Origin of the sequence: Streptomyces sp. NPDC056987 (genome assembly GCF_042673865.1) — a bacterium.
In the GTDB taxonomy this organism is placed as follows: Bacteria; Actinomycetota; Actinomycetes; order Streptomycetales; family Streptomycetaceae; genus Streptomyces.
Map to the genome: position 1 here is coordinate 1 of NZ_JBHURV010000047.1, position 56707 is coordinate 56707.

Genomic DNA, 56707 nt, shown 5'->3' on the forward strand with positions numbered 1-56707 from the left:
CCGCTCCAGCTGCCATTCCTTCTCGTTCTTCAGAAGCCGGGCGTTCTCCGCCCGCAGCCGGGCCAGTTCGCCCTCCATGTCCTGCGAGGCACTGTTGACGGCCGGGCTGCCGTCGGCGTCACGCACCCAGGTACGGAGCGTCTCGGGGTTCACGTTCAGATCGACCGCGACGTCCTTGAACGTCCGCCTGCCCGCCGAGGCCCGCCACAACGCGATCGCGTCGGACCGGAACTCCGGACTGTACTTCGAGGGCCGTGCCATGTGGATCTACACCTTCCTGGACCATCAAGATCCATTGTCAGGCGTGTCCACGCCGCGGGGATCACCTCACACCACCAGTCACACCCACCCGAGCGACCCCTACAAAAACTGCGAAAGTGGAGGGTGATCATCCCGTACCGCAAACCCCGCGACGGCAGCGAACTCACCGCCTGGAAACAGGACTGCAACGCCGGGCACCGCAACGTCCGCGCCCGCGTCGAACACTGCTTGGCCCGGCTCAAGACCTACAAAATCCTGCACGACTACCGCCGCGCCAGCCGCACCCTCAAGGTCACCGCAGCAGGGATCGCCCATCTGCACAACATCGCTCTGGCCGGATCGACATAGCTAAAGCAGACAGGGTGTGGTCACCACATAACCAGCCGCTGATTTCTATGCGCTGCGGCGCAAGCGTTGTGCGGCGCAGCGAAAGACCGCGCGCGTCCCGGCTGCGAGTGTTGACCGGGCACGGATAGGCGCAGATTTCGCAAGGAGTGATTGGCTCGTGATCGAGAAGATTCTGTCGGGCAGGGTGGCGCTGGTGACCGGGGGCAGCCGGGGGATCGGTGCGGCGACGGCCCGGCGGCTGGCTACGCTGGGCGCGGACGTGGTCATCACCTATGTCGCGCAGGCGGATAAGGCGAAGACGGTAGTCGAGGAACTGCGGTCGCAGGGCGTGCGCGCCGAGGACATCCAGGCCGACCAGGCCGACCGCGCCCAGGTGACGGCCATGGTGGACGCGGTCGCTGAGAAGTTCGGTCGGATCGACATCCTGGTCAACAGCGCCGGTGTCTTCTGGCCCGGGGAGATCACCGACACCACACGCGATCAGCAGCTCGCGATCAACCTGACCGGTGTCGCCGACACGACCTACCGGGCCGTGCGGCACATGCGCAAGGGCAGCCGGATCGTGAACCTGTCGTCCGGCCTTGCCAGCAAGACCTTCGCAGCCGGCATGTCCGACTACGCGGCGACCAAGGCCGCGGTCACGGCATACACCCGCGGGTGGGCCCAGGATTTCGCCGCGCGCGGGATCAACGTGAACGTGATCGAGTGCGGCATCATCGACACCGACATGGCCATGGCGAAGGATTCCGAGGGCGGCCAGTTCATGCTTCAGGCGGTCATCCCGATGCACCGGTACGCCGAGGCCGACGAGGTCGCCGGTGTGGTGGCGTTCCTGGCCGGGCCGGACGCCGCGTACATCACCGGCAGCACCCTTCGTGTCGACGGCGGCGCCCTCGCCTGAGGCCTGGCTCAGGACTCACCGCGGCCGTCGCCGCGGGTCTCGCGGGGCGTGACGCCGAACTGGCGGCGGTAGGCGGTGGCGAACGACGCGTGGCTGGCGAACCCGGACGCGTGCGCGACCTGCGCGATCGACCGGGTGGCCCAGGCTGAACTGGCCAACCGGGTCCGGGCCAGCCGCAGCCGCTCCGAGCGGATCAGGTCGCGAGAGGTGGTGCCAGCAGCCTGTAACACGTCTTGCAGATATCGCGCCGACCAACCCAGGACCCGGGCAATGCCGGTGATGGAGAGGTCGGGGTCGGCAGCGTGACGGCGGATGTACTGCCTCACCTGCGCCTCGACCTCTCTTCGCTGGGCGGCCGGCGCCGAGTCGCTGGCGCCTTCAGCGGCCAGGCAGAGCAGGTCGAGCAACTGGTCGCATGCGATGTCGAAGGTTGCCTCGGAAAAGTGTTCCCGCTCCTGTTGGAGGGTGAGCACCGTCTGCCGGATCAGCCGGCCGAGCCCCACGGTGCCGTCGAAGACTTGCGGATCCCGGGCCGCGGCGGGATGACGGCGGTAGATCGCCTCACCAGGGACGATCAGCGCGACCGACTGAAATTCCTCGCCGTGGGTGAAGGTAAACGGGCGGTCCACGTCGCACAGCGCGAGAGTGCCCGGCCGGATCTCGCCCGCGGCCGCGGCCTGCTCCACCTGGGCGCTCCCGGCGGTCGGCACCAGTAGCTCGAACGCTCCGCGCGGGTCTGTCCGGATGTGCCGCCGCTCCCGCACGAACTCCTCGCGGACGTTACCGCAGAGCGCGATGCCGTACGACCGTGAACGCTGCCACTCCAGCTGGCCCGCCCACGGGCCGGCATCCGTAAGGGTGACCCGGCTCTCGCCGTGCAAGTCGATGAACGCTTCCCGCCAGGCTCTGGGCGTCGGGATCAGACCACGCTCGTTCCAGTGATACATCCCTGTACAATATCCAACCCCGCCGATGCCGATCCCGTCGAGACGGGTGAGGAGCGCCGGGCCCAGGGCTGTTTCAAAGTCCTGATGTTGGTGCGAAGTCGCAGGTCACGGTGGTGTGACGTCTGCCGGCTGTCCCGTCCCGTACGCAACGAAGCTCCGGTTGGAGCGGGTGACCTCTCAAGTCGCCTGCACCGTCCAGAGCTTCGATGTCACCAGGAAAAATCACGCTGAGCACGCGCACGGGCACAAGAAGCAAGATTCAACCTAACGCAACCACCCACCTGGCCTGCACGGACAGTGATCCGTCGGTTGCCCGCGAGAGTCGGCCCGAGGGTCAAGTGGCGTAAGTCACAGAGGTGTTGACTAGGCGGCAAACCTCAACGAACAGATAAATCCACGCGTGATCGCACAGGCTCAAGGGCCTCCCGCCTGCCCAGACCGTGCGTACCACTGGCGGCGGCACCGCACGTGCGACCGTTCGGTCCCGCCACCAAACCCGGTGACCAGTCCGACTTAGTACTGCAACGACACTCCGTGACGTCGTCTGCGTGGACTCGTTGGTTGTTGTATGCGGAACGAGATAACTGACGCTTGGTCAGGAATGTTCGATGGCTTCGTGGCTCGGTTCGCGGGCCGCTTCGGGAGGGTGGAGTCCCGGCGGCGGATGGTGTCCTACCTGCGGGGACTGCTCAACGAGACGGAACGCAAGAACGGCTGGACCCTGGCGGAGGCCGCCGGGGACGACGGCCCTCAGGGGATGCAGCGCCTGCTGAACCACTACCAGTGGGACGCCGACGCCCTGCGTGACGACGTCCGCGACGCTGTTGTGGAGCACATCGGAGATCCTGCACGGGGAATTCTGATCCTCGACGAGACGGGTTTTCTGAAGAAGGGGGTCCGCTCGGCGGGTGTGGGCCGGCAATATTCGGGGACAGCCGGCCGTATCGAGAATTCCCAGATCGGGGTCTTCCTGACATACGGATCCGACCGGGGTCGGGCACTGATCGACCGCGAACTGTATCTCCCGAAGGGCTGGACGTCGGACCGTGACCGCTGTCGGGCAGCCGGTATCGAAGACCATGTCGAGTTCGCCACCAAACCGGATCTGGGCCTGCGCATCCTGCAACGCGCTGCGGCATCCGGTATCCCGTTCGGCTGGGTGACCGCCGATGAACTCTACGGTCAGACAAGCCGGATCCGATTATGGCTGGAAGAACACGACATCTCTCATGTTCTCGCGGTCCCGAAATCGCAAATGGTCATGACCATGGAATTCTTTGGCCAGGCACGCGCCCACAAACTGATCAGCCAGCTTCCCGACGACGCATGGAAGCCTCTGAGCTGTGGCGACGGTGCCCACGGTCCGAGGGTCTACGACTGGGCCGCTGCCGCGATCCGGCCCTGGAGGCGCCCAGGGTGGGACCACTGGCTACTGGCTCGCCGCAGCCCCACCGATTCCACGGACATCGCCTACTACATCTGCTTCTGCCCGGCGGGGACTTCCCTTGGAGAACTGGCGAGGATCGCCGGCGCGCGATGGATGGTCGAGGAGTGCTTCCAGACCGCGAAGAACGAAACAGGACTCGATCACTACCAGGTCCGCGACTACACCGCGTGGTACCGGCACATGACCCTCTCCATGGCCGCCCTCGCCTTCCTCGCCATCCTGCGAGCAGAGGCAAAAAAGGGGATCCGGAAACCGGAAGTGATCCATCCCTTATACCCGTGACCATGAATGAGGCCCGACGGCTCTTCAACCGCATCGCCCTCCCGGTCCGTCACGGTACCCAGCACATAATCACCTGGTCCCTATGGCGAAGAAGAAGCCAAGCCCGAGCCCGCATCAGCCATTACAAACGCAGACGACGTCACGGAGTGTCGTTGCAGTATTAGACCGTGTCCTATGTGGTGATCGCTCGTTGAGTTGTACATGGGGCGGGATACGTGGAGTTGGATTGTTCCGGACGGACTGTGGGAGATCGCGAAGCCGTTGATCCCGCCGTCGAAGGTGCGTGCACAGGGTGGCGGGACGCGGGACATGCCTGATGAGACGCTGTTCGCGGCGATCGTCTACGTGCTGGTGAGCGGCTGTGCCTGGCGGGCTCTGCCGCCGTGCTTCGGGATCTCGAAGTCCACCGCTCACCGCCGCTTCGTGATCTGGTCCAGGGCCGGCCTCTGGGGTCGGTTGCACGAGGCCGTCGTCGACCGCATCCACGAATGCGGCCTGCTCGACCTCTCCCGCGTGGTCCTCGACTCCGCGCACGTCCGGGCGAAAAAAGGGGCGAACTCACAGGTCCGAGCCCCGTGGACCGGGGTAAGCCCGGTTCCAGGATGCACATCCTGTCGGACGCGGCCGGACTGCCCCTGGTCGTCGGCCTCTCCGCCGCCAACACCCACGACAGTCAAGGACTGAAGCCCATGGTGGCCGGTCTCCACACGAGACACGACCCCGAGAACGGCTGGCATTATCAGCCCGGCAAGCTGCACGCAGACAAGGCATACGACATCCCTGACCTGCGAAAATGGCTTCGCCGTAAACGCATCGGCGTGCGCATCGCCCGCAAAGGCATCGAATCCAGCGAACGATTAGGGCGTCGTCGTCGGGTGATCGAGCGGACCATGTCGTGGCTGACCAGCTACCGCAGACTCAGCCACCGGTACGAACGCCAATCCCGCAACTACCTGGCCTTCCTCGGCCTCGCCGCCGCCCTCTGCTGCTACAAACGACTCATCCGCCTCACCACATAGGACACGGTTTAAGTGTTGATGATTTCGGCGACTGGCCCATGAGTATCGGGGCTCTTCAGATGCCCGGGAATCCGCCCCTTCCTGGCGAGTTGGTGGATAGCCTTGAATTGACGGAGGTGAACCGTTATTCTGCAAGGACTTTTCAGGATTCTGCTCCATTTACTACCTCTCGCCTACCTGCATCACGTTTCCCTCCGTTTTCGCCTAACTTGATATGAATGGGCTGTCGTGGTGAGTTCATCGGGGGCCCGCATCTTGTACGTACTACGGGAGTATGCAGAGCTCGGTTCAACCCGTTGGAATCCCGCTTCACACCCTCGTTCTGCGCCGCGCCGAACAGCCGGCGCACTTCCGTGCGCTCGACCGCAGCGACCAGGCGCTCCCCGCGAGATCGCGAAGAAACACCTCGAGGGCCGACGGGCCGTCCTCCGCGAGATCACGGAAGTCATCGAGGAGGGGGTCACCGCCGGCCGTTTCCGCCCCGTCGACGCAGGCATCACCGCCCTGTCGATCATCAGCATGTGCAACTGGGTCGCCTGGTGGTTCCATCCCTCTCCGGCGCACCCCGCCGAACCGGTGGCCGAGCAGTTCGCGGAGAACGCGGTGGCGATGGTGGCCCGGGACGCCCGGTGTATCCCGGATACACCGAACCCGCTCGGGATCGTCTCGCTGCTCCGACAGGACCTCGACCACCTGGCCCGCCTCCTCACCGCAGAGGATGAGCGAAGGGTCCTTCCTCCCGGCAAGGCGTAGTACCTGCGACGACCACCTCCGCGTCGAGCGGCTGATCGAGGTCCTGGGACCCCATAGTCGACGGCCGAACCACTCCGCGAAGGTGCTTGTCTCACTACGGATCCACGGGCCGTTCGCCGTCTGCAGCGCTGCCCGCCCACCCGAGGGGCGGCCGCCGCGGCCGTCGTCGGCGAACGGTTCCCGCGCACCCGGGGATTACGGACCGACGCGCAGGCGATGACCACCGACCGAGGTGGGCGACGGGCCCGGCGAGGATCTCGAACAGTCGCCGCAGCGGTGCCGCTCCTATCCGCCGTCGGGCCCGGGACAGCGAAGAGACCGCGAGACGCACCAGCGGCAGTCCCTCCAGCCCCGCCGTCAGCTTGCCCCACACGCCCCAGCAGGAGCAGTCCTCGAACAGGGCCAGCGCGAGGACGAAGTAGACCACCACCCGGGACGGCAGCAGCCGCAGCCGCTTCTCACGCGACCCGGTCTCCTCGAGCACCGTGTCCACCAGCACGAAGTCCACGATCTGGGTCAGCTCGCCCAAGTGGCCGGGCGCGTACAGACCCCCGGCGGCCTCGACCGTGCGCGTGATGACAGACTTCTCCTGCAACAAAACTCCCGGTGATCACCTTGCCTCGACAACAAAGTCGATCTATCAGGACGTCCCGTTGCGTCATTCACCAGGGCTTGACCTGCGACTCAAGACCCAAACGCAACGGTGTTGGGGTTGGATAGAGTTCAAGCACCTCAGGATCTACCAAGTACGAAGAATCGAGCGCGAGATGACTTCGCAAGATGTGACCGGTCGTGTTGCATTAGTCACTGGGGCGACCAGTGGTATCGGACGGGCTGTGGCACGCCGTTTGGCGCGAGACGGTCTCGTAGTTGTGGTCTCCGGCCGTGATCAGCCCAGGGCTGAGAAGGTCGTCGCGGACATCGAAGCCGAGGGCGGTACGGCGTATGTTGCTGCTGCTGATCTGCACGACGAGGCCTCGGTCGGCGCTCTGGCGCGGCGGGCGATCGAGATTGGCGGAGGCCATGTCGATGTCCTTGTGCACAGTGCTGGTACAGGAATCCTCGGTCCGACTGCGGAGACGGCAGAAAGTCAGCTGGACTACATTTTCGGGATCAACGTCAAAGTTCCGTATCTGCTGACCGGTCAACTCGCCCCGGCTATGGCCGCCCGTGGTGATGGAGCGATCGTTAGCGTCTCTAGTATCGCCAGTGGCCGCGGGATCGACGGCTTGGCTGCCTACGCCGCCACCAAGGCCGCTATCGACCAGCTGACACGCAGTTGGGCCGCCGAATACGGCCCGCACGGCGTGCGCGTCAATGCGGTTGCACCCGGCACCACCGAGACTCCCATGATCGCTCCCGCCCGCGGTTTCTTCGAGAGCCTTGCCGAACGTGCCCCCGCTCGTCGGCCCGCCAGCCCGGACGAAGTCGCCTCTGCAGTCGCCTACCTCGTGTCCCCTCATGCGGTCCACGTACACGGCGCCATCTTGCCTGTCGACGGAGGCTTCACGGCGGTCACCTGACCGGAACACCAGAGACACGAAGTGGCCTTCCACACCACCGAGCTGGAACCGGTAGGACCACGAGCTTCCGAGGTCACTCAGGCTTCGCTCCAAGCCGATCTTGCCCACGCCCAGGAGCAGGCCGCCGGTGCCCTGGGCGTCGACGAACCCGGTGTGCCACCGGTCTCGCACCAGATGCCACTTCTCTGTGAGGAGGTCTTGCTCCCAGCGCGGTCGTCCTCGCCGTGTCTCGTCGATGCCCAGCACTTCCACTTCGGGCAGCGGCGCCTCGATGACGTCGCGGGCCTGCGTGCGGAAGGCATCCATCACGGTCGGCCAGGACAGGTGCAGATCCCGGGCGGCCTGGATGACGGTGGATCCGGCGTCGCGTATCCGGCGCCCGGCGGCACTGCGCAGCAGCATGGTGATCCGCGCGCCGGCCGGTATCTGCGGTATCTGCTCGGTGAACGACGGGACCTGTCCCCGAGTGGTGGACACCTCTGAGCCCGGCCCCGCCAGGGGCCGGGTAGGAGGCATCTCTTATGGTGATGAAGGTCTACTCTCCCGAGTTCAAGGCGGACGCCGTCGCGCTGTACCTGTCGGACTCGGGCCACACCTTCAGTCGAGTACATCCACCGGCACACCTTCGCTACCCGCGCCGAGGCGAGGCTGAAGACCGCCACGTGGATCACGGACTTCTACAACACGAGGCGGCGCCACAGCGCGGCCGGCGGGAAACCGCCCGTCGAGTTCGAACGGATCATCCAGGAAGCGCGAGCCCGGACCGATCAGGAAGGCCCGGCCGCATAACCAACGTCTCTACGCAACCAGGGGATTGACTGGCCCCGCTCGACCAACATGGCCTCTACGGCCACCGTGTCTTGACACGTCATCACAAACGTTCATGATCGCGGTGGCCGTACCCGTGCACGCACACACCCCGGCAAGCCGCTGAACAGCGAAGGCGACGGAACTACAACTGCCGTGACTGACCAGCAGCGATAGCGAGCTTTGACTGAAGCGCTACACGCCAGGGGCGGCTCTCTTCGGTGAAGCGGACGGTGTCATCCTGGCCTCCAGCGCCACTAGAAGATCGTCCGACATGAGTGGTCGGCTGTACTCCAGCAGACCTGGGGTCAGTGGAGCCGGGCGCAGTGTGCGTGCATCGAGGTTCACCATTCCTCGCGTCCCACTGGCATGGACGACCGTGCGGTCAGAAGACAGAATAACGAACTTGTGCGTGAAACTTGTATCCCCTGCGTGGTCGAGCCAGAACTGCACATGTATCTCTCCGAATTTCGTGATGGGGATGTCATAGGTCAGTTGCATGGATCGGACAACCTGAACCATCCCCTCGCGAATTCCTGAAGCAGGATCTGAGGGGTACCCCATCCGAGTCAAGTAGCTCATGAAAGCACGCTCGAAAAGCAGAGGGTACTTGCCGTGGTGAACCATGCCGTACACATCAAGGTCTTCGAACTGCACGGTGATCTTTTCGAATGCACCCGCAGTAGCCTGACTGCTGTCCGTAGTCATCGTGTAACCATTTCTGACGCATCATTCGGCTAATTTGAAACTCATCATACGCGGCTGGGCCTCTTCCAGGGCCCCAACATTTACCCGGCTCGTCCGGTTTGGTCGTGTGATGCCGTAGAGAGTGAGGACGCGGGGGCGGTCGGTATGGGCTCGGTGTCCGGCGGCGGTGTTGACGTATCCGGCGAGCTTGAGTGCGCTGCGGATCAGGTCACTGACTGCAGCGAGTACAGCGGGCGCGTTGCGGGTTCTGACCGGGGACTTGTCCTCTTCGAAGACAACATCTCGGACCCAGTGAACGGTGTTTTCCACCGCCCAGTGCCCGCGAGCCCGTGATGCAATCTCGGCTGCGTTCGCCTCTTCGGCAGTCAGGCCGGTGATGGCGTAGACGGTCTCGCTAGACCGCTTCTTCGCGCCGTAGAGACAGCGGCGGCGCTGGATCCGCAGGACCTGGGCCGCGTACGGAAAGAGCAGGCCCGCGACGGTGGCGACCTGGACCATCCGTTGCTCGTGGCGGCCGTGCCCTCGAGCGTTGTCGCGGTGGATCACGGGGATGTCCTTCCAGGGCAGGGCATGGAGTTGACGTGCCTGGCCCCGCTGATTGTTCTTGCTGGTCAGCCGGTAGTGGGCGCCACGTTCGTGCAGACAGGTGGCGTGGTCGCGTTGGGCGTGGAGGGCGTCGGCGGTGACGACGGTCCCTGCGAGATCCGTGTCGTCGATCTGGTCGAGCAGGGGTGCGAGCTCGGGGATCTTGTTGGTCTTCACGCCGATCTCGCGCGAGGCGAGCGTGACGCCGTCGCCGTGGCGGACCGCGGACAGCACGAAAACCCGGCTGCCGTCCGGTCGCTTCGCGCCGCGCAGGCACTTGCCGTCCACCGCGATCGCCCGGCGCCTGGACCGCACTGGCTCGGCACGGGTGGCCGCCCGGTGGGCCCGGCGCTGTTCGCGCTCGATTCCACCGTCGGGCATCACCGGATCCGGCCGACAGGGCTGCGCGGACAGCAAGGTCCGGAGGCAGTCGTAGCCGGCCGCGCTGATCTCACCGGGATCCAGACGCCCCAGGACACTGCGCAGGGTCTTCTCGCTCGGGACTCGGCAGCGGCCCAGCAACGGGTGGTAGGGCAGGCCGAAGGCGGCCAGCTCCTGCGGCGTCGCACGCCGGCACCACTCCGCTGCCGCGGTGATCGAGTCGTGGCCCGCCGCAGTCATCGCGCAGACCATCAGGGCCAGCAGTGAGGAGATCCGGTAACGCCCCCAGCAAGCCCCTCGCGGGTCGGTGACCGACTCGGACTCGGCGACCAGGCAACGGACTTGAACCCGCGCGACAGCCTCACCGAGGGCCTCCCGGCAGGGTGCGTGAGGCGCGGAGCAGCTACAGGAGATGATGGAGGGACGAACATGGCACCTTCGTGAATCTTGAAGCATAGGGAACTCCACGATCCCCAGGTGCCGTGTTCACCTGCTTCCGGGGCCCGCTGCTGCGATCAACCACTCCAAGGCGGGGCGAGCCGGGCACACGCCGGGGCCCTGGCAGACTCACCCTCACGGCCTTCGTCGTGATCACGTGCACCTTGGTCGGAGCACATGATCAGACGAAGGCCGCCCCCACGTCCGGCAAACCCTCAGGTGAGCGAATCAGTACGAGACACCGTTCGAGGCCGGAAGAAAATGAACTTCCCAATGACGATGTCAAGCCACCGCCGTGACGGTTGGTAGTGCCTGGTAGCACGCTTGGTCGCGAATCACGGCCCACAGGACGTTGGCCCGCCGGCGGGCCAAAGCCAGCAGGGCCTGTTTGTGTCCCTTCTCCTCGTTCCGCTTGCGCCCGTAGTAAGCCTGGGAGGCGGAGCAGGTTCTCAGGCTGGCCATTGCGGAGAGGTTGAAGGCACGGAGTAGGCCGCGGTGGTAGCGACGCGGGCGACGCATGTTGCCGCTGACGCGGCCGGAGTCCCGCGGCACGGGTGAGAGGCCGGCGAAGGACGCGAGTCGGTCGGCCGTGCCGAAAGCCTCCATGTCTCCAGGCTCCGGATCACCCTTGCGTGTCGGTGCTCGTTGAAAAGGAGGCGTTCGCCGCGCTCGTCAACCACCACGCAGTGGCGGTGTTCCTTGCCGATGTCCACTCCGGCCCGGACCTGGGGCACGGTCACCTCCGCCAGCTCGTCGTCACACATCGATCCCGCAGACGACCTCGCCGACGTTGTCCTACACAGCGGTCGAGTCGCGTATCCCGATGAGCGGTCGAGTCGTCGCGGGGCTCCGGGCGGCCAAGTTCTTTGAGCCGTCCAACGGCGACAAGCTCACAGCCATACCCAGAACCCCCGGGTCCGCCGATCTTACGAATGACCAGCTCGGACCCACGCTCAGAAGGTAGGACAAGCTGAGATCGACAAGCGGCTGGGGAGGGCCCGCATGTCCGACCCCGCCACGTGGCACTCCGACCACCGCCTCACCGGCTGTGAGCCCTCTACGGGCGCCCCGTGAGCGTGATCGGCAGCTTCACCGGACTGTTGCCGATGAAGCTGGCGTGCGGCACGAGCCGGTCGTCCGGGACCGCCAGATCGAGGTCCGGGAAGCGGGTGAAGAGCCCCTCCAGGGCGATCACCGCCTCCATGCGGGCCAGCGGGGCGCCCAGGCAGAAGTGTGCCCCATGGCCGAACGACAGATGGCGCGCCCGGCGGGTGACGTCGAAGCGGTCGGCGCCCTGGCCGTACGCCCGCTCGTCGCGCCCGGCCGAGGTGTACGAGACGAGCACCGGCGCACCCTTCGGGATGACGGTGCCGCCCACGGTGAGGTCGGTGGTGGGGTAGCGGAACGGGAAAAAGCTCACCGGGCTGTCGTACCGCAGCGTCTCCTCGACCGCATCGGCCCAGGTCGCGGCCCCGGAGCGGACCAGGTCGAGCTGATCGCGGTGGTTGCACAGCGCCCGTACGGTGTTGGTGATCAGGTTGAGCGTGGTCTCGTGACCGGCGATGATCGTCAGCATCAGGGTGCCGATCAGCTCCTCCTCGCTGAGCCGGTCGCCGGTCTCCTCCCCGTCTTTCCCGCTGTCCCCGTCGCCGACGTCCCGTGCGGCGATGAGGGCGCTGGTCAGATCGTCCCCGGGGTCCTTCAGCCGGGCCGCGGCCACCTGGCCGAGTACCGCCATCATCTCGCGGTTGGCGGCCGGGGCCCGCTCGGGGGTGATCTGCGTGGAGACGATCTCGTTGGACAGCTCGTGCAGCCGGTCCTGGTATTCGGCGTCGACGCCCAGGAGCTGGCAGATCACGCTCAGTGGCAGCGGCAGCGCGAAGTGGCGGCGCAGATCGGCCACCCCGTCCGGGTCCGCGGCGGCCGCCGCGGCCAGCCGGTCCAGCAGCGTCCCGGTCAGCTTGTGGACCACCGGGCGCATCGCCTCCACCCGGCGCGGGGTGAACGCCCGGGTCACCAGGGACCGCAGCCGCTTGTGGTCATCGCCGTCGGCGGTGACCAGGCCCCGTATGGTGGCGAGGGTCCCCATCGGCCAGTCGGGCGGGAGTTCACCGTTCTGCAGGGCGGCGAAGTGGCAGGCATTCTTGGCCACGTCGGGATGGCCGACGAAGTCCTTCAGCTCCTCGTGGCGGGTGATGGCGTACGCCGGTACGTCACCGGGCAGCAGGATCGGGACCGCGGCCCCGCGGGCCCGCAGTTCCTCATTGACCGCGTGCTGGCAGGCCCCGGCCGGGTCCAGGCGGTGCGGGGCGTCAGGCGAGGGGGCGTCGTGCAGTACCGGGCATTGTCCGTCGGTCATCAGCTGTCTCCTTCGGGTCAATCGGGGGTCGGGGCGGGGCGTTGGCGGCCAGCTGCGGCGCGGAGACCGGTAGCCGGGCCAGCCCCTTGGACCAGGGCGAGTGATCCACGGAAGCTGCTCCTCCGGTACCACGATCTCCAGATCGCGCAGCCGATGGCGCAGCGTGTCTACGGCGGTACGGGTGATCAGCCGGGCCGGATCCCCCGCCGGGCAGGTGTGCGGGCCCGCTCCCAACGCGAGGTGCGCACGGTTGCCGACCACCGGCCGGCCGTCCTCGGGCAGCACCTGCGGATCGGCGTTCACCCCGGCCAGCCCGAGGATCAGCATATCCCCGGCGCGGATGTCCCGGCCGCCGAACCGCAGATCGGGTGGGTCCGTGGCCGGCCTCGAAGAGCCGGATCCTTTCTCGCATCGCTTCGATCTGCTCACGTTTGACAGCCTTCTCACACGCCAGACGATCGTGAGCGGCCTGCAGCCGGGCTTCGGCACAGGCCGCCGGGTCCACTCCCACCGGACGGGTGCCTACCGTGTTGTCCCCGCGCCGTGTGCGCTCGAGGAATTCTTCGTGTTTGGCTGCGATCGCTCCGGCGTCGAGTCCGCGCGCTGCCTCCGCGGCGAGCACCTCTTCCAAGGCCCTGCGTAGTCGGCGCTCGCGGTCCTGTCGGTCTCGGAGTTGCTGTGGTGTCTCGGCGTCTTTCGCTCGGGCTGTGAAGGTGGCGTCCTCGGGCTCGTCAGCAGCGGCGGCCCCGGCGGTGATCGCGGCGGCCTGTTCCTGCAGCCATTCGCGGCGGCAGGACGCATAGCGGGATGCGTTGGCCGCGATCTTGGTGCCGTCGATGGCTATCGTGCCCAGCCGTCCCGGCCCGGCCTTCGCGCACACCAGCAGCACCTGCGTGAACAGGTCCCTCACCGAGTCCTGGTGCAACTGAGAAGCTGTTGTCGTTCCGGACGTGAGGACTGCGTTTTCGCTGGTGTGGGAATAGGTTCGGTGATCTCGTGGGAGTGACGGCTTGTCGTGTCGTCGCTGCTGTGGGGCGTGGATGCCGTCGGTGGTCGGACTGTTGGAACAGCGCGAGCTGGGTGCTCGCCGTCGGGTGGACGAGCTGCGGGAGGAAGCAGAGCGTATCCAGGCCGAACTGGCCGTGGCCGAGCGGGAACGGCGGGAGTGGGCCCGGGCCGACGAGAGTGTGCCGACCTCTGGAGGACAGCCAGGAACGGTCCCGCGGTCGGCGGAGGCGGCGAAGCCGAAGTCACAGGTGCCCGTGTGGCGGGAAGGGCTGGCCTGGTCGGCGCTGTCGGTGGACTACCAGCGCATCCTGCAGTTGGGGGCGGACCGGGCCCGGCTCGGGCAGGGGCCGGTGACCTGCCAGGTGAGGTTCCCCCGCTGTGCGGGAGGTGCTGATTAGCTGGTCAGGACGGGTTGGCGGGGTTTCAGGTTCGCTTGTTCGGCCGTCGCTTGTTCTGCGTAGTACTTCTCCTCGAACTCGATGGGGCTGAGGAAGCCGAGCCGTTTCTGGATGCGCCGACTGTTGTAGAAGCCGTCGATGTACTCGAACAGCGCCAGGTTCGCCTTGGCCCGGGTGGCGACGACACGACCGCGGACGCACTCGGTTTTGACGAGCATCCACAGATTCTCGGCGAGGGCGTTGTCGTACGAGTCGCCCACTGACCCTATTGATGCCTCAATCCCCGCTCTCAGCAGGCGTGTTGTGAGCTTGATGGATGTGTACTGGCAGCCGTGGTCGGCGTGATGGACAAGCTGTCCGGGCTGGACTTCGCGGCTTGCCAGGGCGTACTCCAGCGACGACAGGACGAGGTCGGCGTCCGCGCGGGCGGAGGTTTCCCAGGCCACGACCCGGCGGGAGAACGCGTCGCGGATCGCGGAGAGCCACAAGGGCCCCTCACCGGTCGGGATCACGGTCAGGTCGGTGACCCACAGCCGGTTCGGTGCGGGGGCGGTGAAGTCCCGGTTGACCAGGTCCGGGGCCAGGGTGGCCTTGGGATCCCGGCGCGTGAAGCCGCTGCGGCGCGGGCTGACGCCCGCGAGGGCGGCCTCGCGCATCAACCGCTCGACCCGCTTGCGGCCCACGCGCACTCCCTCACGCTTCAGGACAGCGTGGACGCGCGGCGAGCCGTAGATCCCACCGGAGTCCGTATGGATCCGCGTGATCTGATCGGTCAGCTCCGCGTCCCGGCGGATCCGTTCGCACGGTTCCTTCCCGGCACGGCGCCAGCGGTAGTAAGTGGAGGAGGCGATGTGCAGTTCCCGGAGTGCGGGCTCAACCTCCAGGTACGGATGCTCGTCGAAGAGCGCCGTCACCTGGGCCGGGTCGGGTCGAGCTGCGCGGCGAAAAAAGCCGAGGCTGTCCGCAGGATCTCGTTCGCCCGCTTGAGCTGGGCGTTCTCCTTGCGCAGGGCCGTGAGCTCCTCGCGCTCGGTGGTGGTGGGCCGGTCGTCGCGCTCGCCGGCATCAGTCTCGGCCTGGCGGATCCAGCCGCGCAGAGCCTCGGGATGCACCCCGAGATCTGCGGCCAGCCGTTTGATCTGCGGCTTCGGATCCGCAGTGCGATACATCCGCACCGCACGCTCACGCAACTCCAGCGGATATTTCCTCGGTGCGGCCATGGTCAGAGTTCCTCTCATGAGTCCCATCTGACCCTCTGTCACCATCCTCCGCATCCCGGGGGAACCTCAGCGAACTCGCCCGGCCCGAGGCCGAGACCATCGCCGCCGAACTGACCTCCCGCTACCGCACCATCAACCAGACCCTACGGCGCCTGGCGAAACACCTCGGCCTGGAGTGCCTCGAAGAGGCAGGCGCCCTGATGGAGGCGCTGGCGTTCCTGCCGAAGCTGGAGCGGACCCTGGGCAAGAGCCGCCAGAGCGAGCTGTTCCCGTCCGTCCCCGTGGGGCACCTCGGCCCCACCTGGCAGACGAAGGTGTTCCCCACCGAGGGCGAGATGGCCGGCGGCGTCGACAAGCACGCCTGGATCGTCGGCACCGCCGAAGCCCTGCGCGGTGCCCTGCGCCGCAACGACGTGTTCGTACCCGGCCTGGACAAGTGGGGCGACCCCCGCAAAGCCCTGCTCCAGGACGATGCCTGGGAAAACGCCCGCACCCGAGTGTGCCGCAGCCTCGGCCTGTCCGAAAAACCGGGCGTCGACCTGGACCGCTGGTGCCGCGAACTCGACGACGACTACCGGCGCCTGACCACCGGGCTTGGGGATGAGCCCACGTGATCCTCGACGGCATGCTCATCGAGAGCGACCGCGTCACCGGCACCCGGGGCAACGGCAACGACCTGTGGTTCAGCCAGAAACACAAGAATTTCGGCGGCAACGTCCAGTTCCTGTCCGCCCCGGACGGCACCCCGCTGTGGGTCTCCGATGCCGAGCCGGGCCCCACCCCGGACATCACCGTTGCCCGGCTGCACGTTCTGCCCGCGCTGTACAAGGCGGCCGCCGACGGCCTGCCAACTCTGGCCGACAAGGGCTACATCGGCGCCGGCATCGGCATCCATGTCCCGGTCCGCCGCCCGAAAGGAAAATCGGAACGAGCCCTCGACAGCGATACCCGCACCACGAACGCTCTGGTCAGAGACTTCGCACCCTCGGTGAGCGCACCGTCGCCGAACTCAGGGAACGCTGGCGCACGCTGAAGCGAATCACCCTGAACCCCTGCCGCATCGGCGACATAGCCCGCGCCGCCCTCGTCCTCAACTACCACTGGAAGTGATCTTCACTCAGAAAACCTCACTCACCACGGACGATCCCCCTCCGGCACGATCAACCAGAAGATCACCCCACCCACTCAGCCAACGGGACAGCACCCGCGGCGTCTCCGGCGCCACATCAATCAGCATGACCAGACAACGACATCACCGACGCCCCTCACCAGCTCTGACATCCCCCGTCTCATGCGGAAACAGCACGTCGACGGGCCCCTGCCCGGCGGACTACGAGAGACCTCGGCAGATGAATAGAAACAAAGACCCCCGCTGACCCCACGTGGCGAAATATCATGTCGCATGAGATTCACAGCAATGTGAGGAGACACGATGACAGACCTTGCGGAATCTATCGAGTCGATGGAGCAGCTTGCCGTGGCATGGCGGGCGATGCTGCTCGACCGGGATGCGGATGCGGACGTGCGTGACCTTCCCGGCATCGCTGTCCGGTGGGCAGACAGCCGGTTCGCGCTCTGGAACGCCATCACTCTGACCGATGTGGGCGCCGATGAGAAGCTCCTTCGGCATCGTCTGACCCAGACAGCAGACATCATGCGGACGAAGAAGCGCCCGGGCTTTCTGTGGCTCTTCGAAGACCTGCTCGACGAGGGGGCCCGCTCCACCCTGGAGGAAACCGCCAAGCAGGCAGGCTTGCAGTACTACTTCACCGGCACCGGTATGGCCGGCGACATCCTTCCGATCCCTGATCCTGTTCACCCGGACCTGACGTTTGTGCGGGTGTCCACCGACGCACAGCTGCAGGCGTACGCGGACATCAACTCACGCGGCTACGGCTTTCCTCTTGAGGATGGCCGCGACGGACTTGTCGGCTCCGCGCTCTGGAAGAGCGAGGTGCATGCCTACCTGGCCATGCGCGGCGACCTCCCCGTGGCATGCGCCGGCACCGTCGCCGCAGACGGCCGCCTCTTTGTCGTACTGGTTGCCACGGAACCGGAATGGCAGCGCAGGGGCTATGGTGAAGCAGTCACCCGTAAGGCACTACACGAGGGCTTCCGGGCCACAGGGCTGACGCGTGCCACCCTGCACGCGACCGTTGCCGGGGCGCCCGTCTACCCGCGTATCGGCTTCAAGCCGAACTCCCCGATCCATTCCTTCGGTCTGCAAAGCTGACCCGACTGACGCTTGTGCTGTTCCAGGGGCATGACTCAGGGCCCTCCCCGCGACTGCCCTCACCACGGCGGCGCCACTCTTGTCGCTGCACTGCTCGGCCTCCCGTTTCCCTGGAGTGAAGTCGGCCGTCGGTAGCAGGCGCAGCCGGTCTAACAGGTACTACGGGGGGCCACGAACGCCGGTTCACACCTCCCTCACCCTTCGGCCGCAACCAGCCAACATGTCGTCAAACGACAGGTGGTCGACGTGTCCAATGGACCCGTGCAATCCGGGGGTTCGCGGCGGTTCGTATCCAATCAGATCCGATGGTGATTGCTGACAGGGTTTGATGACAGATAGGGTCCGATCCTCTGTACGGAAGGGGCCCTTCGGTGGCGAACCTGGTCTATAAGAAGTCATCTCATTTGGTGAGTCGGCGGTAGCAGATGAGGGTGCAGGCGATGGCGGCGAAGGCGAGGAAGTGTTCGGCTTTGCGTTCGTAGCGGCGGTGGAGTCTGCGGCAGCCGGCGAGCCACGCCACGGACCGCTCTACGACCCAGCGGTGACGGCCCAGGCGGGCCGAGGACTCGATGCCGCGTCGGGCCAGGCGGTGCGTGATACCCCGCGCACGGAGCCATTGCCGCAGGTGGCGGTAGTCGTACCCCTTGTCGCCGTGCAGCTTGCGGGCTTGCGGCGGCGCGGCCCGCATCGCGAGCGGATCGGTGGGATACCCCGCACGAGCGGCTCCAGGCCCTGACTGTCGTGCAGGTTCGCACCGGATATACCGACTGACAAGGGCAGACCGGCGCGCTCGGTGATCAGGTGGATCTTCGACCCGTACTTACCCCGGTCTACAGGATTCGGACCTGTCAGCTCCCCCTTTTCATCGCCCTCATGTTCACCGAGTCGATCGCGCACCGCGACCAGTCCAACTCGCCGCGGGATCCGAGTTCGTCGAGTACCAAGCGGTGGAGCCTGGCCCACACCCGGGCCTTCGACCACTCGGTGAAACGCCGGTGAGCCGTCGCGCCGGACGGCCCGAACACCGCAGTCGGCAATTGCTGCCACGTGCAGCCCGAGGTTGCCACGAAGACGATCGCGGCCAGCACTTCGCGGTCACCGTGCCGACGCCGGCCCCCGCCCTGAGGCCGCGTTGGCGCCTCCGGAACCACCCGCTGGAACAGCTCCCACAGCTCATCCGGCACCAGCCGCTCAACGATCCTCGCCACGACTGACAGCCTACCCAGCCAAATGAGATGACTTCTTAGGAGGATGGTCTGTTGGATTCCGCTGTTCCCTCCACCGGCTTCACTTCCCCTGTCCTCTTTGCGTTCGGCGCACTGAACGATTGGTTCGGTCACAAGTACTACGGAGTCGTGTCCACCGGGCTGCCCTTGTTTGTCTGCGCTGCCGGCCTCTTCAGCAAGGATCTGCTGCTACGCGGCTATCGCCGCGATAGGGCCGTCCTCGCACATGCTGCGGCGCCCCCCCCGGAGCTGCAACTCGGCATGTAATGCGTGCCATCAGAGTTCCTGAGCGTGTCGTGGTGGGGAATCTTGACCGGCGGACCGATGACGGACTGGTGGTGCTCGTTGCGGACGGTGCGACCCCAGCTCTGCGCTCAAACCGGCTGGCGTCCGGACTATGGCCAGCCCGAGGAGCTGTCGGATTCATCTGATGCGGCGCACAACATAGACCACGATCGCCGGTTAGCCAAACCGGCGATCGTGACGACCATTGAGGGTGTTCGCAGCGGCTGCGCTTGGCGGTGGAGCCCTTCGGACACTACAGACCTTCATGTCGGCGCCCTCCCCCTCGCAACTGGCAGAGCCTGCCCATCAGCAGTGACGGAGTGGGTGCAAGTTGCGGCGCTGCCGCTTTGGGCTGCCGACAAATCCGGAATCCCGAGGAAACATCAATGGCTCGTCCACCTGCGCTCAAGCTCGCCGAGGTTCTAGTGGAAATCCGGATGAGCCAATCGGCCTTCTATCGCCTGCGTGCTCGCGGCCAGGCACCCCGAATGATCAAGCTACCCAATGGTGAACTGCGCTGCCGCCGCGCTGACTTGGATGCGTGGTGGGAGGCGTGCGAAAGGAATACGCCTGAATGGCGATGAGTTACAGGGTCCGGTTCTGGGACATTCGTGAGCGGCCCGACCGCCGCAAGGGATTTGAGGTCCGTTGGACGGTCAACGGGCGTGAAAAGTCAGAGTCCTTCCTCACCAAGGGGCTGGCGGAGAGCCGTCGCGCCAAGCTCATGACCGCCGCTCGGGACGGCGAACCCTTCGATTCCCGGACGGGTCTGCCCGCCTCCGAACTTCGGGCCCTGAAGCAGCGGACCACATGGTACGTCCTGGCCCGGGAGTACATCGAGCAACGGTGGGACCGAACACCAGGGAACACGCGACGCACGCTGGCAGATGCCTTGGCGACCATCACGCCGGCCTTCGTGGAGCCAGGAGCCAGCTGTCGAGAGCCCCGCGTGCTGCGGCGAGCGCTCTACTCCTGGGCCTTCAACAAGAACGCTTGGAAGTCCGATGCGTCAGAAGAGTGGCAGGCAGCATTGGACTGGCTACAGCGCCACTCGCTGCCTGTAGGTGAGCTGGATGATCCCGATGTGCTGCGGCGTGGCTTCGACGCGCTCTGTCGGAAGGTCGATGGGCAGGCCGCTGCCGCGAAAACCGTGAAGCGAAAGAAGGCTGCGGTCAACGAGGTGTTTGGTGTAGCCGTTGAACGCGGATACTTCGCGCAGAATCCACTGAGCGGCCTTCGCTGGAGGGCGCCGGAAGCTGCCGATGAAGTCGATCCCGACTGCGTGCCGAACCCTGCTCAGATTGCCTGATTGCTTGCCGCAGTAAGGGGTCTGCCGGGCCGTGGCCCCCACCTGTACGCCTTCTTCGGCTGCATGTATTACGCCGCCATGCGCCCAGCCGAAGTGATCCATCGCCGAAAATCCCAGTGCCGTCTGCCGGCGAGCGGCTGGGGCCTTCTGAACCTGAAGGGCGGCGTCGTGACTGCCGGTAAGGAGTGGACGGATGACGGCGCCGTCCACGAGATCCACTCCCTGAAACGGCGGGCAGCCAAGGCGACACGTCCGGTGCCGATTCCGCCAGTGCTCGTTCGCATGCTGCGCGAGCACATACGAAGTTTCGGTGTTGCACCCGACGGACGCCTGTTCCACAACGCAGAGGGGAACTACATCGACGCCTCGGCGTACGGCATCACCTGGGGGCGAGCGCGTGAGGCTGCTCTAACGCTTGACGAGCACGCTCTTAACCTGGCGAAGCGTCCATACGACCTGCGCCACGCCGGCATCTCATTCTGGTCGGCTTCCGGCGTCGACCCCGCAGAGTGTGCGCGCCGGGCCGGGCAGAGCATCCAGGTCCTCTTCCGCTACTACGCCAAGTTCCTGGCTGAAGCGCGGAACCACGCCAACACCCTGATCGAAAATTCCATGCGGCGATGGGAGGAGGCCACGGACGATGACGAAGCGGAGAGCGCCTTGGCGAAGCCTTGGCCCGGAAATGCCCCGGAACTGCTGGTCAGGTCTGGGATACAGGTGGGAGATATCGGGAGTAAGGGCGCGTTTCGACTCGTGGCTTAGATGTGCGTTGAGAGGGGCGCCTGACGGGCAACTGCCCTGTTCAGGCGCCCTTTTCCCGCCCTTAGAAGAGGCCCAGCTTCTTCGGCGAGTACGAGACCAAGAGGTTCTTCGTCTGCTGGTAGTGGTCCAGCATCATCCGGTGGTTCTCACGGCCGATGCCCGACTGCTTGTAGCCGCCGAAGGCCGCGTGGGCCGGATACGCGTGGTAGCAGTTCGTCCAGACGCGGCCCGCCTGGATCGAACGGCCCGCGCGGTACGCCGTGTTCATGTCCCGGGTCCAGACGCCCGCGCCGAGCCCGTACAGGGTGTCGTTCGCCGTTTTGATCGCGTCGTCGAAGTCGCTGAACGACGTCACCGCGAGGACGGGGCCGAAGATCTCCTCCTGGAAGATCCGCATGCGGTTGTGGCCCTCGAAGATCGTGGGCTGGACGTAGTAGCCGCCGGCCAGCTCGCCGTCGTACTCGATCCGGTCCCCGCCCGTCAGGACCTTCGCGCCCTCCTGGCGGCCGATGTCCAGGTACGAGAGGATCTTCTCCAACTGGTCGTTGGACGCCTGGGCGCCGATCATCGTGTCCGTGTCCAGCGGATGGCCCGGCACGATCGCCTCCGTACGGGCCACACCCGCCGCGAGGAACTCGTGGTAGTGCCCGTCCTGGATCAGGGCCCGCGAGGGGCAGGTGCACACCTCGCCCTGGTTCAGGGCGAACATCGTGAAGCCTTCCAGCGCCTTGTCGCGGAAGTCGTCGTCGGCGGCCCAGACATCGTCGAAGAAGAGGTTCGGGCTCTTGCCGCCGAGCTCCAGGGTGACCGGCTTGATGTTCTCCGAGGCGTACTGCATGATCAGCCGGCCCGTCGTGGTCTCCCCGGTGAACGCGACCTTCGCCACGCGCGGGCTGGACGCCAGGGGCTTGCCCGCCTCGACCCCGAAGCCGTTGACGATGTTGACGACACCCGGCGGCAGCAGATCGGCGACCAGACTCATCCAGAGGTGGATCGAGGCCGGGGTCTGCTCGGCCGGTTTGATCACCACGGCGTTCCCCGCGGCCAGCGCCGGTGCCAGCTTCCATGTCGCCATGAGGATCGGGAAGTTCCACGGGATGATCTGCGCCACCACACCGAGCGGCTCGTGGAAGTGGTACGCGACCGTGTCGTCGTCGAGTTCGCTGAGGGTGCCCTCCTGGCCGCGCAACGCCCCCGCGAAGTAACGGAAGTGGTCGATCGCGAGCGGGATGTCCGCGGCGAGCGTCTCCCGTACCGGCTTGCCGTTCTCCCAGCTCTCCGCGACCGCCAGCTCCTCCAGATGGGCCTCCATCCGGTCGGCGATCCGGTTCAGCACGCCGGCCCGCTCCGCCGCCGAGGTCCTGGCCCAGCCGGGGGCCGCGCCGTGCGCCGCGTCCAGGGCGCGTTCCACGTCGTCGGCGGTGCCGCGGGCGATCTCGGTGAACGGGCGGCCGTTGACCGGGCTGGGGTTCTCGAAGTACTGGCCACGGGCCGGCGGGACGTACGCGCCACCGATCCAGTGGTCGTAGCGGGACTCGTACGAGACGATGGCGCCCTCGGTGCCGGGCGCTGCGTAACGGGTCATCTCTGTGGCCTCCCGGTTCTCCGGCGCCGCCCGCCGTTGGACGACGCCCAGCCGCACGCTAGGGACTCGTACGTTGCAAACAGGTTGCCGCAGCCGGGGTCAGCCGGGGGCGGTTTGGCCGCTCTTGATCATGTCTGCGCACTTCTCGCCGATCATCATCGTGGTGATACACGGATTGACGGCCGTGAGGAAGGGCATCACGGAGGCGTCCGCCACCCGCAGCCCGCTCACCCCCTTGACCCGCAGCCACGGATCGAGCGGCGAGTCCGGGTCGCCCGGCGGGCCTATCCGGACCGTGCCCGCCGGGTGGTAGACCGTGTTGTGGGTGTCGCGGATGTACGCGAACAACTCCTCGTCGGAGCGCGCGCCCGGCCCCGGCGCCAGTTCGGCGCCGGTCCAGTCGGCCATCGGCGGCCGGGCGGTGATCTCCCGGGCGAGACGGAGCCCGTGCGTCATCACCCGGATGTCGTGCTCGTGCGTGAAGTAGCGCGGGTCCACCTCGGGCTTGTCCCGGAAGTCGCGGGTACGGAGCCGGACCGTGCCCCGGGAGCGCGCCCTGGTCACGTTCGGGGTGAGGCAGAAGGCGTTCTCCGAGGTCGGATAGCCGCGCCGGAACGTGTTCATGTCGAACGGCACGGAGCCGTAGTGGAACATCAGGTCCGGCCGGTCGAGACCCGGTTCGGTGTCGGCGAAGATGCCGATCTCCCACCACTGGGTGGACGAGGTGACCATGGGCCGCTTCGCCTCCCACATGATCACGCCCTCCGGATGGTCCTGGAGGTGCGAGCCGACGCCGGGGGAGTCCACCCGTACGTCCACGCCGGTGTCGCGCAGATGCTCGGCAGGGCCGATGCCGGACAGCATCAGCAGCTTCGGCGAGTCGATCGCCCCGCAGCACACGATCACCTCGCGCCGCGCGGTGACCGCGCCGGTGTGGACCGTGTCGGGCTCCAGGTACTCGACGCCCGTGCACCGCCGGTCCTCGCCGAACGTCAGCCGCTGGGCGGTGAGCCCGGTCCTGATCTCCAGGTTCGGCCGTCTGCCGATCAGGGGGTGCAGATACGACACCGACGCCGAGGACCGCGTACCGTCCTCCCGCGCGTTGATCTGGAACCAGTGCGCGCCGCGTACCACCGTGGTACCCGTGTTGAACGGTGTGACGGGGATGCCCGCCGCCGCGCACGCCTCCAGCAGGGCGCTGCCGCACGGGTCGTCCGGCGGGACGGTGCGGATGGTGACCGGGCCGGAGCGGCCGTGGTGGTCACCGGGCGCGTCGTTGGTCTCCAGCCGCCGGTACAGCGGGAAGCACTCCGCCGCGCTCCATCCCGTGCAGCCCAGCGCCCCCCACTCGTCGAGGTCCTCGGCGGGCGCCCAGAAGGCGATGCACGAGTTGTGCGAGGAGCAGCCGCCGAGGACCTTGGCGCGGGCGTGCCGCAGGAAGCTGTTGCCGTTCTCCTGCGGCTCGACCGGATAGTCCCAGTCGTAACCGGACTCCAGCAGCGCCATCCACCGGTCGAGCCGCAGGACGCTCTCGTCACCGACGTCCGAGGGGCCGGCCTCGATGACGCAGACGGTCACGTCCGGGTCCTCGGTGAGCCGGGCGGCGACGACGGCTCCCGCCGTACCGCCGCCGACCACCACATAGTCGTACGGGTGCGCGGTGTTCTCCGGGGACATCGCTGCTCCAGGCTCGGGGAGGGACAGGGGCCATCAGGTCAGGAGACCGGTGTGCTTCAGGGGCAGGGAGACCGGTGTGCTTCCAGTACGCCGGTGTGCTTGCGCTGGACGAACCAGTAGTAGGTGAAGCCGCCGATCGCGACGACGCCGACGAAGAGGAACGCGCCCCACTGCAGGTACCAGTGGTGCGGACCGGTCGCGTTGTACACCTCCGGCCGGGGCCAGGCCAGGTTGAGCGACATGGCGGCACCCCACAGCACGGCGAGGACATTGACCGGCAGCCCGAACCTGCCGAGCGAGAAGTGGCCCTCGGCGGGCCGCCACCTCCCGCGCAGCCGGCGGACCAGCATGGGTGCGGTGACCATCAGATAGGCCAGGTAGATCATGATGATCGCGATGCTGGTGATCACCGAGAAGATCTGCGGCTGATCGATGTTGATCACCAGGATGACGACGGCGACGATCCCGATGAAGACGGCGGGTACCACCGGCGTCCCGAACCGCGGGCTGACCCGGGCGATCCACGGGGACGCCGGCAGGCCGTTGTCCCGGGCCATCGCGAACGCCAGCCGGATACCGGCCGCGTGCACCGCCAGCGCGCACACCGTGATGGCGACGACCACACACCACAGCACGATCTGCCCGACGGTGGGGCCGAGCGTGGAGAGCACCACGTACTGCAGCCCGTCCACCGACAGGCTCGGGGACTGGAGATCCGGCACGGACAGCAGCGCGAACAGCAGGATCAGCCCGCCGATGAGGAACGACGCGATCAGCGCCCGCAGGATCGCCCGCGGCGCGTTGCGGCTGGGGTTGAGCGACTCCTCGCCCAGCGACGACGCCGTGTCGAACCCGTACATCACGTACGCGGAGGCGAGCGAGGCGGTCAGGAAGGCGCCGAGGTAGCCGAGCGACTCGCCCGCGCCGTAGCTGTCGGTCTGCACGATCGCGCCGGGGCCCCGGGTGATGTGCGCCGCCAGCAAGCCGATCAGGACGATGGCGGCGATCAGCTCGATCATCACCCCGGCCGAGTTGATCTGCGCCATCAGCTTGACGCCGAAGGCGTTGACGAGTGTGGTGAAGACGATCAGGACGGTGCCGAGCAGCACGGCGTTGGCCGCCGCGTCGGTCGGCCCGGTGCCGTTCCCGACGACCTGGAACACACTGGAGATCTGCGGCAGTGTGATCTGGTACGCGAGGGCCACCGCGGCGAGCGAGACCATCGTGGCCGTCGTCATCATCCACCCGCCCAGCCAGCCCAGATGCGGGCCGCCGAGCTTCTTCGACCAGTTGTAGATCGAGCCGGCGACCGGGTAGCGGGCGGCCAGCTCGCAGAAGCACAGCGCCACCATGAGCTGGCCGAGGAAGACCATCGGCCACGACCACCAGTAGCCGGGACCGGCGAACTTGACCCCGAAGTAGAAGAGCTGGAACGTTCCCGTCAGGATCGAGATGTAGCTGATCCCGGCCGCGAAGGTGTGGAAGTTGCCCAGCGTGCGCTTCAGTTCCGGCCGGTAGCCGAACGCCTTGAGCGAGTCGTCGTCCTGGCTCTGGTTCTCGCCGGCCGTACGCGCCCCTAGCGCGGGATCCGCCGGCTCCTGCCCCGGCCCGTCGCTCATTCGAACCATCCCAGGGGCTTCGGGGAGAGATTGCGCCAGACGTGCTTGGCCTCCTGGTACTCGGCCAGCCCAGCCGGGCCCAGCTCACGGCCGAAACCGGACTGCTTCATACCGCCCCATTCCGCCTGCGGCACGTACGGCTGGAAGTCGTTGATCCATACGGTGCCGGCGCGCAGCCGCGACGCCACTCGGTGCGCCCGGCCCACGTCCCGCGACCAGACCGCTCCGGCCAGCCCGTACACGGTGTCGTTGGCGAGCGCGACCGCCTCCTCCTCGTCTCGGAACCGCTCGACGGTGAGCACGGGGCCGAACGACTCGTCGCGGACCACCGACATGCCCGGCGCGCACTCGTCCAGCACGGTCGGCAGGTAGAAGAAGCCGTCGCGCAGCGCAGGGTCGTCGGGGCGGGCGCCACCGCAGCGCAGCACCGCGCCGTCGGCGAGCCCGGCCGCCACGTACGCCTCGACCTTGGCGCGGTGTGCGGCGGAGATCAGGGGTCCCGTACGGGCGTGTTCGTCGAACGGGCCGCCCATCGGGATCGCCCGCGCCCGCTCCACCAGGTCCGTCACGAACCTGTCGTGCAACTCCTCCTGGACCAGCAGCCGTGCCCCCGCCGAGCAGACCTGGCCCGAGTGGAGGAAGATCGCCGTCAGCGCGTAGTCGACGGCCGCCTCGTAGTCGGCGTCGGCGAAGACGATGTTGGGGTTCTTGCCGCCCAGCTCCAGGGCGATCTTCTTCACGGTCGCCGCCGCGGCGGCCATGATGTGCCGTCCGGTCACCAGACCGCCGGTGAACGACACCATGTCGACCCGCGGATCCGTGCTGAGCGGTCCGCCCGCGGTCGGTCCGGCGCCCAGGACCAGGTTGGCGGCCCCGTCGGGCAGTCCGGCCTCGGCCAGCAGCCGCATCAGCAGGACGGCGGTGTGCGGGGTGAGTTCGCTGGGCTTGAGGACGAAGGTGTTGCCGGCGCCGAGCGCGGGGGCGACCTTCCAGGAGGTCTGGAGCAGCGGATAGTTCCACGGTGTGATCAGCGCGCACACACCGACCGGCTCGTGCACCACCCGGCTGTCCACCGCCGGATCACCGGTGTCCACCACCCGGTCCGTGCCGCCCGCGGCCGTCAGATGGCCGAAGTAGCGGAAGCACTTGGCGATGTCGTCCATGTCGTACGCGCTCTCCACCAGCCGCTTCCCGGTGTCCAGGGACTCGGCTCGGGCGAGCGCCGCCTTGTCGCGTTCGAGGAGATCCGCGACGCGCAGCAGCAGTGAGCCGCGCTCGGCGGCCGGGGTGGTGGGCCAGGGGCCGCGGTCGAAGGCGTCCCGGGCGGCCGCGATGGCGGCGGCGGTGTCCGGCGGCCCGGCCTCATCGACCGTGCCGACCAGGGTGCCGTCCGCGGGGCAGCGGATCTCCCGCACCTGCCCGCCGACGGCCGCGGTCCAGGTGCCGCCGATGAACAGCTCCGGCATGCGGGCTCCTCCGGTTCCGGTGAGGCGCCCGGGGCGGTCCGGCGGGTCCGGTCGGCCACGCGTGGGGGCACTCTCTCCACCGACAGTAAGGAGATACGCCCGGTTTCGCCTGCGGGCGCGGCAGGGCGGTGGCGCGGTGGCGGGCCGGCTCGCGGCAGGCCCCGGGAGGGCTCCGAGGCGGCTCCGGGAGGGCCCCGGGACTCCGACGCGGCGTCGGGCGGGCCGGGTGTCTGCCGTCAGGCGCGCCTTCGACGCGTCAGGCGCGGCCGTGGCATCGAGCGCGCTTCCATGCGTCGAGTGCGGCGCTGCCACGTCGAGTGCGCTGCCACGCGTCAGGCGCGCCGTCGACGCGTCAAGCGCGCTGCCACGCGTCGAGTTCGCGGACGCGCGCCTGGGCCGCGGGGCGCTGCGGTACGGGGAGCGCGGCGGCCAGCGCCCGCCATACGGGCAGGTCGTCCTCGCCCCAGGGGCTGTACGCCCAGTCCGCCAGCAGCCCCGGGTCACCGCGGGCGATCAGCGCGGCCCGCACCTGGCCGGCCAGCCGCTCCCGCAGCCGTACGACCGAGGGCGCCCGCGACGCGGGCAGCAGCGGCCCGGCGTACGCGCTCATCGCGGCGGTCACCGCACCCGAGGCCAGCCGCCGGGTCACCGTGTCGAAGTCCGCGTCGACCCGCGCCGCCAGCCGGTAGGGGCGGGAGCGCAGCATCCCCGGGCCGAGCAGTGCGCGCAGCCGGGAGAGCTCGGCGCGCAGGGTGACCGGGGTGACCGACTCGTCCTCGTACAGCTCCACCAGCATCTCGTCCCCGGCGACGCCCTCCGGGCGGTGCCCGAGGAGCGTCAGGATCTCGCTGTGCCGCCGGCTGAGCCGGATCTTCCGGCCGCCGGCCACGAGCAGCGCTTCGTCCCGGCCCAGCGAGGAAAGCCGTACGGAGTCGGCGGCGGGCGGCGGCGCGGCCAGCGCCAGTTGCGACTCCGCGGCCCGCGCGACCGCGCCGACGAACGCCAGGCTGTGCGGATGGGCCAGCCGGTCGCCGCCGGTGATGTCGACCGCGCCCAGCAGCCGCCCGCTGTACGGGTCGTGGACGGGCGCCGCCGCGCAGGTCCACGGGTGCACGGGACGCTGGAAGTGCTCGGCCGTGAAGACCTGCACCGGGCGGTCGACGGCGAGCGCCGTGCCCGGGGCGTTCGTACCGGTCACCGCCTCCGCCCAGCGCGCGCCGGGGACGAAGTTCATCCGGCCCGCCAGCCGCCGCGTCGTAGAGTGGCCCTCGACCCAGAGCAGCCGGCCGTACGCGTCGCACACCGCCATCAGATGCTCGCCGTCCAGGGCGTACTCACCCGTCAACTCGCGAATGACCGGCATCACCCGGGCGAGCGGATGTCCGTCCCGGTACGCGGCCAGCTCGTCGTCGGACAGTTCGACGGCCGCCGTGCCCTCCGGGCTGACCCGGGCCCGCGCCGACCGCCGCCAGGAGGCCGCCACCACGGACCGTACGGGCCGGTCCACCCGGCCCGCGGTCGCGAACGACTCGTATGCCCTGCGCAGCGCGCCACGGCGCTCGGCCGGGTCGGCGCCGGCTTCCAGCGCCACCCAGGTGTCGGACATCGCGGCCTCCCCGGTCGGATTCCACCGGACGTGACCATGGTGACCCCGGTGGCCCGGCGCGGCAAGCGCCCTGCGCGGGCGAGGAGTTCCCCTCCAGCGCCCGTGTTCCCCTCGTCCGTGCGTGGCCCTCGCCTCAGGCGCCAGGGGTCCTGGACGGCGGCGGCTCGGCAGCTTCCGGTGCGAACGCCTCCGCCAGCGCCGCCGCCGGATCGTGGTCCGCCGGTCCCACCGGCGCCCAGCGGGACCGCTCCTTGCGGTACGGCCACCAGCGCCCGTCCCGTCCGTACCGCAGCTGGACCCCCGCGCCCGGCACGGTCCACCGGCCCTGGCCGACGGAGCGCAGCCCCGGCCGCTCCCCGTCCTCCCACGCCGTGTCGAGTGCCGCCACGGCCCGCGCCAGCGCCTCGGGCTCCGGGGTCCACTCCTCCTCCAGTACGGCGAGGGCGGCGGCGCCGCCGTACCGCCAGGCCCGTACGGCGAGGTCCAGCTCCGCCCGCGTCCGGCCGGTGCCGGTGGCCAGCCGCGCCGCGAACCGCTCGCCACCGCTCGCGGCGGCGAGCCGTACCCCGTCCTGGCCGGCGGCCGGCTCCGTCTCGTACGGCGCGAGGTGGTGGTCCGGCTCCAGCGCCCCGGCGAGCAGCCGCAGGGCCCGCGCCGCCGCGTCGGCGGCCAGGAACTCCAGCGCACCGGCGTCGATCCCGGCGGGCGGCGCGGCCTCCGTGTCGAGCGCCGGCGGCCGCCCGGGCCCGTCCGGCGGTTCCGGGGGAGCGGGCGGCGGAGGGACGAGGCCGGCCGCGGCGAAGGCCGCGACCGCGCGGACGCCGTCGGGACCGCCGGGCCGGCCCGGACCGCCGCGCCCGACGGAGGCCGGCCCCTCCGCACGGTCCGCGCCGTCGTCCTCGGCGCGCCGGCGCGTCCGCGCGGCCCGCGCCGCACTCCGTACCTGGAGTTCGTCCAGCAGCCCCCGCTCGCTCCTGCCGCGCAGCAGCAACAGCAGGAACGGATCCTGGTCCAGCAGTCTCGCCATCTGATAGCAGAGCGCCGCGGAGTGCGGGCAGTGGTCCCACGCCTCACAGCCGCACTCCGGATCCAGGTCGCCGATACCGGGCAGCAGCTCGATCCCGACGTCCGCCGCGTCCTCCACCAGGTGCGGTGGCATCTCCCGGTCCAGCAGCGCCGCGATATGACCGGCCCGGTCGACCGCCATGTCCAGGAAGCGGTCCCACTCCTCGTCGCTCAGCCGCTGCAGCAGGACATCGCTGCGCTGTGCGGTGCCGTCCCGGTCCTGGACGACCGCGGTGATCCGGCCGGGCCGTACGGAGACCGCGCCGACCGCGCCCTCGCGGGCCGTCCGCCGCCCTTTCTTGAGCTGTTGGCCGTCGAGCGCCGTGTCCTCCAGCGCCTTCAGCCAGGCCCGGCCCCACCACGTCGCCGCGAAACCGCGGCCACGGGCCGGTGGCAGCGCGGCGAACGTCCGCTCGGTGCCGTCCGGTTCCGTACCGTTGCTCATCGGGCGCTCCCTCGCAGCTCCACCAGGTCCGCCAGTTCGGCGTCGGTCAGTTCGGTCAGCGCGGCCTCGCCGGCGCCCAGCACCGCGTCGGCCAGCCGCTGCTTGCGGGCCAGCAGCTCCGCGATGCGGTCCTCGATGGTGCCCTCGGTGATCATCCGGTGGACCTGTACCGGCCGGTGCTGGCCGATCCGGTACGCGCGGTCCGTCGCCTGCGCCTCGACGGCCGGGTTCCACCAGCGGTCGTAGTGCACGACATGTTCGGCGCGGGTCAGGTTGAGCCCGGTGCCCGCCGCCTTCAGCGACAGCAGGAACACCGGTACCTCACCGTTCTGGAAGCGGTCCACCATCGCCTCGCGCTCCGGGACGGGGGTTCCGCCGTGCAGGAACTGCGTCGGCACGCCGCGCGCCGCGAGATGGGACTCCAGCAGCCGCGCCATCCGCACGTACTGGGTGAAGACCAGGACGCTCGCGCCCTCCGCCAGGATCGTGTCGAGGAGTTCGTCCAGCAGCTCCAGCTTTCCGGAGCGGTCCGCGAGGCGCGGCCGTTCCTCCTTCAGATACTGCGCGGGGTGGTTGCAGATCTGTTTGAGCGAGGTCAGCAGGGCGACGATCATTCCGCGCCGCTCCATGCCGTCCGCCGCCGAGATCGCCGCGAGGGTCTCCCGTACCACCGCTTCGTACAGTCCGGTCTGCTCCGCCGTCAGGGAGACCGCCCGGTCCGTCTCGGTCTTGGGCGGCAGCTCGGGCGCGATGCCCGGGTCGGACTTGCGGCGGCGCAGCAGGAACGGGCGGACCAGCGCCGCCAGCCGCTCGGCCGCCGCCGGATCGTCGCCGCGCTCCACGGAGTGCGCGTAGCGGGTACGGAAGGTGCCGAGGCGGCCGAGGAGTCCGGGGGTCGTCCAGTCGAGGATCGCCCACAGCTCGGAGAGGTTGTTCTCCACGGGGGTGCCGGAGAGCGCGACCCTGGCCCGGCCCCCGAGAACGCGGAGCTGCTTGGCGGTGGCCGAGTACGGGTTCTTGACGTGCTGCGCCTCGTCGGCGACGACCAGCCCCCAGTCCGTCCCGGCGAGCCGCTCGGCGTCCAGCCGCATCGTGCCGTACGTCGTGAGGACGAACTCCCCGTCCGCCAGGCCGTCCAGCGCGCGGGCGGCGCCGTGGAAGCGGCGTACGGGGGTGCCGGGCGCGAACCGTTCGATCTCACGCTGCCAGTTGCCCATCAGCGAGGCCGGACAGACGACCAGGGTGGGGCCGGCGGCCGCCGGGTCGGTCTGCCGGTGCAGATGGAGCGCGATGAGGGTGATGGTCTTGCCGAGGCCCATGTCGTCGGCGAGACAGCCGCCGAGACCGAGTGAGGTCATCCGGTGCAGCCAGTCGAGCCCGCGCACCTGGTAGTCGCGCAGGGTCGCGGCGAGCGCCGCGGGCTGGCCGATCGCGGGCTCCGCCGCGGCCGGGTCGGCGATCCGGTCGCGGAGCGCGGCGAGCCATCCCGCCGCCCGCACCTCGATCCGGCGGCCCGCGACCTCCGTGGAGCCGGTCAGGACGGCTTCGAGCGCGTCGACCGGGGTGAGCTTACGGTCCTGGCTCTCCCGGGCGCGCCTGACCTCCGCCGGGTCGACGAGCACCCACTGGTCGCGCAGCCGCACGAGGGGGCGGCTCGCCTCGGCGAGGCGGTCGAGATCGGCCCGGTCGATCCGCCGGTCGCCCAGCGCGAAGTGCCAGTCGAAGGCGAGCAGGGCGTCGGCGGAGAGAAAGGAGGGCAGCGCGCCGCCCGCGAGCCCGTCCGGGCCCGGTCCGTCGTTGCCGTCGGTTCCGTCGGGTCCGTCGGTCCCGCCGTACGGTCCGATCACGGCGTGCGCCGTCAGGGACCGGGCCAGTTCTCTGGGCCAGTGGACCTCGACGCCGGCCTGGGCGAGCGCCTCCGACGCCGCTCCCAGCAACTCGGCGACCTCCTCGTCCGCGAGGTCGAGCGCGTCGGGCGCGGCGGCGGAGAGCAGCGGGGCGAGCGCCGGCCAGGCGCGGGCGGCGCGGCGCAGGGTGAGCAGGGCGTCCATCCGGGCGCGCGGGGCGAAGCCCGTACCCGCGGCGCCGGTCCACACGTCGGCCGCGTCGGCGACGACAGTGGGGTCGCTGACGCTGTGCATCTGGAGCACGGCGCGGAAGACGGCCCCGGCCCCCGCGGCCGGGTCGGTGCCGGCCGGCGGCGGCTCGACGGCACCGGGCGGAGCGTCCGGGGCCATGAGACCGGGCAGGCCGGACAGTTCCACACGGAGCGAGAGCCGTACGCCCGCGTCGTGCCCGGCGGCCACATCGGCGGCCCATCCGCGCAGTTCGGGAAAGCGGCGCGGTTCCGGCGTGGCGGACGCGAATGCGGTGGTGGTGTCGGCGGATGCGGTCTCGGCGGATGCGGCGAAGGCGGCACTTCCGGCGACGACGGGCGCGGCGGGCGTCCGCGGGAGCGTGTCCGCGACCGCGTCCAGGAAGTCCCTCAACAGCCCTTCCTGGGCGGGGAGCAGAAGCGTCCCGGGCTCCCGCGCGGTGGCTTCGGAAACGGCTGCCCCGGAGACGGCGGCGCCGGATGCGGCGGGCTGGGGGACGGAGTGCAGCGGGACGGAGTGCGCGGCCGGCGGCATCGACGCCGCGAGCGCCCGTACCCGCTCCAGGTCCGGTGCGGTGAGCGGACCGGCCCGCCAGCTGTCGTGGTCCGAGGCGGTGAGGCCGGGCAGCAGCAGTCCGCGGGCGACGAGTTGCAGGGCGAGCAGGGCGGCCGAGCCCCAGAACGCGGCCGACGGCGACGCGCCGGGCGCGGCGCGGCACCGGGTCAGCGCGGGGAGCGCGTCGGCGACGGGTACCAGCAGGGCCGTGACCGTGACGAGGCGTCCACCGGCGTCGACGACGGCCAGTTCCCCCGGCGAGCCGGGAGCGGCCGGCGGCGCCGTGCCGTCGGCGTGCCAGTAGGCGATCCGGCCGGCCCGGGGCGGGTCCGAGGGGAGGAAGACGGTGGAACAGCGGGCGAGTTCGGTGGTCCGGGAGAGCGTTGCCGCGGGAAGCCTGTGCACAGCGAAGACGCATTCCTCAAATTTGACTACTGCGGGTTCGGAGCCGCCGAGAGTACCTCACCCGTGCCGTCGCGCGGCGCCGTCACGGCCATGACCTGAATCACCCCGCGGGCGGTCGGGGTGTACTCAGCACCACCCCCGCCCCCGGGAGACCCCCGCCCCGTTCCGGAGGGTGGCGCCATGGTCCGGGTATCCCGTACCGCCGTACGTTTCATGAGGTCGAGCGCGGTGCGCGCGAACCCTTCCGTACCCGCCCCGTCCCCGTCCCCGCCCGTACCCGTCCCGTACCCATCTCGGCCGACAGACCGGAGACCGACATGCCCCGAGCCGCCGCACCTCTCGCCGCCCCCGCCGCGGAGCCCATACCTGCCCGCGCGCCCCGTGCGAGCGGCAGTGACTTCGCGCCCCTCCTCAGGACGGTGAGGGAACAGGGGCTTCTGGAGCGTCGCGCCGCCTGGTACACCCGGGGAATCACCGTCAACCTCCTCCTGCTGGCCGCGATCGTCGTCGGACTCGTCCTGGTCGGCCCCTCCTGGTGGGCACTGCTTCTGGCGCCGCCGCTGTCCCTCGTCTCCGCGCGGATGGCATTCGTCGCCCATGACGCCGGGCACTCCCAGATCACGGCCGACCGCAGGAAGAGCCGCCTCATCCAGCTCGTGCACGCCAATCTCCTGCTCGGTATGAGCCAGAAATGGTGGAACGACAAACACAACCGGCATCACGCCAACCCCAACCACATCGACAAGGACCCGGACGTCGCCGCGGACATCCTCGTCTTCACCCGGCACCAGACCGAGGGACGCTCGGGGCTGCGCGGCTGGCTCACCCGCCACCAGGCCTGGCTGTTCTTCCCCCTGACCACCCTGGAGGGCATCGCCCTCAAGGTCTACGGCTTCCAGGCCGTCCTCTCGCGGAAGGAGCGCGTGCCGGCCCGGCGCAGGGCGACGGAGGGCCTGCTGCTCCTGGCCCATGTCGTCGGCTACGTCACGCTGCTGCTGACCACGCTCACCGCCGGGCAGGCCGTGGTCTTCGCGATGATCAACCAGATGCTCCTCGGGCTGCACCTCGGGATGGCCTTCGCGCCCAACCACAAGGGCATGGAGATGCCGGACCCGGAGAACTGCGCGGACTGGGGCCATCTGCGCCGCCAGGTCCTCACCTCGCGCAACATCCGCGGCGGCCATCTCACGGACTGGTTCCTCGGCGGGCTGAACTACCAGATCGAGCACCACCTCTTCCCCAGCATGCCCCGCCCCCATCTGCGACTGGCGCAGCCGCTGGTGCGTGCGCACTGCCGGAGGCTGGGGGTCCCGTACACCGAGACCGGACTGGTCGAGTCGTACCGCCAGGCGCTCGGTCACCTGCACGACGTCGGCGAACCGCTGCGCGCGGGCGCATAGTGGAACTGGCGGAAGACCGCGTGCGTTCAGTGAGCAGAGAGCGGCCACGCCGCGAAGGAGGCGTCGAGATGTCGACAAGCGCGAAGATCGCCATTGGGGGAGTGGCCGTTGGCCTTCTTCTGATGCCGTTGATCGGATTCTGGTTCTCGCTGCTGGTGGTGATAGGTGTGCCGACAGCCGCGTATCTGATGCTGGACCCGTCGCAGCGCCGCAGGCTGCGCAGGATCAGCCGCAAGGAGCTGGGCCGCTGAGCGGCGGGCCGTAGCGCGTACTGCGGGGGTCCGGGAGCCGGAGTGAGCCGGTCCCGGCCTCCCGCATGCGGGGTGTTCGTGCGAGGCGGTCCGTGCGAGGTGGCCCGTGCGGGGTGCCGGGTGGGGGTCCGCTCCCGGCCGCTCGCGTGCGCGATCCGCGCACGCGTTTTCCGGTTCCGTCGGCGGACCGCCTAGGCTGGTCGGCTGTGCAGATCAACACCGTGGCCTTCGACCACCCCGACGCCGTCAAGCTCAGCGACCAGGTGCAGGCGGAGTACCGCGAACGCTTCGGCCACGACGACACGACGCTGCTGCACCCGTCGTACTTCGACCCGCCGCTGGGGCTGTTCCTCGTCGCGTACCGGGGCGGTTCGCCCGTCGGTTCCGGGGGCTGGCGGTCCCAGGACGCCGTGGCCGAGGGGTACGAGGGCGGGGACGCGGAGGTGAAGCGGATGTTCGTCGTCCCCGAGGCGCGCGGGCGCGGGCTGGCCCGACGGATCCTGACCGAGCTGGAGGGGAGCGCGCGGGCCGCGGGCCGGGTGCGGATGGTCCTGGAGACCGGCGACGTGCTCCCCGAGGCCGTCGGGCTCTACCTGTCGAGCGGTTACGTGCCGACCACGGGCTTCGGTGTCTACCGCGACCATCCGGACAGCCGGTTCTTGCAGAAGCCCCTGTGACCCGGTGCCGCACCGGCCTCAGGCCGGGCGTACGGCGATCCTGTCGAGCGCGGTGAGCAGCCCCGGCAGTTCGGAGCCGCGCCCGACCGGCAGCACCTCGCCCGGCTCCTCGTCGAGCAGCACGAACGCCATGTCGTCGGTCCTGGCCACGAAGGACCAGCCGGGGCCGTCGGCGCGCAGTGTCCGCGCCTCGTCGGGGGCGAAGCCGGACCGGACCCGGCCGAGCGGCGGCGCAGTGCCGGGTTCCACGTAGGCGCGCAGCTCCGCCAGGGCACGCACCACCCCCGGATGCGAGGGCGTCGGCGTATCACCGTTCCCGGTTGCCGGGGCTGCCTCGGGGCTCTCTTCGTCCGCCTCGGGTGCTTCACCGGCCGCGGGGGCGGCGCTGCCGCGGGGATCAGCGGGCTCCTCGGCGTTCCCTACGGCCTCGAACTGCTCCCGCCACGACGCCCATTGGAGCGCGACCTCGTCCGCCCCGAGGCGCCGCTGTGCGGGGCCCCATGTCGTGGTGTCGGGTGGCGAGAGCGGCAGTCGTACGGCGCTCGCCGCGGCCCCGGAGTCCTCGGCGGCTTCCGGTTCCGGGTCGTGCGGGGCGGGTACGCCCGGTGCCGCGACGGCCAGGGCCATGGGCCAGCCGGGCAGCGCGGAGACGACGGTACGTTCGTCCGGCGACAGGTCGTAGGCCATCCCGCAGTCCCAGGACGCGATCGCGACGGCGACCAGCGAGACGTCGTCCACCACCACCGTCCACCGGGCGCCCGTGCCGTCCTGGCCCATGACCAGGCCGTACCCGTCGGGGTACGGCTCCAGCCCGAGCGCGGCACACGCCTGCGCGTAGTCGTCGCCCAGCACCGCCGGGAACCGCGCGGGGGTCAGCAGCGCGGCGGTCAGCACGAACAGCGCGTCGTCGTCCACGGGGTCGTCCGTCGCAACCACGGCACCTCCTCATCCTGACTGCCTGCCGGCCCAGGCGGCCTGTCGGCGCACCCTAACCAGTCGGTAACCCGGGCGTCGAGAGGTGGGAGGACACGGTCCGCAAGCGAGTCTTGCACGGTCCTCAAGCGAGCCTCACGCCGGCCTCACGCCGGCCTTATGCCTGCCTTACGCGGCAGGCAGGCCCAGCAGGCTGCGGGCCACGGCCCGCGGCGACTCGTCCCGCTCGCGGGCCAGCGCGATCACCGCCCGGCAGGCCAGCTCGTTGACGCCGAAGGAGAGCGCCTCGGGCGAGACCCAGCCCGCCGCCTCGTCGATCTGCTGCTGGTCGTCCTCCGCGCAGGCGGAGACATAGGTGGCGGCGGCCTCGAAAAGGTTGTGCTGCCGCGGCCGGGGACGATTCACGGCCGGTGCGGCGGCACCGTCCGACACGAGGATTCTGCGCAGTCTGCTGAACACCGGGTTCACCTTCCCTGCTGCCTGGCACGGTGCGGACCGCACGGCTGAGCGGGCCACCCTTCCAACGTACGGTCGCCCGGGCCTGGGCAGAAGAGGCCCTACGGCTGCCGAGGGGTTCCGGCGCCCGGGCCCGTGTACGCGCGCACGGGGCGGCCCGGGCCCCGTCAGCCGGTGCGTACCGCCAGCGCCAGGAAACGCGTGTCCTCGTCCGTGTACGACTCCATACGCCAGCCGGAACCGGCCAGCAGGGGGCGCAGCCGGTGCTCGGCGCGCAGGTCGTCCTCGGTGATCCGGCGGCCCTGCCGGGCGGCGAGCGCGGCCCGGCCGATGGGGTGGAACAGCGCCAGCCTGCCGCCGGGCCGCACCGCCCGGGCCAGCTCCCGCAGATTCTCCTGCGGCCGGGGCAGATGCGCGATCAGGCCCGCGCCGAACACCGCGTCCAGCGCCCGCGAGCGCACCGGCAGCCGCGCCACGTCGGTGAGCAGGAGCCGTCCGGCGCGGTGCCGCCCGGCCCGTGCGGCCGCCGCCAGCATCTCCGGCGTCAGATCGGCGCCCAGCACCGTGCCGGTCCCGCCCACGGCGTCGCGCAGGGGCGGCAGCGCCCGCCCCGTACCGCACCCGGCGTCCAGCACCGTGTCGCCGGGGCGCAGTCCGAGTGCCGCGACGGCGGCCGCGTAGGCGGGGCCGTCGTCGGGGAAGCGGGTGTCCCACGCAGCCGCCCGAGCGCCGAAGAATTCCCGTACATGTGTGTGGTCATGGGCCATGGCGCCATGATCCCCCAGGGCCGCGCCGCGTGGGCCGGCGGTTCAGTCCGTCAGGCCGGCGTACGCCACGGCCTTCTCGACCCTTACGCGTACCAGCAGTTCGCCCGGTACGCCGTTGCGCCTGCCGAACTCCTCGGCGCGCTCCTCGCCCATGTAACGCGCGGCGATGCGCGTCGCCCAGTGGAGCAGCCGCTCGGGGTCCTCGTCCAGCTCGGCGCGGCCCTGGACCGTCACGAAGCCGAACGGCGGCCGTTCGTCGTCCACACAGAGCGCGAGGCGACCGTCCCGTCGCAGATTGCGGCCCTTCACGGTCTCCTTGCCCGTGTTGAAGACCAGTTCGTCCCCGTCGAGCACGAACCAGACCGGTGCGACGTGCGGGGATCCGTCGGCCCGTACGGTGGACAGCTTGCCGGTGCGTGTGCCTTCGGAGACGAAGGCGTGCCACTCGTCCTTGCTCATGTTTGTCGCCATGGCCATATCTTCCTGCGCGGGGTGACGCGGCGCGATGTGACGCACCGACGCCTTGTTGTCCCGGCTCGTCCCGGCCTCCGCTTGCCCGGAGGCGGCCGGTGCGGAAGGCTACGGGCGGCGGGGGGACATGGGGAACATCTGCACGGGGAGGGACGGCAATGCCACTTGAAAAGGGACTTGACTGGTTGCTGGACGACCTGACCGAACGGGTCGAGCACATCAAGCACGCGCTGGTGCTCTCGAACGACGGTCTGGTGACCGGGGCCAGTACGGGACTGGCGCGCGAGGACGCGGAACACCTCGCCGCGGTCTCCTCGGGGCTGCACAGCCTCGCGCGGGGGTCGGGACGCCACTTCCGGGCGGGCAAGGCGCGGCAGACCATGGTCGAGTTCGACGAGGCGCTGCTCTTCGTCACCGCGGCGGGCGACGGCAGTTGCCTCTGTGTGCTGACCGCGGCCGAGGCGGATGTGGGCCAGGTCGCCTACGAGATGACCCTGCTCGTCAACCGGGTCGGGGAGCACCTGGGCGTCGCGGCGAGACAGCCGGACCACACCACGTTGAGCGGCCTCTGACCAGCTTTTCCGACCGGCTGCCGGAGTTGTCCACAGGCTGGGCGGGAACGGCCCTCGACGCGCTACCGTCGTCACCGAGAGTAGTCATCACTCACGGGGAGGACGACCATGTCCATCAGCGGAACGCGGACCCATGTCCGGACCGGACGCGACGGCGGCGGAGCCGCGGCGGGGACCGGAGGCACGGTCCGGACGGGGACCAGGGGAGGGACCGGATTCCGGGCCGGGGCCGGACTCGGGGGCGGGGTGGGACTCGGGTACGGGGCTGAGGCCGGGTCCGAGGCCGAGGCGGCGGAGACCGGGGCGGGTGCGGTCGGTTTCATCCGGGCCGCGCGGGAACTGGAGCTGAAGCGCGGAGAGTTCGAGCTCGCGACGCAGCTCGGACACATCCGCACCGAGGCCGGGAAGGCCGGCGGCCGGCGGCAGGTCAGGCAGGAGGAGATCGAGCGGCTGCGGGCGCTCGACGGGTTCCCGGACGCGCTGCGCGAGCGGGTACGGACCGTGGGCACGGCCGACGGAGCCGCGTTGCTGTCCGTCAGTCCGGGCCGGTTCACCCGGCTGGCCAAGGCGGGATTCATCGCACCGGTGCACTTCTACCTCAACCGCTACCGCACGGTGGTGTGGCTGTATCTCGCCGATGATCTGCGGTCGTTCGCCTCCTGGGAGCCGTGGCTGCGCACCGGACGGCTGCCGCGAGGACTCTGCGCCGGGGTGGACGAGGGCGACGACCGGCGTCCGCGCAACTGGCGGGGCCGGCGTATCGGCCATCTTCTGCACGAGAGCGAGGACCCCTGGGAGCGGGCGGCCGTCGCGGGGTGCGTGCTCGACGCGGCCCATCTCGCAGAACTGGTGCCTGACGTGTACGAACGCGCCTATCTGAACCGGCTGGCGCCGGTCCTCTTCCGCGCGTTTCCGGAATCCGAGGCGGCACGGTCGACGGTGGGGCGGCTGTTGCTGGCGGATCACCCGGAGGAGATCCGCTGGCACAGCACCAGTCTGGGGACTTTCCTGGAGGAGGCGAGGCGGGTGCGCCCGGCGCCACGGGCCGAGGAGTCCACCACGTGTACGGAAGGGGTCGGTCCGCCGTTCGGCGGTCCGCTCGGCGGCCTGCTGACCCGACTGCGGCTCGGGCGGGACCGGGCGCCCGCGCCCGCGGTCCCCGAGGGGAGCGGTGAGTGAGCGCGGCGAGTGGACGCGGGTGGACGGGGCGGAATCACCCGGACGGGGCGGGGAGTTCGGCCCCGTGGCCACCCGTACGGCTCACGAACGGGTGTGACGGTCCGTGGCGGGCCGGTCGGCCGCGGCCGTGACGACAGCGCGTTCCGGGGAAAAGGCGCCCCAGTTTCCGTCGGGCAGCTTCGCGCGGAGTCTCACCCGGAAGGTCTCGCCCGCCGTCCTGCCCGCGTAGACGCTGTAGGTCGCCCGGCCCCGGGGAGCCTCGGCGCCCCAGACCAGGGTCGTCGCGAACTTCCCGTTCAGATGGATCTGGTACTCGGGCACGTCGCCGCCGGTCCGCGGCGCGACCCAGGACAGGTCGATGTAGTACCCGCCGTCGGCGGCCCGCGTCGTGGCCCGCAGGCCGGTCGGCGCGGTGTCGGGATCGTCCCCCGGGCCGTGCGGCGTGGTGATCTCGACGGTGCGGCTGGCGGGCGAGGTGTTGTCCGCCGCGTCCCGGGCGACCACGGTGAAGCGGTAGTGGGTGCCCGGCCGCAGCCGGGTGATCCTCGCCGAGGTCGCGTCGGCGCCGACGCTGTGGATCCTGGAGCCGCCCTGGTGGATGTCGTACGAGACGACGCCCTGCCCGTCCGGGGCCGGGTCCCAGGCGATCCGGGCCGCGCGGGCGCCGTCGCTCCCGCCCCGCACCCCGTCGGGGCGGGCGGGCGGATCCCGGTCCTCGGCGACGGCCGCGGGCGTGTCGACGGACACGGTCGCGCTGTGCGGCGAGACGGTGCCGTCGGCGCCCCTGGCGCGGACGGTGAAGGTGTGGCGGCTCGACGGGGCGAGCCCGGTGACATCGGTCATGTTCGTGCCAGCGGGCACGTCCTTGACCTTCGTGCCGCCCCGGTAGACGTCGTACCCGGTGACGTCGTTCCCCGAAGGGGCCGGACGCCACATGACATGGGCGGACGTGGCGCTGCCGGCCTGGACGGTGACGCCGGCGGGGGCCGCGGGCGCCGTCGCCCGTTCGTCGTCCGCGCCGCACGCGGTCGTCGCGAGGAGGGCCGTGGTCACGAGGCCGAGCGTGGCGACGGCGCGGAACCTGGTCATGGCCGTGTCCTTCACCCCGGGGGTAATGGTCTAGACATATATGGCACAGGTGTCGGGTTCACATCAAGAGGGAGGTGCGTATGAAGAGAGCCGAAGGCCGGGAGAAGTCGCAGAAGAGGGCACGCGAAAGGCGTGCGGGAGAAAGGAGTTCCGGGCGCCGCCCTTCCCCGGCGGGGGCGGGGCGGGCGGCGGATGCCGGTTCCGCGCGGGCCGGATCAGCCGGTGCGGCGGACGAGCTGGGTGTTCAGTTCGTACCGGGCGCCGATGACGGCCAGCTTGCCCTCGGCGACCTTGGCCGCGAGGTCGGGCTCGGCGGCGAGACGGGCGCGGACCATCTCCACGTTCGAGGTCACGGTGGCATCCACGCGCGCGGTGCCGTGCTGCGTGTGGTCGATCGCGGGGCGGATCTGGTCGGCCAGGTACTGGATGTGGGCAGGGAGTTCCTCGCCCGTCTCCTCCGCCTCGACCGCCGCGGCGACGGCGCCGCAGGACTGGTGCCCGAGGACCAGGACCAGCGGGATGCCCAGTTCGAGCACGCCGTAGCTGATGCTGCCGAGAACGGCCTCGTCCAGCACCTCGCCGGCCGAGCGTACGGTCATCAGGTCGCCGAGGCCCTGGTCGAAGACCAGCTCGGGCGGGACCCGGGAGTCTATGCACCCGAGGATGAGGGCGAAGGGGTGCTGGCCCGACACGAGTTCGGTGCGCACGGCTTGCGTCTCGTCCGGGTGCTGCTGCCGGAAGGACCGCCAGCGCCGGTTCCCCGCGGCGAGTTCGGCCAGCGCCTCGTCGGCGGTGGTGGGTCGTGGGCGCGTGGGGCGGGCGGCCGGCGCGCCGACGGCGGAGGGTGCGGTGAGGGCCACACCCGCGGTGGCGGCGCTCCCCGCGAGAGCCGCGCGCAGCACGGTACGGCGTGGTGTGTGGGAAGTGGTCGACGGTCTCTGGAGGTGCTTGGTCAATATCACCGGCGGAGACTAACCGTGACAGCCTTGGCCATTGCTTTTCACGGGGGCATTGTTGACGCATTCTTGAACCAAGCATGCGGTGTACGCAGGGGATTGGGCGTGGCGACCCTGCGCGTTCACCGTCCGGTCGGGTGGCCGCGGAGCGCTCCGGCGGCGGGCTGTGGTTCCATGGTCCGGGTGAACCGACAGACTATGCCAGCGGCCGATGACATCCCGATGTGTGATGTCCGGCGACGCGACGTGGGTGACCTCGACGAATGCGTGAGTGTGCTCGCCGAGGTGCACAAGGTCGACGGCTACCCGGTGAACTGGCCCGCGCTGCCCGCCGATTGGCTGGCGCCACCCGAGCAACTCGCCGCCTGGGTGGCCGAACTCGACGGTCGGATCGTCGGCCATCTCGCGCTCTCCCCGCCGGTCGAGGGCGACGCGGCGCCCGTGCTGTGGGGCGAACGCACCGGCGCGTCCCTCGGCGAAGTCGCCGTGGTGACCCGTCTGTTCGTCTCCCCGGACGCCCGCGGCCACGGCATCGGAGCACTCCTGATGTCGCAGGCGTTACGGGAAGCCGGCGCGCGCGGACTGCACCCCGTCCTGGACGTCGTGGCCGCCGACACGGGCTCGGTGGCCTTCTACGAACACCTGGGCTGGACCCTGTTGGACATCGCCGAGCAGCGCTGGAGCCAGGAGCAGACGGTCACCGTCCACTGCTACGCGGCCCCGGTCAGGTCCACGCGTCCGGCGTCGCGTCACCCTTGACCCGCGCGTGCGGACGCCTGCCGTGCCACCGCCTGTCGGTACGCGTGGAGCACCGGCACGGACGGCGCCCCGGTGCGTGAGCACGGCCCTGCTCCGGGGCGGCGTCCGGGAGGAACGAGCCGCCGATCCCCCCTCGCGGGCCGGCGGCCTCCCGCGACCGCGGCTACTCCCCGCCGCCCGGCTGCTTCCCGTTCTCCAGGCGGCGGGTGGAGCTGCGTACCACCAGTTCGGGCTGGAGCACGACCGAGCGGTGCGTATGGTGCTGCGCGTCCGGCCCCGTCTCGTCCATCAGCATCTCCGCCGCCGCCCGCCCCATCGCGTCCGCGGGCTGCCGTACCGACGTCAGCGGGACGACCGCCGCCGCGGCGAACTCGATGTCGTCATAGCCGACGATCGACACGTCGCCGGGGACGTCCACCCCGGCCCCGTACATGGCCTGGAGGACGCCCAGCGCGAGCAGGTCGTTGGCGCAGAACACGGCCGTCGGGCGCTCGGCGAGCCCCAGCAGCCGCGCCCCCGCGTCGATGCCCGAGGCGACGTCCAGCCGCGCCGACTCCACATGGCGCAGCGCCTCTTCCGGCAGCCCGGCCTCACGCAGGGCCGCCAGGGCGCCGGTTCGCCGGTCCCGGCACTGGGGGAGTGACATGGGGCCGCTGATGTACGTCACGGACCGGTGGCCGGCGGCCAGCAGATGCCCCACGGCGAGCGCGCCGCCCGCCACGTCGTCCACCGAGACGGAACACCCCTCGGAGGCGGGTACCGCCCGGTCGACATGGACGAACGGAATGTCCCGGCGCGCGAACTCCCGTACGTTGTGGCCCGTCGCGTCCGCCGGGGTGAGCAGCACCCCGCGCACCCGCTGCTCGGCGAAGAGCGACAGGTACTCCGCCTCCTCGGCCGTGCTGCCCGCGCTGTTGCAGAGCATCACCCCGAGGCCGGTCTCGCGTGCCGCGCGCTCGGCGCCCTTGGCGATGGCCACGAAGAACGGGTTCGCCATGTCGAGCACGAGGATCGCCAGGATCCGGCTGGTCCCCACCCGGAGCTGCCGGGCCGTCTCGCTGCGGACGAAGCCGAGCTGGTCTATGACCGCCCGCACCCGCACACGGGTGGGTTCGGACACCTTTTCGGGACGGTTGAGCACATTCGAGACGGTGCCGACCGAGACACCGGCCAGCCGGGCCACGTCCTTGATGCCGACCGTCTGCGCCACGCGTCCTGCCCGTTCTGTCACATCTCGTTGGTACCCCTGACCGGGTGAACCATCATATCGGGGGACAGGAGCCCGGCTACGTGCCGCGTACACCCGAATCGCCCAACGCGCCGCTCCGTGGCGGCGCGATCCGTGAAGCCGGAAGGCCGGAGGTCCGTGCAGCCGGAGCAGACCGCGAGCCCGTGACGTGCGTGGGGCCTCGACGTCAGCGCCGTGCCCCCGCGTCCGTGATCAGCGCGGCGGCCCGGTCCCACGCCGCCCGGCCGGCCCGGTCGGCGGACGGTTCGTAACGGCGCGGCTCCAGCGTCGCGCGCAGCAGCGCGCGCAGATCGGGGAGACCGCCGTCGACGGCGCCCGCCGCGCGCGCCTGGACCAGTACGTTGCCGAGCGCGGCGGCCTCCGCGGGGCCCGCGACGACGGGCAGCCCGCAGGCGTCCGCGGTGAGCCGGCACAGCAGTGTGTTGTGTGCCCCGCCGCCCACGATGTGCACCGTGTCCACGGAGCGGCCGGACAGCCGCTGCGCGTCCTCGATCGCGCGCCGGTGTGCCAGCGCCAGCGAGTCCAGCACACACCGGGCCGTCCCGGCGGGGCCCTCGGGCTCCGGTACGCCGATGCGGCGGCAGGCGTCCGCGATCCGCCGGGGCATCTCCCCGGGCGCCAGGAACGCCGGGTCGTCCGCGTCGACGAACGACCGCAGCCCCGGCACCTCGGCCGCCTCGGACAGCAGCCGGTCCAGCCGCTGGGGGGTGCCCTCGGCCTCCCACGCGCGCAGACACTCCTGGAGCAGCCAGAGCCCCATGATGTTGCGCAGATAACGGACGGTGCCGTCCACGCCCAGCTCATTGGTGAAGTTGGCCCGTCGGCTCTCCTCCGTCAGCACGGGGGCGTCCAGCTCCAGACCGGCCAGCGACCAGGTGCCGGTGGCGACGTACGCGAACCGGTCGCCGGAGGCGGGCACCGCCGCGACGGCCGACGCCGTGTCGTGCGAGCCGACGGCCGTCACCGGCACCGGACCGCTCAGCCCGGTCTCGGCCAGCACCTCGGGCAGCAGCGTCCCGGCCGGCGTGCCCGGCGTCCGCAGGGCGGGGAACAGGGCGAGGTCGATCCCGAGCGGCTCGGCGACGGACCGGGCCCAGTCCCGTGTCCGGGGATCGATGAGCTGTGTCGTGGAGGCGTTGGTCAGCTCCGTACCGGCCTCGCCGGTGAGCCAGTAGGCGATGAGGTCGGGGATGAGCAGCAGCCGTTCCGCGGCGGCCAGCGCCGTACTGCCCCGCGCCGCGGTGAGCTGGTACAGGGTGTTGAACGGCAGGTACTGCAGGCCCGTCGCCCCGTACAGCTCGGCGGGCGGCAGCACCGCGGCGACCTTCCCGGCCTCGCCCTCGGTACGGGAGTCCCGGTAGTGCACGGGGTTGCCGAGCAGCGTGCCGGACGCGTCGAGCAGCCCGTAGTCGACGGCCCAGGTGTCGATGCCGACGCTCGCGGGCGCCCGCCCCGCCGCCGTCCCCGCGGCCCTGAGGCCGTCCAGCACTCCGGCGTACAGGGACAGGATGTCCCAGTGCAGGGTGCCGGAGGTCCGCACCGGACGGTTGGGAAACCGGTGGACCTCCTCAAGACGCAGGGCGCCGGCGCCCCGGCCGGAGACATGGCCGACCATGACACGGCCACTGGAGGCACCGAGGTCGACGGCGGCGAAGGGAAGCGGTTCGGTGGGTGACACGGCGGACCTCAGGAATGACACGGCCGGCCCCGGCGAACGAAGACGAAGGAGACCGGCGAGCGGAAGGACATGACGGAACGGCGGGAGCGGGCGGACGGAGGACGGGCCAGCGGGGGAGCGGGGGAGTGGGCGGCCGGAGGACGGGGAGAACGGGCGAGCGGGGAAGCGGGAGAACGGGGTCGGGAGCGGGAAGCGCGCACCGCCGAGCGGGAAGCGCGGGCCCGGGGCTGCCGTCAGGGACAGGCCCCGGGCCCGCGTGGTTTCCGGACGCCCCTACCGGCATGCTCTGCCGTGGGGGGCGAACAGGGAACCCCGTCCACACGCCCTACCGCAGGAACGCCGCCGCGACACCCGCGTCCACCGGGATGTGCAGACCGGTGGTGTGGCTCAGTTCGCCGCCCGTCAGGACGAAGACCGCCGCCGCCACATGGTCCGGCAGCACCTCCCGCTTGAGGATGGTCCGCTGCGCGTAGAACTCGCCCAGCTTCTCCTCCTCCACCCCGTACACGGCCGCGCGCTCCGCGCCCCAGCCGCCCGCGAAGATCCCGGAGCCGCGGACCACCCCGTCCGGATTGACCCCGTTGACCCGGATCCCGGCCCCGCCCAGTTCGGCGGCGAGCAGCCGGACCTGGTGGGCCTGGTCGGCCTTGGTCGCCGAGTACGCGATGTTGTTCGGGCCCGCGAACACCGCGTTCTTCGACGCGATGTAGACGATGTCCCCGCCGAACCCCTGGTCGGTCATGACCCGGGCCGCCTCCCGCGAGACGAGGAACGAGCCGCGGGCCATGATGTCGTGCTGGAGGTCCCAGTCCCTGGCCGTCGTCTCCAGCAGCGGCTTGGAGATCGAGATGCCCGCGTTGTTGACGACCAGGTCCACCCCGCCGAAGGCGAGCGCCGCCGCGTCGAACGCCGCCCGGATCTGCTCCTCGTCCGTCACGTCGACGGTCACCGCGACGGCCCGGTCCGTGCCGCCGAGTTCCTCCGCGACACTGGCCGCGCCCTCGGCGTTGAGATCCGCGACCACGACACACGCGCCCTCGGCGGCCAGCCGGTGCGCGACGGCCCGGCCGATCCCCGAGCCCGCCCCCGTCACCAGCGCGACCCGGGTGGCCAGTGCCTTCGGGGCCGGCATCCGGCGCAGCTTGGCCTCCTCCAGCTCCCAGTACTCGATACGGAACTTCTCGGACTCCTCGATGGGCGCGTACGTGGAGACGGCCTCGGCGCCGCGCATCACGTTGACGGCGTTCACGTAGAACTCACCGGCGACCCGGGCGGTCTGCTTGTCCTTGCCGAACGAGAACATCCCGACGCCGGGCACCAGCACGATCGCCGGATCGGCGCCGCGCATCGCCGGCGAGTCCGGCGTGGCGTGCCGCTCGTAGTACGCCCGGTACTCCGCCCGGTACGCGGTGTGCAGCGCGGCCAGCCGCTCCCGTACCTTCTCCAGCGGCGCCCCGGCGGGCAGGTCGAGGACCAGTGGGCGGACCTTGGTGCGCAGGAAGTGGTCCGGGCAGGAGGTGCCCAGCGCGGCCAGCCGCGGATGCTCCTCGCGCGCCAGGAAGTCGAGGACCGGCTCCGTGTCCGTGAAGTGGCCGACCTGGGGCCGGTCGGTGGAGGCGAGCCCTCGGATCAGCGGGGCGAGAGCGGCCGCCTTCGCGCGCCGCTCGGCCTCGGGCAGCGGCTCGTACCCCTCCCGTACGGGGCCGAACGGCTCGGGCGCGCCACGCTCCGCCAGGAACGTCTCGGCGGTCCGGATGATGTGCAGCGAATTGCGTTCGCACTCCTCGGAGCTGTCGCCCCACGCGGTGATGCCGTGCCCGCCGAGCACACAGCCGATCGCCGCCGGGTTGGCCTTCTTGACCGCGGCGATGTCCAGGCCGAGCTGGAAGCCGGGACGCCGCCACGGCACCCAGACCACGGTGTCGCCGAAACACTCCGCCGTCAGCTTCTCGCCGTCGGCCGCGCAGGCCAGCGCGATCCCCGAGTCGGGGTGCAGGTGGTCCACATGGGCCGCGTCCACCAGCCCGTGCATCGCGGTGTCGATGGAGGGCGCCGCCCCGCCCTTGCCGTGCAGACAGTAGTCGAACGCGGCGACCATCTCGTCCTCGCGCTCCACCCCCGGATAGACCCCGGTCAGCGCGCGCAGCCGGTCCACACGCAGCGCGGCGAGACCACCGGCGGTGAGGGTGCCGAGGTCTCCGCCCGACCCCTTGACCCACATCAGCTCGACGGCGTCGCCGGTCACGGGATCGGTGGTGGATCCCTTGGCGGAGGTGTTGCCGCCGGCGTAGTTGGTGTTGCGCGGATCGGCGCCGAGCCGGTGCGAACGCTCCAGCAGTTCGGCTGCCGCCGGGTGGATGCGGGGCTGGTCGGTCATCATGTCCCTCTGTGATGTGCGGACTTCGGGGGAGAAGCGGGAGAAGCGGGAGAAGCGGAGAAGGAGAGAACGGGAAGGGCGGAGAAGGCGCGGACGAGCGCAGGGCAGGCGGACGGAGCTGCTCCGCGGAGTACGGCGCCGCTCCGCCGCCCGCCTCAGGCGCCCCAGCCCGCCTGGGTGCCGCCGACCCGCTCGGCGATGATCTTCTTGCCGTAGCCGGAGGCGTGGTACGCGGCCACGGGGTCGGCGTCCGCGCCCAGTTCGGCGCGTGCCTCGGCCACCAGCGGGCGTACGTCCGTGTTGAAGGCGTCCATGAGCGCCGCGTTGGCCGCCAGCACATCGCCCGAGCGCTGGGCCGCGTCCAGCGCGTCCGCGTCCACCAGCAGCGCCTTGGCCGTGGCCTCCTGGACGTTCATCACCGAGCGGATGATCGCGGGGATCTTCTCCTCGATGTTGTGGCACTGGTCCAGCATGAACGCGGTGTCCGCCGTGTACCCGCCGCCCCTGATCACCTCGTACATGATCCGGAAGAGCTGGAAGGGGTCCGCGGCACCGGCCATCAGGTCGTCGTCCGCGTAGAAGCGGGAGTTGAAGTCGAAGCCGCCGAGCTTCTTCTCACGCAGCAGCAGCGCCACGATGAACTCGATGTTGGTGCCCGGCGCGTGGTGCCCGGTGTCCACCACGACCTGGGCCTTCTCACCCAGCTTGAGGCAGTGCGCGTACGCGGTGCCCCAGTCCGGTACGTCCGTGGCGTAGAAGGCGGGCTCGAACAGCTTGTACTCCAGCAGCATCCGCTGGCCCTCGCCGAGCCGCTCGTACACCGCGGACAGCGCCTCGGCGAGCCGCCCCTGCCGGGCGGAGATGTCGTCCTGGCCGGGGTAGTTGATGCCGTCGGAGAACCACAGCTTCAGATCGCGCGATCCGGTGGCGTCCATGACGTCCACGCACTCCAGCAGATGCCCCAGCGCCTTGCGGCGCACGGCGGCGTCGGGATGGGTGACCGAGCCGAGCTTGTAGTCGTCGTCCTGGAACACGTTCGAGTTGATCGCCCCGATACGCAGCCCCAGTTCGCGCGCGTGGGCGGCGAGCGCCCCGTAGTCGTCCACGCGGTCCCAGGGGATGTGCAGCGCCACCGACGGCGCGACCCCCGTGTGGGCGTGCACCCGCGCGGCGTCCGCGAGCTTCTCCCGCGGCGTGCGCGGCACACCCTGCTGCGTGAAGACCTTGAACCGTGTGCCGGAGTTCCCGAACGCCCACGACGGCGTCTCGACTGCCTGCGACTTCAGCGCCGCCTTCACTGCGGACACGGCGGATCGACCCGTCATCTCTCAGCGCTCCCGTGGTGCGGACTCGCGTGGCGAGTCAGTGTCACGATCCTTTGTGAATCGTTTCATCGCGGTGAAGCTATGGGAGTCCCCGACTGGTGTCAACCCTCCGCGCGTCACCTTTGAACGCTTTGGAGCATGCCCCCTTCGGCCCGTCCCCAAAATGTCGAGCACACCCCATTGACTGTGCGGACCAACGCCGTTTAGCTTCCGTGCAACCTCATTGAAACCTTTCAGGACGGGTGGCACAACGCGTCCCCCTCGCTGAGGAGTCCCTATGAACGAGCCCGTCACGGACCCCGATACGGATCCCGTACCGGCCCCGGCCCCGGATGCCGCACCGGACCCCGCTCCCGTCCTGGCCCTGAGGGGCGTGAGCAAGTCCTTCGGTGCCGTACGCGCCCTGCGGGACGTCTCCCTGCACCTCCTGCCCGGGGAGGCGCACGCCCTCGCCGGGGAGAACGGCGCCGGCAAGTCCACGCTGATCAAGACGCTCGCCGGGGTGCACAGGCCGGATGCCGGCGAGATCCTCCTCGACGGCGCGCCCGTCGTCTTCCACGGCCCCGCCGACGCCAGGGACGCGGGCATCGCCGTCATCTACCAGGAGCCCACGCTCTTCCCCGACCTGTCGATCGCCGAGAACATCTTCATGGGCCGCCAGCCGCGCCGGAGCCTCGGCCGGATCGACCACCGGGCCGTACGGGAGACCACCGCCGCCCTGATGAAGCGGCTCGGTGTGGAACTCGACCCCGACCGGCCCGCCCGCGGGCTCTCCATCGCCGACCAGCAGATCGTCGAGATAGCCAAGGCGCTCTCCTTCGACGCACGGGTCCTGATCATGGACGAGCCGACCGCGGCGCTGACCGGCGGCGAGACCGCCCGGCTCTTCTCCGTCGTACGGACCCTGCGCGCGGAGGGCGCCGCCGTCCTGTTCATCTCGCACCGCCTGGAGGAGATCTTCGCCCTCTGCCAGCGCGTCACGGTCCTGCGCGACGGCCGCTGGATCTCCTCGCGTCCGCTGGCCGGGCTCACCGAGGACGACCTCGTCCGCTCCATGGTCGGCCGTGAGCTGGGGGAGCTCTACCCCAAGCAGCGGGCGGCCGTCGGCGGGACCGCGCTGTCGGTACGGAGACTGACCCGGGAGGGCGTCTTCCGGGACATCTCCTTCGAGGTGCGGCGGGGCGAGATCGTCGCCCTGGCCGGGCTGGTGGGCGCGGGCCGCAGCGAGGTGGCCCAGGCCGTCTTCGGAGTGGACCGGGCCGACGCGGGCGAGGTCGAGGTCGCCGGGCGGACGCTGCCCGCCGGATCGCCGACCGCCGCCATGGCCGCCGGGCTCGCCCTGGTCCCCGAGGACCGCCGGCTGAACGGCCTCGTGATGGACCTGTCCATCGAGCGGAACATCGGCCTCACGGGGCTCGACCGGCTCGGCCGCGGCGGCCTGGTCCGCCGGGTCCTGGAGCACGGCCGGGCCGCGGACTGGGCCGTACGCCTCCAGCTCAAGTACAACCGACTCGCCGACCCCGTCGGGGTGCTCTCCGGCGGCAACCAGCAGAAGGTCGTCCTCGCCAAATGGCTGGCGACCGAACCCGCCGTGCTCATCGTGGACGAACCCACCCGGGGCATCGACGTCGGCACCAAGGCGGAGGTGCACCGGCTGCTCTCCGCCCTCGCCGCCGACGGACTCGCCGTCCTGATGATCTCCTCCGACCTGCCCGAGGTGCTGGGCATGGCCGACCGGGTGCTCGTCATGCACGAGGGGCGGCTCACCGCGGAGATACCCAGGGCCGAGGCGAACGAGGAGACGGTGATGGCGGCGGCGACCGGCCTGAACGAGAAGGCGGCGGCATGACCATCCTGACGGACCGGCCCTCCAAGGACACCAGGGACACCGGGGACGCTGCCTCCGCCCGCTCCCTCGTGGACACCGTGTTCCGGGCCAGGGAGATCAGCATCGCCGGGGCGCTGGTCCTGCTCATCCTCGGCACCTGGATCTCCAACCCGCGCTTCCTCGACGACCAGGGCGTCAAGGACCTCCTGCTCAACGCCTCCATCCTGGTCCTGCTTGCCGTCGGCCAGTCCGTCGTCGTCGTGACCCGCAACATCGACCTGTCGGTCGGCTCGGTCGTCGGGCTCTCCGCCTTCGCCTGCGGCAAGTTCGTCGCCGGCACCGACCACGGCGTCCTCACCGTCCTGCTGCTGGGCATCGCCCTCGGCGTGGCCTGCGGACTGGTCAGCGGAGCCCTCGTCAGCTTCGGCCGGGTCCCCGCGCTCGTGGTCACCCTGGGCATGCTCTACATCATCCAGGGGCTCGACTACTGGTGGGCGCAGGGCGACCAGATCAGCGCGAACGACGTCCCCGACCCGGTCCTCGGCCTGGGCAGCGGCAGTGTCCTCGGCGTCCCCTACCTCCCGCTGATCGCCGTCGCCGTGCTCGCCGGCACCGCGTACTACCTGCGCGGCTACCGCTCGGGACGCGAGCTGTACGCGATCGGCTCCAACCCCGAGGCCGCCCGGCTCGCCGGGGTCCCGATCCGCCGCCGGATCCTCGGCGCGTACGCCTTCTCCGGTGCCGTCGCCGGGTTCGCCGGCGCCCTGTGGCTCGCCCGCTTCGGCACCGTCGTCGCGGACAACGCCCACGGCTGGGAACTCACCGTCGTCAGCGCCGTCGTCGTCGGCGGCGTCGCCATCACCGGCGGCACCGGCACGGTCTGGGGCGCCGCGCTCGGCGCGCTGCTCCTCACCACCATCGGCAGCGCGCTGATCGTCCTGAAGGTCGACGCGTTCTGGCAGGGCGCCATCACCGGCGCGCTGCTCCTCGCGGCCATCAGCGTCGACCGGATCGTCTCCCTGCGCATGACCGCAGCACTGAGGAAGAGGAGCGCCCGACATGGGAATGGCGCCTGACACACGGACAGCGCCGCGGCCCCCGGCGAAGACGCCGGAGCGGCGCCCCCCGACCGCGGCGGAGCGGGTCCGCGCCGTGGGACTGCGCTGGGACACGGCGGTCGGCGCCCTGCTGGTCGCGGTCTTCGTCGTCGGCCTCGGCACCACCGACGGGTTCGCCTCCGGCGAGAACCTGGCCTTCGCCTTCAACGACATCGCCGAGGTCGCCCTCATCGCGCTGCCCATGACCCTGCTGGTGGTGGCCGGGCAGGTCGACCTCTCCGTCGCCTCCATGCTCGGCCTCGGCAGCGCGCTGACCGGCGCCCTGTGGAACGCGGGCTGGGCCTTCGAGACGATCGTCCCCGTGGTGCTGCTCGTCGGAATCGCCGGCGGGCTCCTCAACGGCTGGCTCGTCACCCGCGTGGGGCTGCCCTCGCTCGCCGTCACCATCGGCACGCTCGCCCTCTACCGCGGCCTCGCCTCGGTCGCGCTGGGCAGCGACGCCGTCACCGACTTCCCCCGGGTGTACGCCGACTGGGCCGTGGACACCACCACGGTCCCCGGCACCTTCCTCACCTATCCCGTGGTGCTCTTCATCGCGGCGGCCGTGGTCACCGCCGTGGTCCTGCACGCCACCACCTTCGGCCGGTCACTGTTCGCGATCGGGGCCCAGGAGGAGGCCGCCTACTTCGCCGGCATCCGGGTCAAGCGCTTCAAACTGATCCTCTTCGTGCTCACCGGCGCGGTCTCCGCCTTCGCCGGTGTCGTCTTCACCCTGCGGTACGGCAGCGCCCGCGCCGACAACGGTCTCGGCTTCGAGATGCTCGTCATCGCCTCCGTACTGCTGGGCGGCGTCGACTTCGACGGCGGCAAGGGCACGCTCTTCGGCGCGGTCGCCGGAGTGCTGCTCATCGGGGTCCTGAAGAACCTGCTCACGCTGAACGACGTGCCCAACGAGGTGCAGGTCATCGTGACCGGGCTGCTGCTCGTCGCCTCCGTACTCACCCCCCGGGTCATCGCCGCCGCCGCGGAACGCAGACACCGGCGCGCCCTCGGCGCCCCCGGCACCACCGCCCCCGAGTCCTGAGCCCCGGTCCGCCCGCCTCTGCCCGCCCGTCCCTGCCGGGCGCCCCGAGCCCCCTGCCCGCCCGACTCCTCCGCCTGCCGAGCCTCCCGAAAGGTCCGCCCGCCATGCTGATCCGTACCGCTGCCCGACGCCGCGCAGCCACCGCCGCCACCGCCTGTGCCCTCGCCGTCGCGCTGACGGCCTGCTCCGGCACGACCAAGGACAGCGCGGAGAAGGACACCGCGACCGCCTCCGGCGCCGCGGCCAAGGCCGACCCGGACGCGCCCCTGAAGAAGGGCCTCAAGCTCGCGTTCCTCCCCAAGCAGATCAACAACCCCTACGAGAAGATCGTCGACGAGGCGGGCATCGCGGCGGCGGGGGAGTACGGCGCCACCGGCAAGGAGGTCGGACCCTCCGACGCCAACGCCTCCTCCCAGGTCTCGTACATCAACACCCTCATCCAGCAGCGCCAGGACGCCATCCTGATCGCGGCCAACGACCCGAACGCCGTGTGCGGGCCGCTCAAGCAGGCCATGAAGAAGGACATCAAGGTCGTCGCGTACGACTCCGACACCGCCAAGGACTGCCGCCAGCTCTTCATCAACCAGGCCAGCTCCGAGGAGATCGGCCGCAGCCTCGTCCAGCACCTGGGCGAACAGATCGGCTTCCAGGGCAAGATCGCGATTCTCTCGGCCACCCAGAACGCCACGAACCAGAACACCTGGATCGAGTTCATGAAGGACGAGCTGAAGCTGCCCAAGTACAAGGACATGCAGCTCGTGAAGGTCGCGTACGGGGACGACGCCGACCAGAAGTCCTTCCAGCAGACCCAGGGTCTCCTCTCGGCCTACCCCGACCTCAAGGGCATCATCTCGCCCACCACCGTCGGCATAGCCGCCGCCGCCCGCTACCTCAGCGACTCCTCGTACAAGGGGAAGGTCGTCCTCAACGGGCTGGGCACGCCGAACCAGATGCGCAAGTACGTCAAGGACGGCACCGTCGAGCAGTTCTCCCTGTGGAACCCGGAGGAGCTGGGCTACCTCGGCTCGTACGCCGCGGCCTCCCTCGCCTCCGGGCAGATCACCGGCGCCGAGGGCGAGAAGTTCACGGCGGGCAAGCTCGGCGAGTACACGATCGGCAAGGACGGAGAGGTCATCCTCGGCGAGCCGACCGTCTTCGACAAGAAGAACATCGACAAGTTCGACTTCTGATCGGAACGGTGACTTCCGTGCAGCGCGTCTGCTTCCTGCTGAAGGTCCGCCAGGACCGCATCGACGAGTACCGCGAACGGCACGCCGCCGTCTGGCCGGACATGCTCGGGGCGCTGTCCGCGTGCGGCTGGCACAACTACTCGCTCTTCCTGCGCGAGGACGGCCTGCTCGTCGGCTACCTGGAGACCGAGGACTTCGCGGCGGCCCAGGCCGCCATGGCCGCCACCGACGTCAACACCTGCTGGCAGAACGAGATGGCCGACTTCTTCGAGGCGCTGGACGGCGCCAAGCCGGACGAGGCCATGCGACCGCTCACCGAGGTCTTCCACCTCGCCTAGAGTCCGCTCCCCGGGCGGGGCCCGCCGTCCCCGGCCACCCGCCCGGGGTCCCGTCCAGCTCCGGACCAGCCCCCGCTCACGACCCGCAGGACGAAGGAGAGATCCGCGCATGAGGCCCCTGACCGCCGTGCTGCCCGCCCTCGCACTTCTCGCCACCGCCGCACTCCCCGCTTCCGCCGCCGCGGCGGATCCCGCGCCGGCGGTCACCCGGGTCGCCGACACCCAGCTCGACAGCCAGGCCATCTACTTCGTCTCCTACGACGGCCTGGTCAACAACAACTCCTTCCAGAAGAACGGCCTGCTGACCTACCAGGGCTTCCAGTACGCCGCCTGGTACACGGCCGACCGCACCGCCGTCGTCGGCCGCCGGGCCCTGGGCGCCGCCTCCTGGCAGACCGTACGGCTGCCCCACCGGCTCACCGTCGACGACTCCCACAACGTCATCTCCATGGGGCTCTCGCGCGCCGACGGCCGGCTGCACCTCAACATGGACTCGCACAGCGACGGCTTCTTCTACGTCAAGTCGGCCGCCGGACTCATGGACGACCCCGCCGGACGCGCCTGGAACAGCGGCCAGTTCGGGGCCGTGCAGACCAGTCTCGACGGCCTCCCCCTCACCTCCCAGTTCACCTATCCGCAGTTCGTCGCCACCCCCGAGGGCCGCCTCCAGCTCAGCTACCGCGTCGGCGTCTCCGGCAACGGCCGCAACGCGCTCGCCGAGTACGACGGCTCGAAGTGGACCGCACTCGGCGAATGGGCCGGCTCCACCGGCACGTACAGCAGCGAGCACGGCACCAGCACCGCCCGCAACATGTACCTCCACGGCATCGACTACGGCGCCGACGGCCGACTGCACGCCTTCTTCACCTGGCGCGAGCAGAACAGCGCCGTCATGTGCAACGGCGGCGGCCTCACCAACCACGACACGGGCTACGTCTACAGCTCCGACCGCGGCCGCACCTGGCGCACCGCGGCGGGTGCCGTGGTCGGCACCACCGGCGGCGCCGACCAGGTGACCGTCGGCGACGCCGGCACGGTCGTCGACCCCCTCAACCCCGACCACTCGCTGATGAATCAGGAGAGCCAGGCCACCGACTCGGCCGGGCTGCCGCACGCGATCATCAGCTACGTCCCCGGCCGCTTCGGCCAGTGCACGACCAATTACGTGGCCGACCGCACCGCGAACGGCCGCGCCTTCCACCTCTTCAAGAACGCGGCGGGCACCTGGAAGAAGACCGAGATACCGGTCGCGCCCGGCTCCACGCAGCGCACCCGCCTCGTCCTCGACCGGTACGACAACGCCTACGCCGTCATGCCGTACGGCCGGATCGTCGCCGCCTCCAAGGCGTCGG

49 protein-coding genes and 6 pseudogenes (1 of these 55 cut by a window edge) are annotated in these 56707 nt (G+C 70.1%); 27 read left to right on the forward strand and 28 right to left on the reverse strand.

Annotated features, from left to right (window positions below; genetic code table 11):
• Positions 1-261, reverse strand: a 261-nt coding sequence (locus tag ACFTZC_RS35990) for a transposase (protein ID WP_382897301.1), incomplete at its 3' end; no start/stop codon positions are given.
• Between the two features lie 123 nt (positions 262-384).
• Here ACFTZC_RS35990 and ACFTZC_RS35995 point away from each other — a divergent pair.
• Together ACFTZC_RS35995 and ACFTZC_RS36000 are read left to right on the forward strand one after the other, a co-directional pair.
• Positions 385-609 (forward strand): annotated as a pseudogene (locus ACFTZC_RS35995) (transposase family protein); the annotation flags it as partial.
• Between the two features lie 157 nt (positions 610-766).
• Complete coding sequence (locus ACFTZC_RS36000) at positions 767-1510, forward strand: SDR family NAD(P)-dependent oxidoreductase (RefSeq protein ID WP_382897304.1); 744 nt, start codon at positions 767-769, stop codon at positions 1508-1510.
• An 8-nt stretch (positions 1511-1518) separates the two neighbouring features.
• Here the strand turns inward: ACFTZC_RS36000 and ACFTZC_RS36005 are convergent, their stop codons facing one another.
• Positions 1519-2457 (reverse strand): AraC family transcriptional regulator, encoded by a 939-nt coding sequence (locus ACFTZC_RS36005; RefSeq protein WP_382897307.1) that lies wholly within the window; start codon positions 2455-2457, stop codon positions 1519-1521.
• Between the two features lie 568 nt (positions 2458-3025).
• Between ACFTZC_RS36005 and ACFTZC_RS36010 the strand changes: the two genes are divergently transcribed.
• The 3 genes from ACFTZC_RS36010 (at position 3026) to ACFTZC_RS36020 (ending at position 5958) form a co-directional block, all read left to right on the forward strand.
• The gene (locus tag ACFTZC_RS36010) at positions 3026-4186 is read left to right on the forward strand and encodes an IS701 family transposase (protein WP_382897310.1); all 1161 of its coding nucleotides are present in this window, start codon (positions 3026-3028) and stop codon (positions 4184-4186) included.
• A gap of 201 nt (positions 4187-4387) precedes the next feature.
• A protein-coding gene (locus tag ACFTZC_RS36015; RefSeq protein ID WP_382897312.1) for an IS5 family transposase occupies positions 4388-5205 on the forward strand; the annotation gives its coding sequence in 2 pieces (ribosomal slippage) (positions 4388-4736 and positions 4736-5205; 819 coding nt in all).
• A gap of 231 nt (positions 5206-5436) precedes the next feature.
• Positions 5437-5958, forward strand: a complete 522-nt coding sequence (locus ACFTZC_RS36020; protein WP_382897439.1) for a hypothetical protein — start codon at positions 5437-5439, stop codon at positions 5956-5958.
• 94 nt (positions 5959-6052) lie between these two features.
• Here the strand turns inward: ACFTZC_RS36020 and ACFTZC_RS36025 are convergent, their stop codons facing one another.
• Positions 6053-6553 carry a transposase domain-containing protein gene (locus ACFTZC_RS36025; protein WP_382897315.1) on the reverse strand — a complete coding sequence of 167 codons (501 nt, stop codon included), beginning with the start codon at positions 6551-6553 and terminating at the stop codon, positions 6053-6055.
• A 172-nt stretch (positions 6554-6725) separates the two neighbouring features.
• Here ACFTZC_RS36025 and ACFTZC_RS36030 point away from each other — a divergent pair, with 172 nt between their 5' ends.
• On the forward strand, positions 6726-7481 hold the full coding sequence (locus tag ACFTZC_RS36030; protein ID WP_382897442.1) for an SDR family NAD(P)-dependent oxidoreductase: 756 nt from the start codon (positions 6726-6728) through the stop codon (positions 7479-7481).
• A gap of 303 nt (positions 7482-7784) precedes the next feature.
• Here the strand turns inward: ACFTZC_RS36030 and ACFTZC_RS36035 are convergent.
• Positions 7785-7997 (reverse strand): annotated as a pseudogene (locus tag ACFTZC_RS36035) (transposase family protein); the annotation flags it as partial.
• 93 nt (positions 7998-8090) lie between these two features.
• Between ACFTZC_RS36035 and ACFTZC_RS36040 the strand changes: the two are divergent.
• Entirely contained in the window at positions 8091-8270 is a 180-nt protein-coding gene (locus tag ACFTZC_RS36040) for an integrase core domain-containing protein (RefSeq protein WP_382897444.1), read from the forward strand.
• 213 nt (positions 8271-8483) lie between these two features.
• Here the strand turns inward: ACFTZC_RS36040 and ACFTZC_RS36045 are convergent, their stop codons facing one another.
• The 4 genes and pseudogenes from ACFTZC_RS36045 to ACFTZC_RS36060 all read right to left on the reverse strand — a co-directional run bounded on the left by ACFTZC_RS36045 (position 8484) and on the right by ACFTZC_RS36060 (position 12759).
• The gene (locus ACFTZC_RS36045) at positions 8484-8996 is read right to left on the reverse strand and encodes an acyl-CoA thioesterase (protein ID WP_382897319.1); all 513 of its coding nucleotides are present in this window, start codon (positions 8994-8996) and stop codon (positions 8484-8486) included.
• 105 nt (positions 8997-9101) lie between these two features.
• Positions 9102-10393, reverse strand: a pseudogene (locus tag ACFTZC_RS36050) (ISAs1 family transposase); the annotation flags it as partial.
• 289 nt (positions 10394-10682) lie between these two features.
• Positions 10683-11012: pseudogene (locus ACFTZC_RS36055) on the reverse strand (IS110 family transposase); the annotation flags it as partial.
• A 445-nt stretch (positions 11013-11457) separates the two neighbouring features.
• Entirely contained in the window at positions 11458-12759 is a 1302-nt protein-coding gene (locus tag ACFTZC_RS36060) for a cytochrome P450 (RefSeq protein ID WP_382897446.1), read from the reverse strand.
• Between the two features lie 376 nt (positions 12760-13135).
• Here ACFTZC_RS36060 and ACFTZC_RS36065 point away from each other — a divergent pair, with 376 nt between their 5' ends.
• Complete coding sequence (locus tag ACFTZC_RS36065) at positions 13136-13402, forward strand: hypothetical protein (protein WP_382897321.1); 267 nt, start codon at positions 13136-13138, stop codon at positions 13400-13402.
• Between the two features lie 397 nt (positions 13403-13799).
• Positions 13800-14129: pseudogene (locus ACFTZC_RS36070) on the forward strand (hypothetical protein); the annotation flags it as partial.
• A 32-nt stretch (positions 14130-14161) separates the two neighbouring features.
• Here the strand turns inward: ACFTZC_RS36070 and ACFTZC_RS36075 are convergent.
• Together ACFTZC_RS36075 and ACFTZC_RS36080 are read right to left on the reverse strand one after the other, a co-directional pair.
• Positions 14162-15079, reverse strand: a complete 918-nt coding sequence (locus ACFTZC_RS36075; RefSeq protein ID WP_382897325.1) for an IS3 family transposase — start codon at positions 15077-15079, stop codon at positions 14162-14164.
• Positions 15076-15384: a transposase gene (locus ACFTZC_RS36080; RefSeq protein ID WP_382897328.1), complete on the reverse strand. Its 309-nt coding sequence runs from the start codon at positions 15382-15384 to the stop codon at positions 15076-15078. Before ACFTZC_RS36080 ends, ACFTZC_RS36075 begins: the two co-directional genes overlap by 4 nt.
• Before the next feature lie 200 nt (positions 15385-15584).
• Between ACFTZC_RS36080 and ACFTZC_RS36085 the strand changes: the two genes are divergently transcribed.
• The 3 genes from ACFTZC_RS36085 (at position 15585) to ACFTZC_RS36095 (ending at position 17617) form a co-directional block, all read left to right on the forward strand.
• Positions 15585-15998, forward strand: coding sequence for a hypothetical protein (locus tag ACFTZC_RS36085; RefSeq protein WP_382897330.1), 414 nt, complete (start codon positions 15585-15587; stop codon positions 15996-15998).
• Complete coding sequence (locus ACFTZC_RS36090) at positions 15995-16417, forward strand: transposase family protein (RefSeq protein WP_382897333.1); 423 nt, start codon at positions 15995-15997, stop codon at positions 16415-16417. The genes ACFTZC_RS36085 and ACFTZC_RS36090 overlap by 4 nt, the downstream gene beginning before the upstream one ends.
• Before the next feature lie 399 nt (positions 16418-16816).
• On the forward strand, positions 16817-17617 hold the full coding sequence (locus ACFTZC_RS36095; RefSeq protein ID WP_382897336.1) for a GNAT family N-acetyltransferase: 801 nt from the start codon (positions 16817-16819) through the stop codon (positions 17615-17617).
• Between the two features lie 400 nt (positions 17618-18017).
• Here ACFTZC_RS36095 and ACFTZC_RS36100 read toward each other — a convergent pair.
• Positions 18018-18816 (reverse strand): annotated as a pseudogene (locus ACFTZC_RS36100) (IS5 family transposase).
• A 698-nt stretch (positions 18817-19514) separates the two neighbouring features.
• Here ACFTZC_RS36100 and ACFTZC_RS36105 point away from each other — a divergent pair.
• The 3 genes from ACFTZC_RS36105 (at position 19515) to ACFTZC_RS36115 (ending at position 21199) form a co-directional block, all read left to right on the forward strand.
• The gene (locus ACFTZC_RS36105; protein ID WP_382897339.1) at positions 19515-19712 is read left to right on the forward strand and encodes a helix-turn-helix transcriptional regulator; all 198 of its coding nucleotides are present in this window, start codon (positions 19515-19517) and stop codon (positions 19710-19712) included.
• Entirely contained in the window at positions 19703-20437 is a 735-nt protein-coding gene (locus ACFTZC_RS36110) for a hypothetical protein (RefSeq protein ID WP_382897342.1), read from the forward strand. Before ACFTZC_RS36105 ends, ACFTZC_RS36110 begins: the two co-directional genes overlap by 10 nt.
• 63 nt (positions 20438-20500) lie before the next feature.
• Positions 20501-21199, forward strand: a complete 699-nt coding sequence (locus tag ACFTZC_RS36115; protein WP_382897345.1) for a hypothetical protein — start codon at positions 20501-20503, stop codon at positions 21197-21199.
• A gap of 61 nt (positions 21200-21260) precedes the next feature.
• On the opposite strand, the gene ACFTZC_RS36120 is transcribed toward ACFTZC_RS36115, so the two are convergent.
• From ACFTZC_RS36120 to ACFTZC_RS36150, 7 genes are all read right to left on the reverse strand, one after another.
• Positions 21261-22784, reverse strand: coding sequence for an aldehyde dehydrogenase family protein (locus ACFTZC_RS36120; protein ID WP_382897347.1), 1524 nt, complete (start codon positions 22782-22784; stop codon positions 21261-21263).
• A 99-nt stretch (positions 22785-22883) separates the two neighbouring features.
• Positions 22884-24461: a GMC family oxidoreductase gene (locus tag ACFTZC_RS36125; protein WP_382897350.1), complete on the reverse strand. Its 1578-nt coding sequence runs from the start codon at positions 24459-24461 to the stop codon at positions 22884-22886.
• Positions 24462-24517: 56 nt separating this feature from the next.
• Positions 24518-26089, reverse strand: coding sequence for an APC family permease (locus ACFTZC_RS36130; RefSeq protein ID WP_382897352.1), 1572 nt, complete (start codon positions 26087-26089; stop codon positions 24518-24520).
• On the reverse strand, positions 26077-27546 hold the full coding sequence (locus ACFTZC_RS36135) for an aldehyde dehydrogenase family protein (protein WP_382897355.1): 1470 nt from the start codon (positions 27544-27546) through the stop codon (positions 26077-26079). Before ACFTZC_RS36135 ends, ACFTZC_RS36130 begins: the two co-directional genes overlap by 13 nt.
• A 352-nt stretch (positions 27547-27898) precedes the next feature.
• Complete coding sequence (locus tag ACFTZC_RS36140) at positions 27899-29152, reverse strand: GAF domain-containing protein (protein WP_382897357.1); 1254 nt, start codon at positions 29150-29152, stop codon at positions 27899-27901.
• Positions 29153-29285: 133 nt separating this feature from the next.
• Positions 29286-30662 carry an SWF or SNF family helicase gene (locus tag ACFTZC_RS36145; protein ID WP_382897360.1) on the reverse strand — a complete coding sequence of 459 codons (1377 nt, stop codon included), beginning with the start codon at positions 30660-30662 and terminating at the stop codon, positions 29286-29288.
• Positions 30659-33718: a DEAD/DEAH box helicase gene (locus tag ACFTZC_RS36150; protein WP_382897361.1), complete on the reverse strand. Its 3060-nt coding sequence runs from the start codon at positions 33716-33718 to the stop codon at positions 30659-30661. The genes ACFTZC_RS36145 and ACFTZC_RS36150 overlap by 4 nt, the downstream gene beginning before the upstream one ends.
• 317 nt (positions 33719-34035) lie before the next feature.
• Between ACFTZC_RS36150 and ACFTZC_RS36155 the strand changes: the two genes are divergently transcribed.
• The 3 genes from ACFTZC_RS36155 (at position 34036) to ACFTZC_RS36165 (ending at position 36046) form a co-directional block, all read left to right on the forward strand.
• Positions 34036-35118, forward strand: a complete 1083-nt coding sequence (locus ACFTZC_RS36155) for an acyl-CoA desaturase (RefSeq protein ID WP_382897364.1) — start codon at positions 34036-34038, stop codon at positions 35116-35118.
• Between the two features lie 68 nt (positions 35119-35186).
• The gene (locus ACFTZC_RS36160; protein WP_329822718.1) at positions 35187-35369 is read left to right on the forward strand and encodes a hypothetical protein; all 183 of its coding nucleotides are present in this window, start codon (positions 35187-35189) and stop codon (positions 35367-35369) included.
• Between the two features lie 206 nt (positions 35370-35575).
• Positions 35576-36046 carry a GNAT family N-acetyltransferase gene (locus ACFTZC_RS36165; protein ID WP_382897367.1) on the forward strand — a complete coding sequence of 157 codons (471 nt, stop codon included), beginning with the start codon at positions 35576-35578 and terminating at the stop codon, positions 36044-36046.
• Between the two features lie 18 nt (positions 36047-36064).
• Here ACFTZC_RS36165 and ACFTZC_RS36170 read toward each other — a convergent pair whose 3' ends face one another.
• From ACFTZC_RS36170 to ACFTZC_RS36185, 4 genes are all read right to left on the reverse strand, one after another.
• Positions 36065-36982 carry a hypothetical protein gene (locus ACFTZC_RS36170; protein WP_382897370.1) on the reverse strand — a complete coding sequence of 306 codons (918 nt, stop codon included), beginning with the start codon at positions 36980-36982 and terminating at the stop codon, positions 36065-36067.
• Between the two features lie 165 nt (positions 36983-37147).
• Positions 37148-37438 (reverse strand): hypothetical protein, encoded by a 291-nt coding sequence (locus ACFTZC_RS36175; RefSeq protein WP_382897372.1) that lies wholly within the window; start codon positions 37436-37438, stop codon positions 37148-37150.
• Between the two features lie 164 nt (positions 37439-37602).
• Positions 37603-38202 (reverse strand): class I SAM-dependent methyltransferase, encoded by a 600-nt coding sequence (locus tag ACFTZC_RS36180; RefSeq protein ID WP_382897375.1) that lies wholly within the window; start codon positions 38200-38202, stop codon positions 37603-37605.
• A 42-nt stretch (positions 38203-38244) separates the two neighbouring features.
• Positions 38245-38673, reverse strand: a complete 429-nt coding sequence (locus ACFTZC_RS36185; protein WP_382897378.1) for a PPOX class F420-dependent oxidoreductase — start codon at positions 38671-38673, stop codon at positions 38245-38247.
• A 158-nt stretch (positions 38674-38831) separates the two neighbouring features.
• Between ACFTZC_RS36185 and ACFTZC_RS36190 the strand changes: the two genes are divergently transcribed.
• Both ACFTZC_RS36190 and ACFTZC_RS36195 read left to right on the forward strand, forming a co-directional pair.
• The gene (locus tag ACFTZC_RS36190; protein WP_329822723.1) at positions 38832-39245 is read left to right on the forward strand and encodes a roadblock/LC7 domain-containing protein; all 414 of its coding nucleotides are present in this window, start codon (positions 38832-38834) and stop codon (positions 39243-39245) included.
• Between the two features lie 108 nt (positions 39246-39353).
• Positions 39354-40424 (forward strand): DUF6397 family protein, encoded by a 1071-nt coding sequence (locus ACFTZC_RS36195; RefSeq protein WP_382897381.1) that lies wholly within the window; start codon positions 39354-39356, stop codon positions 40422-40424.
• A gap of 81 nt (positions 40425-40505) precedes the next feature.
• Here ACFTZC_RS36195 and ACFTZC_RS36200 read toward each other — a convergent pair whose 3' ends face one another.
• Positions 40506-41513 carry a fibronectin type III domain-containing protein gene (locus ACFTZC_RS36200; protein WP_382897384.1) on the reverse strand — a complete coding sequence of 336 codons (1008 nt, stop codon included), beginning with the start codon at positions 41511-41513 and terminating at the stop codon, positions 40506-40508.
• 215 nt (positions 41514-41728) lie between these two features.
• Positions 41729-42475 (reverse strand): carbonic anhydrase, encoded by a 747-nt coding sequence (locus tag ACFTZC_RS36205; protein ID WP_382897386.1) that lies wholly within the window; start codon positions 42473-42475, stop codon positions 41729-41731.
• A 192-nt stretch (positions 42476-42667) separates the two neighbouring features.
• Between ACFTZC_RS36205 and ACFTZC_RS36210 the strand changes: the two genes are divergently transcribed.
• Complete coding sequence (locus ACFTZC_RS36210) at positions 42668-43228, forward strand: GNAT family N-acetyltransferase (RefSeq protein ID WP_365819894.1); 561 nt, start codon at positions 42668-42670, stop codon at positions 43226-43228.
• 163 nt (positions 43229-43391) lie between these two features.
• Here the strand turns inward: ACFTZC_RS36210 and ACFTZC_RS36215 are convergent, their stop codons facing one another.
• The 4 genes from ACFTZC_RS36215 to rhaI form a co-directional block, all read right to left on the reverse strand.
• Positions 43392-44438 carry a LacI family DNA-binding transcriptional regulator gene (locus ACFTZC_RS36215; protein ID WP_382897448.1) on the reverse strand — a complete coding sequence of 349 codons (1047 nt, stop codon included), beginning with the start codon at positions 44436-44438 and terminating at the stop codon, positions 43392-43394.
• Positions 44439-44643: 205 nt separating this feature from the next.
• Entirely contained in the window at positions 44644-46155 is a 1512-nt protein-coding gene (locus ACFTZC_RS36220; protein ID WP_382897389.1) for a rhamnulokinase family protein, read from the reverse strand.
• A 325-nt stretch (positions 46156-46480) separates the two neighbouring features.
• Positions 46481-48532, reverse strand: coding sequence for a bifunctional aldolase/short-chain dehydrogenase (locus ACFTZC_RS36225; RefSeq protein ID WP_382897391.1), 2052 nt, complete (start codon positions 48530-48532; stop codon positions 46481-46483).
• A gap of 155 nt (positions 48533-48687) precedes the next feature.
• A complete protein-coding gene (rhaI, locus tag ACFTZC_RS36230) occupies positions 48688-49857 on the reverse strand; it encodes an L-rhamnose isomerase (protein ID WP_382897393.1) in 1170 nt (389 codons plus the stop codon).
• Positions 49858-50134: 277 nt separating this feature from the next.
• Between rhaI and ACFTZC_RS36235 the strand changes: the two genes are divergently transcribed.
• From ACFTZC_RS36235 to ACFTZC_RS36260, 6 genes are all read left to right on the forward strand, one after another.
• Positions 50135-51706, forward strand: coding sequence for a sugar ABC transporter ATP-binding protein (locus ACFTZC_RS36235; protein WP_382897396.1), 1572 nt, complete (start codon positions 50135-50137; stop codon positions 51704-51706).
• Positions 51703-52761 carry an ABC transporter permease gene (locus ACFTZC_RS36240; protein ID WP_382897399.1) on the forward strand — a complete coding sequence of 353 codons (1059 nt, stop codon included), beginning with the start codon at positions 51703-51705 and terminating at the stop codon, positions 52759-52761. The genes ACFTZC_RS36235 and ACFTZC_RS36240 overlap by 4 nt, the downstream gene beginning before the upstream one ends.
• Positions 52745-53827, forward strand: coding sequence for an ABC transporter permease (locus ACFTZC_RS36245; protein WP_382897400.1), 1083 nt, complete (start codon positions 52745-52747; stop codon positions 53825-53827). Before ACFTZC_RS36240 ends, ACFTZC_RS36245 begins: the two co-directional genes overlap by 17 nt.
• Before the next feature lie 104 nt (positions 53828-53931).
• Positions 53932-55017, forward strand: a complete 1086-nt coding sequence (gene rhaS, locus ACFTZC_RS36250) for a rhamnose ABC transporter substrate-binding protein (protein WP_382897403.1) — start codon at positions 53932-53934, stop codon at positions 55015-55017.
• A gap of 17 nt (positions 55018-55034) precedes the next feature.
• Positions 55035-55355 (forward strand): L-rhamnose mutarotase, encoded by a 321-nt coding sequence (locus tag ACFTZC_RS36255; protein ID WP_382897450.1) that lies wholly within the window; start codon positions 55035-55037, stop codon positions 55353-55355.
• A 109-nt stretch (positions 55356-55464) separates the two neighbouring features.
• Positions 55465-56707: the 5' portion of a BNR repeat-containing protein gene (locus ACFTZC_RS36260; protein WP_382897405.1), read on the forward strand. Its footprint extends 176 nt past the window's final position; 1243 of the gene's 1419 nt are visible here — the first part of the coding sequence; it begins with the start codon at positions 55465-55467; the stop codon falls past the right edge of the window.

Excerpts from the sequence above, each read along its gene's own strand:
- ACFTZC_RS36240 (WP_382897399.1), top strand. The coding sequence starts at position 51,703 with ATGACCATCCTGACGGACCGGCCCTCCAAGGACACCAGGGACACCGGG.
- ACFTZC_RS36140 (WP_382897357.1), bottom strand. The coding sequence starts at position 29,152 with ATGTCCGACACCTGGGTGGCGCTGGAAGCCGGCGCCGACCCGGCCGAG.
- ACFTZC_RS36045 (WP_382897319.1), bottom strand. The coding sequence starts at position 8,996 with ATGACTACGGACAGCAGTCAGGCTACTGCGGGTGCATTCGAAAAGATC.
- ACFTZC_RS36155 (WP_382897364.1), top strand. The coding sequence starts at position 34,036 with ATGCCCCGAGCCGCCGCACCTCTCGCCGCCCCCGCCGCGGAGCCCATA.
- ACFTZC_RS36200 (WP_382897384.1), bottom strand. The coding sequence starts at position 41,513 with ATGACCAGGTTCCGCGCCGTCGCCACGCTCGGCCTCGTGACCACGGCC.
- ACFTZC_RS36145 (WP_382897360.1), bottom strand. The coding sequence starts at position 30,662 with ATGAGCAACGGTACGGAACCGGACGGCACCGAGCGGACGTTCGCCGCG.
- ACFTZC_RS36095 (WP_382897336.1), top strand. The coding sequence starts at position 16,817 with ATGACAGACCTTGCGGAATCTATCGAGTCGATGGAGCAGCTTGCCGTG.
- ACFTZC_RS36210 (WP_365819894.1), top strand. The coding sequence starts at position 42,668 with ATGCCAGCGGCCGATGACATCCCGATGTGTGATGTCCGGCGACGCGAC.
- ACFTZC_RS36135 (WP_382897355.1), bottom strand. The coding sequence starts at position 27,546 with ATGCCGGAGCTGTTCATCGGCGGCACCTGGACCGCGGCCGTCGGCGGG.
- ACFTZC_RS36085 (WP_382897330.1), top strand. The coding sequence starts at position 15,585 with ATGGAGGCGCTGGCGTTCCTGCCGAAGCTGGAGCGGACCCTGGGCAAG.
- rhaS (WP_382897403.1), top strand. The coding sequence starts at position 53,932 with ATGCTGATCCGTACCGCTGCCCGACGCCGCGCAGCCACCGCCGCCACC.
- ACFTZC_RS36110 (WP_382897342.1), top strand. The coding sequence starts at position 19,703 with ATGGCGATGAGTTACAGGGTCCGGTTCTGGGACATTCGTGAGCGGCCC.
- ACFTZC_RS36120 (WP_382897347.1), bottom strand. The coding sequence starts at position 22,784 with ATGACCCGTTACGCAGCGCCCGGCACCGAGGGCGCCATCGTCTCGTAC.
- ACFTZC_RS36190 (WP_329822723.1), top strand. The coding sequence starts at position 38,832 with ATGCCACTTGAAAAGGGACTTGACTGGTTGCTGGACGACCTGACCGAA.
- ACFTZC_RS36030 (WP_382897442.1), top strand. The coding sequence starts at position 6,726 with ATGACTTCGCAAGATGTGACCGGTCGTGTTGCATTAGTCACTGGGGCG.
- ACFTZC_RS36235 (WP_382897396.1), top strand. The coding sequence starts at position 50,135 with ATGAACGAGCCCGTCACGGACCCCGATACGGATCCCGTACCGGCCCCG.
- ACFTZC_RS36010 (WP_382897310.1), top strand. The coding sequence starts at position 3,026 with ATGCGGAACGAGATAACTGACGCTTGGTCAGGAATGTTCGATGGCTTC.
- ACFTZC_RS36005 (WP_382897307.1), bottom strand. The coding sequence starts at position 2,457 with ATGTATCACTGGAACGAGCGTGGTCTGATCCCGACGCCCAGAGCCTGG.
- ACFTZC_RS36185 (WP_382897378.1), bottom strand. The coding sequence starts at position 38,673 with ATGGCGACAAACATGAGCAAGGACGAGTGGCACGCCTTCGTCTCCGAA.
- rhaI (WP_382897393.1), bottom strand. The coding sequence starts at position 49,857 with ATGACGGGTCGATCCGCCGTGTCCGCAGTGAAGGCGGCGCTGAAGTCG.
- ACFTZC_RS36160 (WP_329822718.1), top strand. The coding sequence starts at position 35,187 with ATGTCGACAAGCGCGAAGATCGCCATTGGGGGAGTGGCCGTTGGCCTT.
- ACFTZC_RS36105 (WP_382897339.1), top strand. The coding sequence starts at position 19,515 with ATGGCTCGTCCACCTGCGCTCAAGCTCGCCGAGGTTCTAGTGGAAATC.
- ACFTZC_RS36115 (WP_382897345.1), top strand. The coding sequence starts at position 20,501 with ATGTATTACGCCGCCATGCGCCCAGCCGAAGTGATCCATCGCCGAAAA.
- ACFTZC_RS36180 (WP_382897375.1), bottom strand. The coding sequence starts at position 38,202 with ATGGCCCATGACCACACACATGTACGGGAATTCTTCGGCGCTCGGGCG.
- ACFTZC_RS36125 (WP_382897350.1), bottom strand. The coding sequence starts at position 24,461 with ATGTCCCCGGAGAACACCGCGCACCCGTACGACTATGTGGTGGTCGGC.
- ACFTZC_RS36130 (WP_382897352.1), bottom strand. The coding sequence starts at position 26,089 with ATGGTTCGAATGAGCGACGGGCCGGGGCAGGAGCCGGCGGATCCCGCG.
- ACFTZC_RS36080 (WP_382897328.1), bottom strand. The coding sequence starts at position 15,384 with ATGGCCGCACCGAGGAAATATCCGCTGGAGTTGCGTGAGCGTGCGGTG.
- ACFTZC_RS36060 (WP_382897446.1), bottom strand. The coding sequence starts at position 12,759 with ATGACCGACGGACAATGCCCGGTACTGCACGACGCCCCCTCGCCTGAC.
- ACFTZC_RS36245 (WP_382897400.1), top strand. The coding sequence starts at position 52,745 with ATGGGAATGGCGCCTGACACACGGACAGCGCCGCGGCCCCCGGCGAAG.
- ACFTZC_RS36225 (WP_382897391.1), bottom strand. The coding sequence starts at position 48,532 with ATGACCGACCAGCCCCGCATCCACCCGGCGGCAGCCGAACTGCTGGAG.
- ACFTZC_RS36195 (WP_382897381.1), top strand. The coding sequence starts at position 39,354 with ATGTCCATCAGCGGAACGCGGACCCATGTCCGGACCGGACGCGACGGC.